Annotated in this window: 45 protein-coding genes, 2 pseudogenes and 1 riboswitch; of the genes and pseudogenes, 16 read left to right on the forward strand and 31 right to left on the reverse strand. The window is 37.7% G+C overall.

Translation table 11 applies throughout. From position 1 onward, the window contains the following. Nucleotides 1-563: 563 nt before the first annotated feature. The gene (locus ACFFHF_RS14790) at nucleotides 564-1,151 is read left to right on the forward strand and encodes a hypothetical protein (RefSeq protein WP_160549324.1); all 588 of its coding nucleotides are present in this window, start codon (nucleotides 564-566) and stop codon (nucleotides 1,149-1,151) included. A gap of 948 nt (nucleotides 1,152-2,099) precedes the next feature. Then, nucleotides 2,100-2,222: an FbpB family small basic protein gene (locus ACFFHF_RS14795; RefSeq protein WP_160549323.1), complete on the forward strand. Its 123-nt coding sequence runs from the start codon at nucleotides 2,100-2,102 to the stop codon at nucleotides 2,220-2,222. Nucleotides 2,223-2,261: 39 nt separating this feature from the next. Here ACFFHF_RS14795 and ACFFHF_RS14800 read toward each other — a convergent pair whose 3' ends face one another. Both ACFFHF_RS14800 and ACFFHF_RS14805 read right to left on the reverse strand, forming a co-directional pair. Continuing rightward, nucleotides 2,262-2,891, reverse strand: a complete 630-nt coding sequence (locus ACFFHF_RS14800) for a phosphoribulokinase (RefSeq protein WP_160549322.1) — start codon at nucleotides 2,889-2,891, stop codon at nucleotides 2,262-2,264. Nucleotides 2,892-2,988: 97 nt separating this feature from the next. Continuing rightward, entirely contained in the window at nucleotides 2,989-4,008 is a 1,020-nt protein-coding gene (locus ACFFHF_RS14805; protein ID WP_160549334.1) for an STAS domain-containing protein, read from the reverse strand. Nucleotides 4,009-4,363: 355 nt separating this feature from the next. Here ACFFHF_RS14805 and ACFFHF_RS14810 point away from each other — a divergent pair, with 355 nt between their 5' ends. Together ACFFHF_RS14810 and ACFFHF_RS14815 are read left to right on the forward strand one after the other, a co-directional pair. Next, a complete protein-coding gene (locus ACFFHF_RS14810; RefSeq protein WP_160549321.1) occupies nucleotides 4,364-4,885 on the forward strand; it encodes a J domain-containing protein in 522 nt (173 codons plus the stop codon). 31 nt (nucleotides 4,886-4,916) lie between these two features. Next, complete coding sequence (locus ACFFHF_RS14815; protein WP_119708017.1) at nucleotides 4,917-5,108, forward strand: hypothetical protein; 192 nt, start codon at nucleotides 4,917-4,919, stop codon at nucleotides 5,106-5,108. A gap of 40 nt (nucleotides 5,109-5,148) precedes the next feature. Here the strand turns inward: ACFFHF_RS14815 and ACFFHF_RS14820 are convergent, their stop codons facing one another. The 3 genes from ACFFHF_RS14820 to ACFFHF_RS14830 form a co-directional block, all read right to left on the reverse strand. Continuing rightward, a complete protein-coding gene (locus ACFFHF_RS14820) occupies nucleotides 5,149-5,643 on the reverse strand; it encodes a GNAT family N-acetyltransferase (protein ID WP_160549333.1) in 495 nt (164 codons plus the stop codon). 72 nt (nucleotides 5,644-5,715) lie between these two features. Continuing rightward, a complete protein-coding gene (locus ACFFHF_RS14825; RefSeq protein WP_160549320.1) occupies nucleotides 5,716-6,057 on the reverse strand; it encodes a hypothetical protein in 342 nt (113 codons plus the stop codon). Between the two features lie 183 nt (nucleotides 6,058-6,240). Further along, nucleotides 6,241-6,558, reverse strand: coding sequence for a hypothetical protein (locus tag ACFFHF_RS14830; protein WP_160549319.1), 318 nt, complete (start codon nucleotides 6,556-6,558; stop codon nucleotides 6,241-6,243). 213 nt (nucleotides 6,559-6,771) lie between these two features. Between ACFFHF_RS14830 and ACFFHF_RS14835 the strand changes: the two genes are divergently transcribed. Beyond that, nucleotides 6,772-6,942: a hypothetical protein gene (locus ACFFHF_RS14835; RefSeq protein WP_377058486.1), complete on the forward strand. Its 171-nt coding sequence runs from the start codon at nucleotides 6,772-6,774 to the stop codon at nucleotides 6,940-6,942. A gap of 51 nt (nucleotides 6,943-6,993) precedes the next feature. Here the strand turns inward: ACFFHF_RS14835 and ACFFHF_RS14840 are convergent, their stop codons facing one another. The 6 genes and pseudogenes from ACFFHF_RS14840 to ACFFHF_RS14865 all read right to left on the reverse strand — a co-directional run. Then, nucleotides 6,994-7,653: a DUF421 domain-containing protein gene (locus ACFFHF_RS14840; protein WP_377058500.1), complete on the reverse strand. Its 660-nt coding sequence runs from the start codon at nucleotides 7,651-7,653 to the stop codon at nucleotides 6,994-6,996. An 89-nt stretch (nucleotides 7,654-7,742) separates the two neighbouring features. Continuing rightward, on the reverse strand, nucleotides 7,743-7,886 hold the full coding sequence (locus ACFFHF_RS14845) for a hypothetical protein (RefSeq protein ID WP_377058487.1): 144 nt from the start codon (nucleotides 7,884-7,886) through the stop codon (nucleotides 7,743-7,745). Nucleotides 7,887-8,026: 140 nt separating this feature from the next. Next, a complete protein-coding gene (locus tag ACFFHF_RS14850; protein ID WP_377058488.1) occupies nucleotides 8,027-9,505 on the reverse strand; it encodes a SulP family inorganic anion transporter in 1,479 nt (492 codons plus the stop codon). Nucleotides 9,506-9,745: 240 nt separating this feature from the next. Continuing rightward, entirely contained in the window at nucleotides 9,746-10,591 is an 846-nt protein-coding gene (locus ACFFHF_RS14855) for an STAS domain-containing protein (RefSeq protein ID WP_377058489.1), read from the reverse strand. Nucleotides 10,592-10,723: 132 nt separating this feature from the next. Further along, a complete protein-coding gene (locus ACFFHF_RS14860; protein WP_377058490.1) occupies nucleotides 10,724-11,818 on the reverse strand; it encodes a mechanosensitive ion channel family protein in 1,095 nt (364 codons plus the stop codon). Between the two features lie 411 nt (nucleotides 11,819-12,229). Beyond that, a pseudogene (locus tag ACFFHF_RS14865) lies at nucleotides 12,230-12,949 on the reverse strand (MBL fold metallo-hydrolase); the annotation flags it as partial. Between the two features lie 213 nt (nucleotides 12,950-13,162). Between ACFFHF_RS14865 and ACFFHF_RS14870 the strand changes: the two are divergent. Further along, a complete protein-coding gene (locus ACFFHF_RS14870) occupies nucleotides 13,163-14,155 on the forward strand; it encodes an LLM class flavin-dependent oxidoreductase (RefSeq protein ID WP_377058491.1) in 993 nt (330 codons plus the stop codon). 388 nt (nucleotides 14,156-14,543) lie between these two features. Further along, nucleotides 14,544-14,858, forward strand: coding sequence for a sporulation histidine kinase inhibitor Sda (locus tag ACFFHF_RS14875; protein WP_340903860.1), 315 nt, complete (start codon nucleotides 14,544-14,546; stop codon nucleotides 14,856-14,858). 5 nt (nucleotides 14,859-14,863) lie between these two features. Beyond that, a riboswitch (cyclic di-GMP riboswitch) is annotated at nucleotides 14,864-14,946 on the forward strand. A gap of 157 nt (nucleotides 14,947-15,103) precedes the next feature. Here ACFFHF_RS14875 and ACFFHF_RS14880 read toward each other — a convergent pair. The 5 genes from ACFFHF_RS14880 to ACFFHF_RS14900 all read right to left on the reverse strand — a co-directional run bounded on the left by ACFFHF_RS14880 (nucleotide 15,104) and on the right by ACFFHF_RS14900 (nucleotide 19,085). Then, entirely contained in the window at nucleotides 15,104-16,288 is a 1,185-nt protein-coding gene (locus ACFFHF_RS14880) for an LL-diaminopimelate aminotransferase (protein WP_160549315.1), read from the reverse strand. Between the two features lie 95 nt (nucleotides 16,289-16,383). Continuing rightward, entirely contained in the window at nucleotides 16,384-17,250 is an 867-nt protein-coding gene (locus ACFFHF_RS14885; RefSeq protein ID WP_377058492.1) for a hypothetical protein, read from the reverse strand. 88 nt (nucleotides 17,251-17,338) lie between these two features. Beyond that, nucleotides 17,339-17,908: a YitT family protein gene (locus tag ACFFHF_RS14890; protein WP_340903867.1), complete on the reverse strand. Its 570-nt coding sequence runs from the start codon at nucleotides 17,906-17,908 to the stop codon at nucleotides 17,339-17,341. 157 nt (nucleotides 17,909-18,065) lie between these two features. Then, entirely contained in the window at nucleotides 18,066-18,272 is a 207-nt protein-coding gene (locus tag ACFFHF_RS14895) for a hypothetical protein (protein WP_160546723.1), read from the reverse strand. A 195-nt stretch (nucleotides 18,273-18,467) separates the two neighbouring features. Then, nucleotides 18,468-19,085, reverse strand: coding sequence for a Fe-Mn family superoxide dismutase (locus ACFFHF_RS14900; RefSeq protein ID WP_160546870.1), 618 nt, complete (start codon nucleotides 19,083-19,085; stop codon nucleotides 18,468-18,470). A gap of 212 nt (nucleotides 19,086-19,297) precedes the next feature. On the opposite strand from ACFFHF_RS14900, the gene ACFFHF_RS14905 reads away from it, so the two are divergent. Then, nucleotides 19,298-19,918: a helix-turn-helix transcriptional regulator gene (locus tag ACFFHF_RS14905; protein WP_340903870.1), complete on the forward strand. Its 621-nt coding sequence runs from the start codon at nucleotides 19,298-19,300 to the stop codon at nucleotides 19,916-19,918. Nucleotides 19,919-20,243: 325 nt separating this feature from the next. Continuing rightward, the gene (locus ACFFHF_RS14910) at nucleotides 20,244-21,083 is read left to right on the forward strand and encodes a PfkB family carbohydrate kinase (RefSeq protein ID WP_160546724.1); all 840 of its coding nucleotides are present in this window, start codon (nucleotides 20,244-20,246) and stop codon (nucleotides 21,081-21,083) included. 354 nt (nucleotides 21,084-21,437) lie between these two features. Here ACFFHF_RS14910 and gdhA read toward each other — a convergent pair whose 3' ends face one another. Then, nucleotides 21,438-22,820: an NADP-specific glutamate dehydrogenase gene (gene gdhA, locus ACFFHF_RS14915; protein ID WP_160546725.1), complete on the reverse strand. Its 1,383-nt coding sequence runs from the start codon at nucleotides 22,818-22,820 to the stop codon at nucleotides 21,438-21,440. Between the two features lie 147 nt (nucleotides 22,821-22,967). On the opposite strand from gdhA, the gene gltC reads away from it, so the two are divergent. After that, nucleotides 22,968-23,879 carry a glutamate biosynthesis transcriptional regulator GltC gene (gene gltC, locus ACFFHF_RS14920; RefSeq protein ID WP_160546726.1) on the forward strand — a complete coding sequence of 304 codons (912 nt, stop codon included), beginning with the start codon at nucleotides 22,968-22,970 and terminating at the stop codon, nucleotides 23,877-23,879. Nucleotides 23,880-24,012: 133 nt separating this feature from the next. Here gltC and ACFFHF_RS14925 read toward each other — a convergent pair whose 3' ends face one another. The 3 genes and pseudogenes from ACFFHF_RS14925 to ACFFHF_RS14935 form a co-directional block, all read right to left on the reverse strand. Then, nucleotides 24,013-24,801 (reverse strand): transporter substrate-binding domain-containing protein, encoded by a 789-nt coding sequence (locus tag ACFFHF_RS14925; protein WP_160546727.1) that lies wholly within the window; start codon nucleotides 24,799-24,801, stop codon nucleotides 24,013-24,015. Between the two features lie 45 nt (nucleotides 24,802-24,846). Continuing rightward, the gene (locus ACFFHF_RS14930; RefSeq protein ID WP_377058493.1) at nucleotides 24,847-25,569 is read right to left on the reverse strand and encodes an amino acid ABC transporter ATP-binding protein; all 723 of its coding nucleotides are present in this window, start codon (nucleotides 25,567-25,569) and stop codon (nucleotides 24,847-24,849) included. Beyond that, nucleotides 25,562-26,090: pseudogene (locus ACFFHF_RS14935) on the reverse strand (amino acid ABC transporter permease); the annotation flags it as partial. The gene ACFFHF_RS14930 and the pseudogene ACFFHF_RS14935, both read right to left, overlap by 8 nt. A gap of 90 nt (nucleotides 26,091-26,180) precedes the next feature. On the opposite strand from ACFFHF_RS14935, the gene ACFFHF_RS14940 reads away from it, so the two are divergent. After that, nucleotides 26,181-26,897, forward strand: coding sequence for a UTRA domain-containing protein (locus ACFFHF_RS14940; protein ID WP_160546728.1), 717 nt, complete (start codon nucleotides 26,181-26,183; stop codon nucleotides 26,895-26,897). Between the two features lie 73 nt (nucleotides 26,898-26,970). Here ACFFHF_RS14940 and ACFFHF_RS14945 read toward each other — a convergent pair whose 3' ends face one another. The 3 genes from ACFFHF_RS14945 to ACFFHF_RS14955 all read right to left on the reverse strand — a co-directional run bounded on the left by ACFFHF_RS14945 (nucleotide 26,971) and on the right by ACFFHF_RS14955 (nucleotide 29,389). Further along, nucleotides 26,971-28,209, reverse strand: coding sequence for an ATP-binding protein (locus ACFFHF_RS14945; protein ID WP_377058494.1), 1,239 nt, complete (start codon nucleotides 28,207-28,209; stop codon nucleotides 26,971-26,973). Nucleotides 28,210-28,378: 169 nt separating this feature from the next. Next, nucleotides 28,379-29,128, reverse strand: coding sequence for a twin-arginine translocase subunit TatC (gene tatC, locus ACFFHF_RS14950; protein ID WP_160546730.1), 750 nt, complete (start codon nucleotides 29,126-29,128; stop codon nucleotides 28,379-28,381). A 75-nt stretch (nucleotides 29,129-29,203) separates the two neighbouring features. Continuing rightward, nucleotides 29,204-29,389, reverse strand: coding sequence for a twin-arginine translocase TatA/TatE family subunit (locus ACFFHF_RS14955; protein WP_160546731.1), 186 nt, complete (start codon nucleotides 29,387-29,389; stop codon nucleotides 29,204-29,206). 165 nt (nucleotides 29,390-29,554) lie between these two features. Between ACFFHF_RS14955 and ACFFHF_RS14960 the strand changes: the two genes are divergently transcribed. Beyond that, nucleotides 29,555-30,748, forward strand: a complete 1,194-nt coding sequence (locus ACFFHF_RS14960) for an alkaline phosphatase PhoX (protein WP_377058495.1) — start codon at nucleotides 29,555-29,557, stop codon at nucleotides 30,746-30,748. Between the two features lie 61 nt (nucleotides 30,749-30,809). Here ACFFHF_RS14960 and ACFFHF_RS14965 read toward each other — a convergent pair whose 3' ends face one another. The 3 genes from ACFFHF_RS14965 to ACFFHF_RS14975 all read right to left on the reverse strand — a co-directional run bounded on the left by ACFFHF_RS14965 (nucleotide 30,810) and on the right by ACFFHF_RS14975 (nucleotide 34,635). Beyond that, a complete protein-coding gene (locus ACFFHF_RS14965; protein WP_377058501.1) occupies nucleotides 30,810-32,921 on the reverse strand; it encodes a transglycosylase domain-containing protein in 2,112 nt (703 codons plus the stop codon). 185 nt (nucleotides 32,922-33,106) lie between these two features. Next, nucleotides 33,107-33,247, reverse strand: coding sequence for a hypothetical protein (locus tag ACFFHF_RS14970; protein ID WP_160546732.1), 141 nt, complete (start codon nucleotides 33,245-33,247; stop codon nucleotides 33,107-33,109). Nucleotides 33,248-33,483: 236 nt separating this feature from the next. Continuing rightward, a complete protein-coding gene (locus ACFFHF_RS14975; RefSeq protein WP_377058496.1) occupies nucleotides 33,484-34,635 on the reverse strand; it encodes an MFS transporter in 1,152 nt (383 codons plus the stop codon). A gap of 83 nt (nucleotides 34,636-34,718) precedes the next feature. Between ACFFHF_RS14975 and yeiL the strand changes: the two genes are divergently transcribed. Next, a complete protein-coding gene (gene yeiL / locus ACFFHF_RS14980; protein WP_377058497.1) occupies nucleotides 34,719-35,375 on the forward strand; it encodes a transcriptional regulator YeiL in 657 nt (218 codons plus the stop codon). Nucleotides 35,376-35,475: 100 nt separating this feature from the next. Then, on the forward strand, nucleotides 35,476-35,949 hold the full coding sequence (locus ACFFHF_RS14985) for a hypothetical protein (RefSeq protein WP_160546735.1): 474 nt from the start codon (nucleotides 35,476-35,478) through the stop codon (nucleotides 35,947-35,949). Between the two features lie 71 nt (nucleotides 35,950-36,020). On the opposite strand, the gene ACFFHF_RS14990 is transcribed toward ACFFHF_RS14985, so the two are convergent. Both ACFFHF_RS14990 and ACFFHF_RS14995 read right to left on the reverse strand, forming a co-directional pair. Then, a complete protein-coding gene (locus ACFFHF_RS14990) occupies nucleotides 36,021-36,398 on the reverse strand; it encodes a VOC family protein (RefSeq protein WP_160546736.1) in 378 nt (125 codons plus the stop codon). Nucleotides 36,399-36,506: 108 nt separating this feature from the next. Next, on the reverse strand, nucleotides 36,507-37,325 hold the full coding sequence (locus ACFFHF_RS14995; protein WP_377058498.1) for a VOC family protein: 819 nt from the start codon (nucleotides 37,323-37,325) through the stop codon (nucleotides 36,507-36,509). A 223-nt stretch (nucleotides 37,326-37,548) separates the two neighbouring features. Between ACFFHF_RS14995 and ACFFHF_RS15000 the strand changes: the two genes are divergently transcribed. Beyond that, nucleotides 37,549-37,749, forward strand: a complete 201-nt coding sequence (locus ACFFHF_RS15000) for an aspartyl-phosphate phosphatase Spo0E family protein (RefSeq protein ID WP_160546738.1) — start codon at nucleotides 37,549-37,551, stop codon at nucleotides 37,747-37,749. Between the two features lie 71 nt (nucleotides 37,750-37,820). On the opposite strand, the gene ACFFHF_RS15005 is transcribed toward ACFFHF_RS15000, so the two are convergent. From ACFFHF_RS15005 to ACFFHF_RS15015, 3 genes are all read right to left on the reverse strand, one after another. Continuing rightward, a complete protein-coding gene (locus ACFFHF_RS15005) occupies nucleotides 37,821-39,527 on the reverse strand; it encodes a methyl-accepting chemotaxis protein (RefSeq protein WP_377058499.1) in 1,707 nt (568 codons plus the stop codon). 229 nt (nucleotides 39,528-39,756) lie between these two features. Beyond that, nucleotides 39,757-40,401, reverse strand: a complete 645-nt coding sequence (locus tag ACFFHF_RS15010; RefSeq protein WP_160546740.1) for a pentapeptide repeat-containing protein — start codon at nucleotides 40,399-40,401, stop codon at nucleotides 39,757-39,759. Nucleotides 40,402-40,571: 170 nt separating this feature from the next. After that, nucleotides 40,572-41,093, reverse strand: coding sequence for a hotdog domain-containing protein (locus ACFFHF_RS15015; protein ID WP_160546741.1), 522 nt, complete (start codon nucleotides 41,091-41,093; stop codon nucleotides 40,572-40,574). A 165-nt stretch (nucleotides 41,094-41,258) separates the two neighbouring features. On the opposite strand from ACFFHF_RS15015, the gene ACFFHF_RS15020 reads away from it, so the two are divergent. After that, nucleotides 41,259-41,501 carry a hypothetical protein gene (locus ACFFHF_RS15020; protein ID WP_160546742.1) on the forward strand — a complete coding sequence of 81 codons (243 nt, stop codon included), beginning with the start codon at nucleotides 41,259-41,261 and terminating at the stop codon, nucleotides 41,499-41,501. The last annotated feature ends 124 nt before the right edge of the window (nucleotides 41,502-41,625 follow it).

Consider the following 41,625-nt stretch of genomic DNA (forward strand, 5'->3'; position numbering starts at 1 on the left):
CATATGGAGTCCTCCTTGGTTAACTAAGTTAGGGGTCATCTCGGCATACGATTTGACACCCCGTATCATACCAAGAGGGCTCTTTTTTGTTCAAGTCCCCGATAATCCTTCTAACAGGAATGCTCCTATCTTATATCGGTAAACTCCCTCATAGCTTAACTTCCATTTGTTACAAATAGGTGGCGATCATGTATCCATTTACCCTCCGAAGCATTCGAAATTGACCTTCGAAAACCGAGATAGGACTATTTAACCTCTCCGAAACATTCACAAACAACCTTCGAAACTAAGAATTTATCCTTGTGAATGATTCGGAAGTGACCTATGAATCAAAGTCTTTCGATGCGAACGATTCGAAAGCACCCTTCGAAACAAAGTTTATTACCCTCCGATTGTTTCGGAAACACCCTTCGAATGCCTATTGTAGTTGCCATTTAACCGATTACTTATATAGCTTTATGGAAAAATGAAAAATTTTAGTTTCTAATATTTTCATAATGTAATTGTTATCTTTTCCTTATTTTTGTATAATTGGAAGAAAATTAAAATGGGAGGAAAGATCTATGCTTTATAACCTAATGTTGTTTTTCCACATATTTGGGACCTTGTTGATGTTTATGGGGGTTGCCATTGCTCTAACGGCCCTGCTCTCCATCCTTTATGCAAAGGATACGCAGTCGATCAGAACATGGGCAAAGGTTGCGGTAAAATCAGATGGGCTCATTCCCATTAGTGTAATCTTTATATTATTTCCTGGTTTATATTTAGTGTTTTCGACTTGGGGCTGGGGAACGGGTTGGATTGATCTATGTTTAGCCACTCTTATCGCAATGACGATTATGGGACCCGTAATCAACTTGCCACGTTTAAAAGCTATTTTAGAAGCAGCGAACAATGAAACAAACAGCTCCCCTTCTACCGCACTTTTACAAACGATTCATAACCGAACTCTTTGGAACTCATTTATGATTATGACCATGCTTGGATTTGGCATTGTATTTTTAATGACAATGAAGCTCGCCATGGTAGGGTCTCTTGTTACCCTTTTGATATCGGTTGTTCTTGGATACGTATTAGCTACCATTATTTTAGGGAAAGCTTTTAACAGTAATAAAATAAATACAGGTTCCAATCATACATTAACGAAATAAAGTAAAACGTTCGGAGCTCCTCCATCAAGCGAATCGTTTTGAGTCGCATACAGTTAAAGACATAGAAAATGAGAGTATATATGAACTGGACTTGATAGAATATGCACTTGGTTGTCCGAATCCAGAGGGTATTCGGACTGCACTCAATTGAAATGACACTGGCATGTCCGAATCCAAAGGGTATTCGGACTGCACTCAATCGAAATGACACTGCCCTGTCTGAATCCAGAAGGTATTCAGACTGCATTCAATCGAAATGACACTGCCCTGTCTGAATCCAGAGGCTATTCGGACTGCACTCAATCTAAAAGGCACTGCCCTGTCTGAATCCTGAGGCTATTCAGACTGCACTTTATCGAAATGACGCTGGCCTGTCCGAATCCAGAGGCTATTCGGACTGCACTTTATCGAAATGACACTGGCCTGTCCGAATCCAGAGGCTATTCGGACTGCATTCAATCGAAATGACACTGCCCTGTCTGAATCCAGAGGCTATTCGGACTGCACTCAATCGAAATGATAATAGCCTGTCTGAATCCAGAGGCTATTCGGACTGCACTCAATCGAAATGACGCTGGCCTGTCCGAATCCAGTAAACCCTTTTTTACTTTCACCTCATTCAATTATTATATTCCTCCCTATTACCAATCAAATATTTATTTTTCCTTAGAAAAGTAATCAAATCATTTGACTAATAATTCACAATCTTTTATCATTAACACATACAAACAAATATCTCCTTAAAGGGGAGTAGCTTTTACAGCAAAGTCGTCACTACGGAGTCACTATTCTCCCGGCTTTGTTGGCAACCATTTGTCGTTGTTAGCAAGACCTTTACCTGTTTGTAAAGGTTTATTTACATTAAACCTTTACCATAGTGGTAGAGGTTTTTTATTGAATGATATTGTCAGAAAAATCAAATTTTAATTAACAGGAAGGAAGAACGAGATGAAACCTGGAAAACCAACTTTAGAAGAACTGATGAAACGAAACAAAGAGGAATTACTCAAGGATAAGTTATTAGTCGAGAGGATCGAAAGACGCGTAGAAGAAAAAATTATTAAGCAATAACGGCGTTTAGGCCCCCATCTGTACAGATGGGGCCCTTTGTTAATTTAAACCTTTCTCCACAACATAATCTTCATTTGAATTCTTTACAACCATATCGAAATGATGATGATATGGATGCATGAATAGTTCATATTGAATTCTGCGCTCTTTATGAGAATTTCTCAAATAATTGAGGTCGGTTCCCCTCTCAGTAACATCACGAATGCTCCTCCTCATAAGCTCCGTTTCTTCATCCGTATAGAAGTAAATTTTCAAATTGAATAAATCTGGATTAGTAAAAGCGACACTCATGCCTTCCACGATATTCACTTTTTTTGAAGGAATCAAGGAGCTACTTTTGCCAATCGGAAAAAAATTGAATCCCTCTTTTAACATATGAATATCTCTTTCTAATGCAGTTACATGATGAGCCAATGGATGACATGCGGTCATTTTATCATGATGAATTTGATTCTCATATTCATAATCGATTTGCGTGTACTTCCTTAGATTCGAGCCAATAATGTATGGATCCGTATTCATGTAATTCACCTCATTAGGATCCAATAATTTTAATAAACTGTTAGCAAATGTAGTCTTTCCAGAAGCTCCATGACCCGATATACCAATCATTATTTTTCTATCACTGCTATTTATCCAATTTGCAATCTCATGTAATAACTTTTCCATCTTATCCTCCATTTTTGAACAACACTGAAAACCCAACAACATCCTAAACCTATTTAAGGTTTCATCAACTACCTCCATGCGCTCAACCTAGCACAGATTAACTGATCGTTTTCCCCACCTGAGAAAGTGCATATTGAATTCCATGCTGCAGTGTTTGAAAAACTTCATAACGACTAAGCGTGACATGGGATTGAGCCATTTGTATGGCTAAGCTGACAGGAATACCCACCAATATGGATTTGGTCCCTATTAAGGAAGCTGCAGAGCCTATTTTTACAATAAGGTCGATGGTAAAATGATCCACTTCCGTATCAAGACCGGTTAAGTCAAGAATCAGATAATTAGCTTTATGCTTTGGTAAATTGCTCAAGGTGTTAATTAAAAGGTCTTCTGAACGGTCCTCCTCGTATTTCCCGATCAGGGGAACAACGACAATTCCATCAAAGATTGGTATAATCGGAGAAGAAAGTTTTTTTACCAGATTTCGAAGTTCACTTGTTTTCTGTTCCACCATTTCTTCTAAGCGTAAAATTTGTTCAGACTCTTTTTTTCGAGCTAACTGGTGGATATTTGAGGTTGCCGTAATATTGGAAGGAAAGTACTTAACGATGCTGTATTCAGACCCTTCGAGTTGGTCTTGTTCATATTCGTACCAAATGTTCACTCCAAAAAGGCTGCTGAATACCCCTGCGAAATGAGCGGCTAAAAAGGCGGTTCCCTTGTTCTTCCCTTGAGCCAAGTTGATTTTGTATTCCCAACTATCTCTGATATGAGCAACAAGCGTTTTCGTTTCGTAATCGAGGTGCTTTATTTCTGCTCTTCCCCAGCCGGCAGAAGCGTATGTATTGGCCATCATTTTTGCTACCGCTTTCACATCAAAGTCCTTGATTTTCCGGAAGTAGTCCCCTACTACAAGGCCTTGGCGATACCCGGTTGTCTCAAGAACCAAATTGGATGCCTCTTCGCCTGATATCTCTTCAATGGTGTCAAAGAAAGACTTCATAGCACTATTGATCCAAAAAAGGACAGCATCCTGATTTTCATATTGAAACTTTCCATTTTCAACATCCCAATTAAATCTCAGTCCTTCTATATTTACCTTTGAGTTTTTGCTCATACCGCACCCCTTGTCTTTGTATAGTCGTTCCAAAATGCTAGAAAGGAATGACAGATGCCGTTCCTCCACCTTCTCTAACATATGTAAACCATCAAACAGCATGTAATATAGTAAGAGTTTCGTATACATGCATAGAACCACCCACCGCCTTACTACTCTCCCTAATTTTACTATAAACATTAATTTTTTCCATTTATATGATAATAAAGATCATAATCTCCCTCTTCTATCTTTAAAATTTAATACAATCGTTATATTAGTTACATTTATCATCTAATTTAAACAAACCTGTAAATTTGTAATAGTGAATCCTATGATACATTAAATTTACAAGTAAGATTAAAGAGTTGATACTATGTTAAATGTAAAAGAAACTACGGAATTACTTCGGAGTGAAGGCATCGCGGATAGTGAAGAAACGGTCATTCGTTGGATTCTCGATGGGAAAATAAGGGCCAAAAGAACAAAAGATTTAAATATAAACTTTTCTATCGACCCTTTCGATTTAGCCACTTTTATTGTTGAAAAGAAAAATGAGAGATTGAGTCAACAATTCGGCGTCGATTATGAGCATTGGGAAAAAACATTTCAGGAAAATACCAGGTTAAAAGAAAAAATGGAAGAACTAGAAATAACTCTACGAATTGAACGAGCCAAGGTTCGCTCATTGAAAAAAATGGTCCGATCAGAAAATTCATTATTCACGCCTGCCCCTTATACCATCTACTCCCTATTAGGGGTTGAAGAGGATGCGAACAAGGACTTCATGAAGAAAGAGCTAAAAAAACTACTTAAGTTCCTTCATCCTGATCGTGGTGGGGATGAAAGACTATTTAAAGTGTTTTATGAACACTACGAAAAAATGAATTTTAAGTAATTTAATAAAAATAAAGAAAGGTGGTCATTTTATGGCAGACTTAAATTTACAACAACTTGTAGAGGCGATACCTAAATCTGTTTTAAATGCATCTGATCGAGATTTGGAAGGATTCCAGAAAATCCTTCAAGAAACCATTAAATTAAGAGAAGGACATCTTAATTTACAAAAAATGATTAAAAGTTACTCGTTATCAAGTCCCACTCATACGAATCAACGATAAGTACTCGGAGGACATTCTTATTGAAGATGTCCTCCTTTTTCTATTTGAGAGTGATGTGTTTGACCAGGTTATACCAACGTACTCCTCCATGTTGTGATTGTGATATTCCGTGGTTAACAAAGCCTAATTTTTCATAAAAAGTCACTAAATCTTCTTTACATGTTAAGGTGATACCTTCTCTCTCGTTTTCTAGTACAAGCTCTTCTATTTTATTCATTAAGATTCTTGCAATCCCTAGATTTCTTGCCTGTATGGACACGGCTAATCCTAAAATGCTCTGATATCCTCCTCTTGTCGGGTTCTCTTTGATTTTCTCAAAAAGATCATCGGTTATGTAAGGCTGATTAATAATAGGGCCATTAATATACCCAAGGATTTCCCCTTCTTTTTCTGCCACAATAAACGTGTCAGGAATTAACTCAATCCTCTCTACAAATGCTTCTTTCGTGGCAGATTCTTCTTTAGAAAATCCTTCATTCTCTATCAATAAAAGATGTTCTAGATCTGTAGATTGAACATTTCTTAAAGTAATCATCATGGTTTATTACCTCTTTCTTCTTTCACTATGTACATTAACATAATTTTCCTCACGGTTAATAACTTCAATTCAATTATTGATAACTCCTTTCCCAACAACGGTTTCTCCATCAAAGTCAACAAACACCACAAGCTTACCAGAAGTTTTGGACTCCGTGTTATTAAAGATCACCCTGTAAACTTCATCTTTTTCATATTCCTCATCCATCATGGATACGACTTCTTGACTAACAGCCACCTTCTCAACACTTGAGTCTTTCGGGCTAACTGGAATCAAATCCTTTTCCTCATCAGTAAGACTGTTGTACGCAACCATTTCCATAGATACCCCACTTTTCGATTCCATTACCCTACAACCAGTAAGTGATATAAATAGGAATATTATTATTGAAGTACATAACAGCTTTTTCAAACTACTGCCCTCCTACTTTGCCAAAGGCGTTCAACTTAGTGCCATAACGAACATATATTCCTATTGTATCATGAAAAAGATATGTTCTATCTATTCCATCTGTAAAATTTGTTAAATTTGGAAAAAGAATGTCCAAAATAAAAAAAGCATCCCTAAAAAAGGAATGCTACTGACTATGATGTCTTATTTTTCTTTAATCTGTTCACGAATTTTTTGAAGCTCCTCAAAAGAAAGTTCACTTAGAGAATTTTTTATTTCTTCCTCAATTTTTTTCCTATTGTTTTCTTGATATTGCTCCCACCACTTTCTGAGACCTTCTGTATGATCCAATATGTATTCGAAATCTATTTCTTCTACTTCTTCATCTGATATATACTCCAATACAGCTGCTAGCATATGTGAAAGGCCCTTGATTTCTTCTTTGTTCGGTTGATTACTTGTCAAATGGACTATTTTTTCATTTTCTGACTCTTCTTCCGATTGTGCAGGCTTTCTTGGCATAGTACCTCTCCTTTGTCATTTGTATTTAAGGTTAGTATGACCTTACTTAAGACTTAGAATATGGATGGATTGAAAATATTGTTTACACAGTATTAAAAAGTTAAATATTGTTCCATGATTGTGTAAATAAATGGTAACTTGGACATTCTCTCGCATTTTCTGATGTATGATAGGTTTGTAAGTTACCTAGACGCTTTTGAGGAGGCAATGAAAATGGAAAAATTAAAGAAACTACAAAAAGGGTTATTTGCTTTGTTAGCAACTTTTATGGTAATTGGATTTGCCACAGGCTGCGCCGAAGACACAACTGAAGAAACAGAAACAGAGGAAAACCAAACGGAAGAAGGCACTGAAGAAAGCACGGAAGAGTCTGATAGCGAATAAAAGAGCTAACCCCCTGTCATATTCATTGACAGGGGGTTAAACCTGAAACCATTAATATACCTGAAGGAATAAATCTTTATCTGATTCCCACTCCGCATATGCCACTTCTTTCACTGAAGATATATTTCTTTCATTGAGGCGTTTGATTAATCCTTTATAGTCCATACCAGACTCCTGTAAATGTTCCATAATGACTTCCCCATCACTGATTATCGTCAAAGGAACCATTCGTTTGTTTATTTTCAAGTTAAAATCTTTATATGTAGGTTTATCTGCCTCTTGTTTTTTTAAGATACTTATCGATCCATTTGGTTCTAAAATGGCATATTCCACGTCTCGTAAGGAAAAAACATCCTTAGATCGAAGCAATTGTTGAAGTTGATTAATATCAAGGTGATTCTTTTTCAATTCTTTCCAATCTAATTTTCCTTCATGTATGATAAAGGATGGTTTTCCCTCTAAAAATAGTCGCAGTCTTAGGGATTTCTGCGTCATAAGTTCCGTTACATAGATCAGGAGACCCCACACCGTTATACCAAAAAGGATCTTTAAAAGATTTATTTTCGGATCAAAAACTGCACTTCCTACAAACTCACCTAACACGAGTGCGGATATAAAATCAAAGGGAGTGATTTGACTAATTTGGGTTTTTCCAAGAACTTTCACGATAATGAATAGAAATACATACCCACCAACAAACTCAACTAGCATTTGTACATAACCCAACTCTATCACCTTTCTACTACCTTACATGTTATTAAAGCCATTCTCCAAAGCCTAATGTCCCCTGCTATCCCCCATCAGAAAAAGGATTTAAATACCTCCGACTCTTCTTCACACTGTGTACAACGATAAGTAATTTCCATCGCATCTTCATAGGTTTTGTGAAGTGTTTCCTCTTTGCAGTTCTCACAATACTGAATCTGTTCCGCTTCAACGCCCAAAATGATTCCTCCACCTTTTTGATCATGAATACTGTTAGAATCTCCAAGAGGGAAAGGAATTATTAAGCATGTTGGTCATTCTCTTTCTCGAAGCTTGATACAAAAAAACCGCAAAGCATGTATCGCTTTGCGGTTTCTCTTTAATGTCCTACGACTTTCTCTAGGCCACCTGGTTTGTTATGAACGGCTAATTTATTGATTAATTTATTGCTTTCATTATTCAGTCCTACTAAATTGACTTTAACTCCGTTTTGATGGTATTTAATGACGATTTTGTCAATCGCACCAACTGCGGAATCATCCCATAAATGAGCTTCCGTTAAGTCAATATTCACTTCTTTCACCTTGTCATTGAAATTAAAGTGCTCAACAAAATCTGTGACAGATGCAAAGAAAAGCTGACCAGAAACTCGGTAGAATTTCTTATTAGAATGATCTGAGGCAAGAGTTGTAACTTTTACCTTAGAAATTTTTGACGCGAAGAAAATCGCACTTAAAATAATACCTACCAAAACTCCTTTTGATAAGTCATGTGTCATTAATACCGTAATAACGGTTGCGATCATTACAATCGTATCAGTAATCGGAGTTTTGTGAAGAGATTTCACTGAACCCCAGTCAAATGTCCCAATAGACACCATGATCATCACGCCCACTAGCGCTGCCATCGGAATTTGAACAAGGAAGTCATTTAACACTAGGATCAAAATCATTAAGAACACGCCTGCCACAAAAGCAGAGAGTCGGCCACGTCCACCCGATTTGACATTAATCACCGATTGACCAATCATCGCACATCCAGCCATTCCACCGAAAAGGCCTGATACGATATTGGCAATCCCTTGACCACGTGCCTCTTTGTTTTTATCACTTTTCGTATCCGTCATATCATCAACGATCGTTGCTGTTAGCAAGGATTCCACTAAACCAACAATGGCAATGGAAAGTGAATATGGGAAAATAATCTGCAACGTCTCAAACGTTAATGGAATATCAGGTAGTAAAAACATAGGTAAAGCTTGTGTTAATTCACCCATATCTCCAATCGTACGAACACCACTACCTGTAAAGATAGCAATGGCAGAAATGACAACGATCGCCACTAATGGAGATGGAACAGCCTTTGTAAATCGTGGGAGAATATAAATAATCGCTAATGCCCCTGCTACCATTGCATACATCGCCCAAGATTCTCCAACAAAGTGTGTTAATTGGCTTGTAAAGATGAGAATGGCTAACGCATTAACAAAACCTACCATTACGGATCGAGGAACAAATTTCATCAGTTTCCCTAATTTTAGTACACCCATGGCAATTTGAATAATCCCAGTCAAAATCGTCGCAGCTAACAGGTATTGCAGCCCATGTTCAGCTACTAATGTGGTCATCAGTAAGGCAGTGGCACCAGTCGCTGCAGAAATCATCCCTGGTCTTCCCCCAACAAACGCAATCACAACGGCAATACAGAAGGACGCATACAATCCAATCATTGGATCTACTCCTGCAATAATCGAGAAGGCAATCGCCTCTGGAACCAAAGCCATAGCTACGACCAGCCCTGCCAACACATCTCCTTTGATGTTCCCAAACCACTCATATTTAATTGTGTTTAAATTCATGATGCACCTCTTCTTTTTTTGTAGTGACTTTCAACTCTCATGAAAGTCGGGGCCGTTTTTAACAGAAACTAGTATATAAGAATGTGAATGAATTGTGAAATTGAATGAAAACGCAATCATCTATTAATTGCTCGTAAAATCTCTATATTATTTGAATAAACACAACAAACCTATAATTTTTATAAAAAAGACCCTGATTGGTGTATGAACCAATCAGGGCTACCTACATTCCTATGTACATTACCGACTTTTTTCAACTTTAAAACCTAATTGCTTTAACGCATTCTCCAGTGATGATTGTGTAGTAACCTCATTAAAATCTAAACCAATATTGACAATCGTTTGCGCCAATTCTGGTCGAATACCTGTGATTAAAGGCTCAATACCACTTAGTTTTAAAGCAGTTATGATCTTATAAAGCTGATCAGCTACCATTGTATCAATAATGGGAACACCGGAGACATCCAAAATCAGTGAATCCAGCTGCAGACGTGTTCCTTCATGGAGCGCAGTTTCCATGATTAATTGCGCTCGGTTTGTATCTATCGTCCCGATCAGGGGAATGACCGCAATCCCTTTGGTGACGGCTACAACAGGAACGGATAATTCCTCTACGGCGGAATAAGCAATTTTCATTAATTCTGTGTTTCTCTTTTCATACACTTCACTCATCACTTGCAGTACTTTATCTATTAAAGGGTCAATAATTTTAGACACATCAAGCATCGTAATAGCTGCAAATTGTTTTTCTGCTAACTCGTCGGTAAATACATCCCATAAAATCGTTCGGTAAAAGCTGACAGCGCGTAAGGCATTACTTAATGACACCTGATATTTTAACGCAAATCTAGCGGCCTTTTTCCCCCAACGGATCACATGCTCTTGAATGATCTCTTTGTCCTCGTATAATGCCTGACCAAAGTATCTGACCAGTTCCCCTCTATATGCATGTAGCTCATGATCTGGTGCTCCAGCTTTACTTAAGCTAGAAGAATAAACCGAATCGATTAACTCCGATATTTTGGTAGCTAATATATGCTCATTTTTTACAATCTTTTCTCCAATATAACGTAATTCCTTTTTCACATTCGTAGTCTCCTTGTCTGTATGCCACTATAAATAATTCAACATCCATCAGATAGAATCCTTCTTTAAGAATGGGGTGATATAAAAAAGAGCCAACCGACAAAATAAACGGTTGGTCTCTTATCACTATTTTCAATCAAACGAACCCATGGTTTGAAGCATGTCACTCGATTCCTGTGACACATAAATCGTTCTACTAGGGAACGCCACTTCAACTCCCTCTTCTTCTAAAATCGCCATAATCGCAATGTTGATTTCATGTTTTATTTTCACATGTTCTCCCCAAACGATTGTGTTCGTGAAAAAGTATAAAAGGATATCTAGGCTACTATCATTATATTGATCGAATGCCACCATAATCGTATCTGGATGAACATCTTCATGATTTCGCAGCAGATGTTCCACCCGATGAACGACTCTTTGAATTTGATCTTTGGTGGATTTATAATTTAATCCTAAGTGGAATGTAATTCGTCTTTTCCCCATCCGACTCCAGTTGGTAATTGGTTCGTTTGCCAGAGTTGAATTCGGAACGGTCACTAAAGCCTGACTAAAGGTCCTTACCTTCGTGCTTCTAAAATTGATATCTTCTACCGTCCCCTCAACGCTAGGAGTTAAAATCCAATCTCCAATCGAAAAAGGTTTTTCAGTTACAATGACGATTCCACCAATCAGGTTGCCTACCGCTTCTTTAGCAGCTAATGCAAAAGCTAGTCCACCTAGTCCTAGTCCTGCCACCAAGCCATTTACGTCGTAATCAAACTCCTGACCAATAATACTGATACTGATAGCAACAAGGATAACACGAATTGTTCTTGAGATAAAAGGAATCAATATCAAATCTATCTTATTATTAATCTTTTGATTCACACTCATAATAATTCCTGTGGTTGGTGAAGAAAGATTAAATAATCCCCACGTAATGGTCACAATCACCATTGATCGTAAAAATTTTAAAAATAACGCATTGTGCTGCTCGATAAATGGGAAGTAATCCATGGCGATATACAACCCGATAATGATAAATAACAAGCCGATCGGACGTTCAAAGCTTAAGCATATTTGCGTAAAGAAATCTGTAGGTGTTTTTCTAGACAATTTTAAAATCAATTGAAATACATACTTCGTGAATAGGTTTCTAAATAGGATAAATAAAAGCAAAACTCCTATAGAAATCCCTAAATCTTTCAACATATCATAGTCGAGTTGGACCGACAAAAAATCCATCTTACTTACCTTCTCTCTTTGTAATTCACCACATACATCCTCATATATTACTCTCATCACCAAGAGATTTGAATACAACAAAAGTCTCGTTTATAAAAAAGGATAAAAGAAGGTAGACGAACGAACATCGACAAGCAATCGTTGAAATTTGTAGTATATTGACTGAAAATGTTGGTAATAAATGGTTTAATTTACAGACTGATGTTGTTAAAATAGTTTTTGTGTTGAAAAATAATACGTGGAAAGGTGTGTGGAAATTGATTTATGAAATAGTCCTTTATAAAGGTCTAAAGTGTCATGTAGTATTTGATTATGGAAATGGAAATCTCGAAATCTTATGCTTGGATGAAGTTCTCCTCGTACACGAGGGTCAAATAGATCGGTTACACTAAAAAAGAAGCAAACATACGTCTACTTCTCTCTCCACCAAGGAGTTCTCGGACATTCATCCTTACCTATGCAAACGGTTTCCCCAATTTTCGGAGTCGCAATGCTCACCTGATGCTGAGATGCCGCTTTCGTAACCCGTTCAACCGGATCAATCCAGGAATGGAAAGCTAGGGTAAAAGCTCCCCAATGAACAGGAATTAACAAATGACCACGAACATCAAGATGCGCTTGTACCGTTTCTTCCGGTAGCATATGTATATGGGACCAACGCTCATCATATTGACCGCATTCCATTAAAGTTACGTCAAAAGGTCCATAGGTTTCACCGATTTCCTTGAAGTGTGGACCATAACCGCTGTCGCCACTGCAGTATACCTTTGTATCACGACCTGCTATCACCCATGAACATCACAAAGTAGAATTTCGATTAAATAAACCTCTTCCGGAAAAATGTCTTGCAGGCATACAAGCTAGGGTGAGATTCTCAAGCTGAACTTCATCGCCCCACGCATGCTCAGTAATTTTTTCTGAAGGAACACCCCAATTCATTAAACATCGTCGTACCCCTAACGGTACAATAAATCTTTGTGTCTTATCTTTTAATCTACGAATAGATGAATAATCCAGATGATCATAGTGGTCATGTGAAATTACAATCGCATCGATACTGGGGAACGCTTCAGGTTCAATAAGCAAGTTTGTGCGGAACCGTTTCGTACCAGCCCATGAAACTGGTGACGGAGGTCCAAAAGTTATGAATCTATTTGCCAAGAACAGACTAGCGACTACTATCAAAAAGATGACCACTGTTTTTACATACTTCAATAAAAATCTCCTCCCTAAAAATATTCATTTCTACTACTGACGTAAAAGGTGGCTGAAGGGTTACTTTTCTTGCTTCATGGTCCTACATCATTTAAAGTGGAATTAATTAATTCAGTTGGAGGATATGTTTTGAAACTCAGTGTTCTTGATCAATCAGTTATCAGTAAAGGAGCAACGGCCCCAACTGCACTACGAAATACCTTGAAACTCGCGCAATTAACCGAGGAATTAGGGTATACTCGGTTTTGGGTTGCCGAACATCATAATTCAAACGGAATCGCAGGCTCTTCTCCGGAAGTGCTCATTTCTCATATTGCCTCGTGCACAAAACAAATAATTGTCGGGTCTGGCGGTGTTTTGCTCCCACAATACAGCCCATATAAAATTGCCGAAAACTTTAAAGTATTAGAAGCCTTATTTCCCAACCGGATCGACCTAGGAATCGGCCGGTCTCCAGGAGGTTCGGCAACCACACGAATCGCATTAACAGATGGACTACGGAAAAGTTTGAATGAATTCCCACGTCAACTCAGGGATTTGCAAGCCTTTCTTCTTAATGACGTACCTGCCGACCATCCTTATGAGTCTGTAAATGCCTACCCCGTTTCTTCAAGAGTACCTGACATTTGGATGCTCGGAATTACACACCGAGGTGCAAGGTTGGCTGCAGAATATGGGACAGCCTTTACGTATGGACATTTCATTACTCCGGTTAACGGACAATCGGCGTTAAACTTTTATTATGAAAACTTCCAGCCCTCCCCTCTGCTCGAAAAACCAAAAGCAAATGTATGCGTATTCGTGGTTTGTGCATCCACTCAGGAAAAAGCAGAAGAATTGGCTTTAAGCCAGGACATGTGGCTTTTAGCTATCGAAAAAGGACTGGATACTCAGATTATGTCTATTGAGGAGGCAAAACGAATTCCTCTAACAAGTGCAGACATAGTTAAAATCCAAGAAAATCGCAAACGCATGATCATTGGTACACCCCAGAAAGTGAAAGAGGACATACTTAGGTTAAGCGAACGGTATCGTACAGATGAATTTATGATTATTAATAATGTTTATATCTTTCAGGATAAAATGGAGACGTATACGTTGTTAGCGGAGGCTTTCCTTTGATTGTAGTTTGGATTCGTGGGACTAGGCTGATGTTTAGCTCCCTCATTCCACTAATTCCTGGAAACCACGGGCACTAAATCCAAACTTGGTTCCCCCATTCCACTAATTCCTGGAAATCTCAGGTCTTAAACGCCAACTTAGTCCCCTCAACCCACGAAACCCCGGGTAATAACAATACCCATTTTACTCCAACCATAATTTCCCTACATTTTTTTTGCTTTTTTATGTCTACATTTCTTCAATAACGGGTAATGATATATGTCGCGCATGAATAATCAACCCCTGCGGATTTTGTCGAAAAATATCTTTTTGTGTATGCAGTTACCTTTGGACTAATGAACTTATCCTATATATACTAATTTAGTAGAATGTTAGAAAGGATTTCCGTATGAATTCGCTACAAAGACTAGATGATGAACAATTATCAACGATTATAATTCGAGCCATTAAGTTTAACTTAGAAAAAGAGTTTATCCAATTTTTAAAAAATGAGGCGATAAGAAGGTTGATGTATTCACAGCATGATCTTATATCAAAGCAAAGTCTTCAAGATGCTCTTGATGTGATTTATTTCAAAAAAGAATTAGAGCTTTTACATGATGACCATTCGAAATGTACAGATCAAGCGATAAGAGAGCAAATATGGATCGACATTGAACTTTTACAGTCTGTCATTGATTTAGCAACCGAACAGATCAAATAACCCCCATCCTGCAAAGGCAAACCTTATGAAAATAAGAGACGCAAAGCCACGGGCCTAACGCAATCGCTATGGTAGCCGAGCCGCCAGGAAACTTCCTCTTTTTTGATTACCACTATACTTACTATACCCACTACCAAGCATTGGACAGGTTTTTTTCATATTACAAAATGCACATACTCCCATTTTTTAATAAACAAAAAATCCCTAACAAGTAGTATAGTTCCTACTATGAAAGGGATTTGGTATCAATTGGTTTGAGGTTGATAGGTATGTAAAAACTTCTGAATTCTCGTTGCGGCTTCTGCTAATCTTTCAGAAGGCTGTACTAATGCGATTCGCACGTATCCTTCTCCCCCTGCTCCAAAAGCATCTCCTGGTACAACCGCCACACCCGCGTGTTCAAGTAATTCAAAAGCAAACTGGCGAGAGGTCCAACCTTGGGGAATTTTCGTCCATATGAACATCGTTGCCGGAGTAGTTTTCACTTCCCATCCGCCCTGGTTCAGTCCATGAATTAAAGTATTTCTTCGGTCTTCATATATGTATTTTTGTTCAGCAAGCATTGCAAAGTCAGAAGTTAATACGGCTACAGCTGCTTTTTGGATTGGTAAAAACACTCCATAATCCATATGTGATTTTAGTGAGGCTAGAATTTGTAATGCCTGAGCATTTCCGACCACATATCCAATTCGGCAGCCAGCCATATTAAAGGTCTTCGATAAAGAATTGAATTCAATGCCCACTTCTTTCGCCCCTTCAATAGACATAAAGCTCAATTGAGGATGATCATCAAAAATAAGTTCCGAATAAGCGAAATCGTGTACCACCAGAATGTCATACTTCTTCGCAAAAGCTACTAACTTTTCAAAAAAGCTCCTGTCCGCAATGGCAGTCACTGGATTTCCTGGGTAGCTCAAGATCAACATTTTTGTTTGTGCTAACACCTCTTCCGGTATGTCCTCTAAAATAGGAAGAAAATCATTTTCTTCTAATAAGGGCATTGGATACACGGCTCCGCCCGCAATCGTGACACTCGCCTCGTAAATGGGATAACCTGGATCAGGTACAAGCACATATTCACCCGGATTCACCATCGCCGTTGCCAAGTGTGAAAGTCCATCCTGTGAACCCATGAGCTGAAGAACTTCATCCCTCGAGTTAAGCTCCACTCCATAACGATTTTTATAAAAATAACTAACCGCTTCACTAAACTCAGCCGTTCCTTTTAGCGTATATCCATAATTTGCTGGATCTTTACTATATGTAGCAATTGTATCCATCACCAAAGACGATGGAGGTAAATCAGGACTACCAACACTTAAATCGATCACATCTTTCCCACTATTCAATAGTTCATGTTTTCGATTGGCTAAGTCTATAAAAATGGAGGTTGTTAGTTTGTCGATCTTAGCTGATGCCTTTAATTTCATTTGGGTTGTCTCCTTATTGTTCAAAACTATACGACCATTTTAAAATGGTTTGTTTTTTAGTATAGCAAAAAAAGAAAACCTAATCATGTAGGTTTTCAATTTTTCCCCTGTATTTGATTGAAAAAATGCTCCGAGTCAATTCTCCACCGATCCATCACACTATTTTTTATTAAAATCATACTTATATTCTTTGTTACTTTTCCACTTTTATCTGTGTGATATTTTACTTCTACCGGAACTTCTAGCACCAGCTGCCCTTCCAGATCTTCCACTGGTAAAAAGGACATAGAAGTAATCCGGAAATAAGTAAATGATTTGGCCATTTTCTTTAATTTTGTAGAAGTTTTATTTTCCGCAATCGTTACTTTTAGTAAATGTGGGTCTTGATATTTTAAGCCTGTAACAAAAAACTCGATCATTTCATACGGATCAACAGTATGTAGGTACTCTTCTTCTTTTCCGCCCGCTTTTAAGATCATTAGATGATGGAGTTTATCCATCTTTCCTGAGCGATGAGTGGTGCTTCCATAAAAGTGAATGCAAAAATGTCCAGGAAATCCGTTTTGGAGTGCTCCTCCTCCGTGAGGCATTCCATGCATAGAAGCAGCAATAAATTGATCTCCTACCTTCACGATAATCGCTCTTCTTTTCCAACTCCACTTTCCATCATATACTTCCTTCATGATCTTTGTATCTTTAGTGGTAAGAGGCTGAACATCTGCATGTCTGCTCCCCGATCGTCTTTGAACCTGATACTGTTTCCCCGTCTCGACATCAATTACGATAAATTTCTTATATTTTGGCAAGATGTCTTTGGCGACCTCCCAAGGAAGAATCTCAATTTCAAAGCTAATCGGAAGATCATCATCGTCATACTTTTGTTCATTTGCTTTAGAATCTACCGGAAAAATGCAAAGACAGATAAGAATTCCTATTATCACAAATAATGAAAAGTTTCTCATATCACACCTCACTTTTCATATTCTTTTCCATCCAAAGATTAAATATTTAGGAAACGTAAAATTACCTAAAGATTCATAAGTACCAGTCCTAATTCCTATTTATTAAGGAAATTGTTAGTCCTACTATTGTTATAGCTACGCATGAATTAATAAAACTTTCTAATTCGAGCACAGTAAATCCTGCTAAAACAATTAATCCATCAATAAAAATAATTACAAGCGCTATATTAAAGGAAAAAGTTTCTGAAATGATTTTTGCTAATAAATCCGTTCCACCAGTACTTGTTTTATATCTGAGCATTAAACCAACACCCACTCCAATGATTACTCCTCCAATTAATGCACTTAGAAAGTGTGGAACTAAAAATTGATAACGAAGGGGAGCGAGCAAATCAATGAATAAAGAAGAGACCAACATCCCTTGTAAATTATTAAAAAAATAATTCCTGTCATTCAATGATGAAAAAACACATATTGGAAGACTTAATGCCACCATTGTAATTCCTGTCTGAAAATCAAAAAAGTAATGTATAATTAAGGCAATTCCAAGTATTCCACCATCAATTAAATGGTTAGGAACAAAGAATCCATTTACTCCAATTCCTAATAACAAGCTTCCGATAATAGTAGCTAGAAATCTCTCGAAAATAATAATCACCTTTTCCTGTCATTTTAATCTATAATTATGACAGGATTTATCGTTTAAGAATGTTAAACAAATGTAGACTAGGCAAGAATTTAATACTGATAAGTGTATCCTACGATAAAATCCCCATTGACAATGTCATGGGGATTTAAAAAACTTCAATATTTTATCATTCTGTCGATTGTGCTTGTGAAGTATTTTGTACCTGAGCTACCGCACTTAGAGCAGACGAAATTTCGTTTGATGCCTGCTTAATAGCTTCTTGAGCGAGTGTAGGATCAGAATTTGCTTTTTCAATTGCTTTTGTTAATAATTCTTGCGTGAGAGCTACATTTGCTTTTGCTTGGTTTAGCTGATTTACATCAATTTGAGGCATGACTATCACTCCTTTTGTATTTGCTACTGTAATATAATTACCTTCCATAACATTTTTATTATAGGAAATAACTACATCCTCTACTAAAGCATATTCAGGTATTTATTGTTTTTCTCTAGTACAACATAACAAGTGGTGAAATAGTAAAAGCGATGCTTAAATAAGCATCGCTCGTTTTGTTCCTGTATATGTTTCTTATTTAGTTGCTTGCTCAAACTTGCTTGAAACAGCATCCCAGTTAATGATGTTGAAGAAGCTTTCAATATAATCTGGTCTTCTGTTTTGATAATTTAAGTAATACGCATGCTCCCACACATCTAGGCCAAGGATCGCCACTTTGCCTTCCATGATTGGGTTGTCTTGATTTGGTGTACTAGTTACTTCAAGAGCGCCTTGTTCGTTTACCACAAGCCAAGCCCAACCAGATCCAAAACGAGTAAGTGCCGCTTTTGTAAATTCTGCTTTGAAGCTGTCGAAGCTACCAAATGCTTTTTCAATCGCTGCTGCTAAGTCACTGCTTGGTACAGCATTCCCTGCTGGCGCAATCACTTCCCAGAACAATGTGTGGTTTAAATGTCCACCACCGTTATTTCTAACCGCTCCTCGAATCGCTTCAGGCACGTCGTTTAGGTTTTTCAATAAGCTTTCTAAATCTTTTTCTTGAAGGTCAGCTTTTCCTTCAAGAGCTGCATTTAAGTTATTTACATATGTTTGGTGATGCTTTCCGTAATGAATTTCCATTGTTTGCTGGTCAATATGAGGCTCTAATGCATTAAAATCGTAAGCTAATGTTGGTAATGTGTAAGTTGTCATCATAACAATCCCCTTTAATTGTTCTTTTTATACTTTATGGTTTAAAAAGTATATTTTTAATTTACCTCAATCTTTCAAATTTTTCAATGTATTTGCATCATCTTTTTTCTAAAATTTTCTTATTTATTTCAAAATAGGAGCGTTTCTTTTCATTATTTATACTATATAGTATAATAAGTCTTATATTGCGATAGAATTGAGGTGTTACAGTCGTGAGTAAAAACACCAGAGAACATATATTGGATTTATTGAAGAAGGAAGTGTCACTGGCTGTTAATGAGCTGACCGAACGGTTACACATTACCCACATGGCTGTCAGAAAGCACTTAACTATTCTTGAGAAAGATCATCTCATCCAATCGATAGAAGTTAAGCAGCCCCTGGGCCGTCCCCTTCAAATGTACTCTTTAACCGAAAAAGGAGAACAGCTTTTTCCAAAAAATTATGAAAGCATAAGTGTCGAGTTTCTACGAGATATCCAAGAACTCCATGGAGAAGAAACGATTCAGCTTTTATTTGATAAAAGAGAAAAACGAATTACGGATGAATATAAATTAAAGGTTCAAGAGAAAAAGAATTTGTCTGAAAAAATAAAAGAGCTCGCCACACTACAAAATGACAAAGGCTATATGACCGAAGTGAATCAAGTGGACGAACACTCCTATGAAATGATTGAGTATAACTGTCCAATCTATGCGGTAGCCAAAGAATTTATGATCGCTTGCCGATGTGAAACAGACATGTTCAAAAACGTGGTAGGTACCAAACAAGTAGATCGGATTTGCTGCAAAACAGATGGAGATGACCACTGTCGATTTGTGTTTCGTGAATAAAAAAGGGACCTTACCAGCAGCTTGGTAAGTCCCTTTTGCGTTTAAGAATATCGATTCTATTGTTTTATGACGCGGCCATATCTTTTTTAAAGATCTCGCGTCATAAACTCTTTCTTATGACGCATTTCCTTCTGTTTTTTCACCTCTCACGTCATAACCCCATTCTTATGACGCATTCACTTCTGTTTTTTTACCCCTCACGTCATAAACCTTTCTTTTGCTTTTAATTAATTTCCCTCTTAAATTTACTGAAATTTCTGTGCAAATGTATTATAATACGTTTTATAACGTTTCTTTAGAATAGAGCATAGGGAGGATTACTTAAATGAAAGTCATTGGTTTTGGAGATAATGTCGTAGATAAGTATGTTGATATACAAACGATGTATCCTGGTGGCAACACATTAAATTTTACGGTTTATGCCAAACAGCTTGGAAGCGATTCTTCTTTTATGGGCATTTTCGGAACAGATTTGGCAGCCGCGCATAATCAAGACACGTTAAAAAAACTCGGCGTAGACATTTCTCATTGCAAAGTAATGGAAGGTGAAAATGGCTATGCCATGGTTGACCTAGTGGATGGAGATCGCGTGTTCCTTCGCAGCAATAAGGGTGGCATCAGCAATACAAGCAATTATCCTTTATCAGCTGAGGACCTAGAATATATTAAAAGTTTTCAGCTCCTTCACTCCAGTAAATATAGCTACATAGAACGTGAGCTCCCAAAAATTAAATCAACTGGCGTTCCAATCTCTTTTGATTTTTCTGATGATTTTACAGAAGAATACATCGAGCAAGTTGCCCCTTTTGTGACCTATAGCTTTCTATCTTGCAGCCATCTCGACGAAATCAAAGTGAAGGAACTGCTTAAAAAAGTTCACTCCCTTGGTAGTCAAATCGTCGTTGGAACTCTTGGATCAAAAGGAGCAATTTTATATAACGGGACAAGCTTTTACACTCAAGCTCCCAAGCTTGTTGAAGCAGTTGACACATTGGGTGCGGGAGATTCGTTTATTACAGCGTTTTTGTTAAACTATGTTGGTCATTCGGCGAGTACAGAAGAAGATGAATTAATCCAAGAAGCCCTAAGTAAAGCAGCCGAGTTTGCTGCAACCACCTGCATGGTGGAAGGCGCGTTTGGATACGGATTAAAATATGAAGAATAGGAACACAAAAAACTCGCTCATATTCAGGGCGAGTTTTCTTCATTCTATTATCCTTTTAAATAAAGTAATATGATAAGAACAATGATTAGCCCGATCATGAAAATCGAACCAATACTAGCACTGTATACTATATAAACTTTAACATGAAGAATCACATGCACCAAAAGAACGATAAACAAGATAAACAGCAAAATAATAAATAAATTAACATTTTTATTTCTATACAAAGAATCAGCACCTTAAGGATACATTTTTCTATTACTTCTTATATATTTTGCTTTTCCAAAGAATATTCTTTTTCCATCTCTTAAAACAGAAAAAGGCCACTTAATAGTGACCTTTTGTCTGTAATAATTAGATAACTCCCTGTGCGATCATCGCGTCCGCTACTTTTACAAACCCAGCGATATTCGCTCCGACTACCAGATTACCTGGTGCATCATATTCTTCGGCTGCCTTCTGACTCTTTGTATAGATATCCTTCATGATCTGTTGTAATTTAAGATCCACTTCTTCTTGTGTCCAAGCTAATCTTGCACTATTTTGCGCCATTTCTAATGCAGATACAGCCACTCCACCAGCATTGGCTGCTTTAGCAGGAGCAAATAATACCTGATTCTCGATAAAAATTTCAACGGCTTCTAATGTGGAAGGCATGTTTGCTCCCTCACCTACAGCTTTTACTCCATTCGAAACTAGCAATTCTGCTGCTTCTTTATTTAATTCATTTTGCGTCGCACATGGTAATGCAATATCGCAAGGAATGGTCCAAATCCCTGAACAACCTTCTTGATAGATAGCACCAGCATGTTCCTTTACATATTCAGAAATTCTTTTATTTTCTACTTCTTTTAAGCGTTTAACGGTATCTAACTGAATTCCATTCGGATCGTAAACATAGCCTGATGAATCGCTACATGCGACCACTTTTGCACCGAATTGGATCGCTTTTTCCATCGCATAAATGGAAACATTTCCTGATCCAGATACCACAACCGTACTGCCATCAAAGCTATATCCTTTGCTTTTTAGCATTTCATCCACAAAGTAAACCGTACCGTAGCCAGTTGCTTCTTTTCGGCCTAAGCTTCCACCATACCCAATTCCTTTTCCTGTTAATACGCCGGCCTCATAAGCGCCTCTTAGTTTCTTATATTGACCGAACATATAACCGATCTCTCTCGCCCCTACTCCGATATCTCCAGCGGGAACATCCGTGTCTGGTCCAATATGTTTACTAAGCTCTGTCATAAAGCTTTGGCAAAAACGCATAATTTCAAAATCTGATTTTCCTTTAGGATCAAAATCAGATCCACCTTTACCACCGCCGATCGGCTGCCCAGTTAAAGAGTTCTTAAAAATTTGCTCAAAGCCAAGGAATTTAATAATGCTCGCGTTCACAGAAGGGTGAAATCTAAGTCCTCCCTTATAAGGTCCAATGGCACTATTAAACTGAACACGATATCCGCGATTGACTTTTACATTTCCATTGTCATCTACCCATGGAACTCGGAAAGAAATCAAGCGCTCAGGTTCAATCATTCTTTCTAATACGGCTTGTTTAATATATACTGGATTTTTCACAAGAACGGGTACTAAAGAATCCAGTACTTCTTTTACTGCCTGCTGGAATTCTCCTTCATTTGGATTGCTCTCTTGAACCTTTGTAAATAAACGATTGACATACTCTTTTACCGTTTGCGTTTGGCTTTCTTCTACTTTTTCTAACACTTTCATAAAAATTTCGCCCCTAATCTATTATAAAGTTAAGAATATTTTCTTTTCTTAAATGTGTTTTCATTTTATAATTTTGTAATTAATAGTTCCAATATCAAAATTCGATTAAATCCATGCATTAAACGCATGAATCAGGAGCGGGTAAAAATGGAAACAAGGCAAATACAATATTTCTTAGAAGTAGCAAAAAGAGAACATGTCACAGAAGCTGCCGATGCTTTACATGTTGCTCAGTCTTCTGTTAGCAGACAAATATTCAATTTAGAAGACGAATTGGGGGTCGAACTATTTATCCGAGAAGGTAGAAGTGTACGGTTAACCCCTTTAGGTCGAATCTTTTATGAACGAATGAAGCAAGTGTGGAACATGATGGAGGATGCCAAGCGCGAAGTAGAAGAATATCTTAATCCGGAAAAAGGAACCGTTCGAATTGCGTTTCCCATTAGTATGGCCGCACATACCTTACCTTCTATTATTTATGCCTTTCGGAACAGATACCCGGATGCTAAGTTTCATATGAGCAATGCCCTTTATTATGATTTAATCGATGGTGTTATCAATGGGGAATACAACTTAGCCATGATTGCTCCCATGCCCCATCAGGAAAAAGAAGGGAAAATCAAAGGAGACATTCTTTTCACAGAAAATATCGTTGCTCTTATCCCACTTCACCACCCCTTAGCGGACCGAGATTCCATTCGACTGCGTGACTTAAAGAATGACTCTTTCTGTGTTCTACCAGAAGGATTTATCTTTCGCGAACAAGTGGTTCAGGGGTGTCAGGATGCTGGTTTTTCACCAAAAATTGCCTTCGAAGGAAAGGACATTGATGCATTAAAAGGGTTGGTTTCGGCTGGATTAGGTGTCGCCTTGATGCCCGAGATGACACTGGTGGATAACACCCCACGATCCACCGTTATGATCCCCTTATCGGATGCCAGCCTGACCAGAACGGTCGGCGTAATCTATCCAACCCAACGGAAACTACTCCCTACCGAAGCTCTGTTTTATGATTTCTTGCTTGAAACATTTGAAAGATTGAATGAGTTTAAAAAGTAGCATATATAATTGGGACGAAAGATAAGATTCGTCCCTCACTCGACTAGTTAACATAATATAATTATAGTCAAATAAAAAAACTGACTTCAAAATCAGGACATACTCGATTTTGAAGCCAGTCTCATTTCCCTATTTACTCAACAAACCATTTCACAACCAGTTCATCGATTTCCCCGCTATCCATCATTTCCTTTAAAGCCGTGTTAAATTCTTCTGTTAACTCGCTTCCCTTTGGAAAAGCAATGGCTGTACCAGGTGTTTCTCCATTGGGAACGGAGATCGTTTTGAGATTATCGTTTGTGCTCATATACCCAATCGCAACGGCTTCTTCCATAATCACCGCGTCAAATCGCTTCGATTTTAGTTCTTGTATTAAGTCAGGCGTGCGGTCACGTGTTTCAAGGGTAAAATCCACCGTGTCATTTAATTCTTTTGCTACTTCTTCTTGGAAGGAATTCACTTGAGTTCCAAGAACTTTCCCACTTAAATCATCTGCATTTGTGATCTTGCTATCTTCTTCAAATAATAAAACCAAATCGGAACGGTAGTAGCTGTCAGTAAAATCAACATTTTGTTTTCGTTCTGCGGTTGGCGCCATGCCTGACATAACGAAATCAACTTTCCCGGCCTGTAGGGCAGCGATTAATCCGCTAAAATCCATATCTTTAATTTCGACTTCATACCCCAATTTCTCAGCTAACGCATGAATAATATCCACATCAAAACCAATAATTTCTTCGCTTTTTGCTGTATCAATGTATTCAAATGGCGGGAAATCAGCTGACGTTCCCATTACTAATACCTTTTTCTCCTCTGTTTCATCCTGTTCTTCACTTCCAGACGTTGAAGGATTTGACGTTCCACATGCAACCAATATACTCATCACTAACACCAACATAAATACTGAATAAAACTTTTTCATTGTTAAACCCCTCTTCTCTACTGAAGAAGTACAGGACGAATATTTTTATAGCATTTTTTCTAAAAATTCCTTTGCCCGGTTGCTCTTTGGCGAGGAGAAAAACTCTGCTGGTGGTGAATCTTCTACTAATCTACCATCATCCAAAAATAACACCCGATCCGCTACCTCACGTGCAAATCCCATTTCATGGGTAACGATTGCCATGGTCATTCCTGTTTGTACAAGGGATTTCATCACATCTAGCACTTCCTTCACCATCTCTGGATCGAGTGCGGAGGTAGGTTCATCAAAAAGCATCACTTCGGGTGACATCGCTAGTGCTCTCGCGATAGCTACACGTTGTTTTTGACCGCCTGATAAACGATTTGGATATTCGGCTGCTTTTTCCGCTAAACCTACCTTACTTAGGAGGTTTAAGCCAATTTTTTCAGCCTCTTCCTTAGTCATCCCTTTTACGGTCATTGGTGCATACGTTAGATTTTCTAAAACGGTTTTATGTGGAAACAAGTGGAAATACTGAAAGACCATTCCAATATTCTGTCTAATACTCATAATATCTACTTTGTGATCGGTTACCTCTGTTTGCCGGTACCAAATTTCCCCCTTTGTTGGTGTTTCTAGTAGATTCATACACCGAAGAAATGCCGACTTTCCAGATCCTGAGGGTCCAATAATGGCCACCACTTCGCCTTCTTTAATTTCTGTTGAAATGCCCTTTAATACCGTATTTCTTCCAAACGATTTTTCGAGGTCCGTTACTTTAATCACTTTTTCTCATTCTCCTCTCGATCGCTTTTCCAAGAATCGTAAGAACCATGACCAAAATGTAATAAATGATCCCCGCAATCAGAAGTGGCTCAAAATAACGATACGTTTGGCCACCGACGATATACGCTCGTCTCATCACATCCATCGCACCAATCACTGTTACGACTGCAGATTCCTTTGTAAGAGTAATAAACTCATTCATTAGTGCGGGCAAGATGTTCTTCATTGCCTGCGGGAGGATGATATCCTTCATCATAGGACGGTACGGGATTCCAAGAGCAAGAGATGCCTCACTTTGTCCTTTATCAACAGCCAAAATTCCTGCGCGAATAATCTCAGAAATATAAGCGGCTGAGTTCATTCCAAATGCGATAACTGCTGCAGGAAAGGCCGTGATTTCAAACCCTATGATCTGTGGCAATCCGTAGTAAATAATCAATAATTGTAGAACCATCGGCAAACCAACGTAACAGCCGAAACTTACTGATTTTAAATAAAGTTAGGATAATCCCAAGTGTAAATAAGACAAATGAGTGGCACTCCACAGGGTAAGATGATACAATACGTTTTACAAATACAGCGTATACATTTTTATAAAGAAGGTGAAATAAATGCTTAGCCAGGAGAACAAGATTCCACTGTATCTTCAATTAAAGGAATCCATTCGTAGTGAGATTGTCAATAAGAAGCTGAAGTCTGGAGAAAAAATCCCCACAGAAGTGGAATTGAGCGAGAAATATGATATTAGTAGAGTCACCGTGAGAAAAGCGATTACCGAATTAGTTGAAGAAGGCTACCTGATTAAAAAACAAGGAAAAGGAACCTTTGTTAGCAAACCGAAAATCGAAAGAAAGATCGTCCATTTCATTAGTTTTTCAGCAGCCTGTGAAGCAAACGGGGTAAAAGCGAGCAGCAAGGTGATCAAACGAGAAATTCTTCAACCGGAACCGGAAGTCATTCAATTGCTTCAGTTGGAACCTGATGATCTTGTCGTCTATATTCAACGTGTCAGATATGCAGGAGAAAATCCATTAATGCTAGAAAACAACTACTTCCCTTATAACAAATATAAATTCTTATTAAATGAAAACTTAGATGGCTCCCTTTATCAAACATTAAAAGAAAAACACCATATTCACCCTTCTAATCCTGGTGAAACATCGTTAGAAATTGTCCGTGCACTAGAGGAAGAAGCGCAGTTGTTAGAAGTACCTTCCGGTGAGCCTTTGTTTTTAATGAAAACGGTCATTTTTGATCAAAATCACGAACCTGTTCATATCGGAAACCAGCTCATCGTTGGGGAAGGATATAAATTTACGTTTAGTTAAAAAAACCCGAATAGCTCTCCACTTCGTACAAGTGGAAACTATTCGGGTTTTATGTTTGCTTGATAATTTTTTATTATACTGATGGAAATTGAATCGTAAACCTCGTCCCTTTTCCTTGTTTGCTTCTTACCGATATCGTACCCTTCATCGAATGGACAATTTTGTAACAAAGAGACAGCCCGACTCCCGTTCCTTTATCTTTTGTCGAATAAAAAGGGGTACCGAGATATTTCAGTTGTGTTTCTGACATGCCTTGACCATTATCTTCAATCTCTACTATTACATATTTTCCATTTTGATAAGCACTAACCATTATTTCGCCTTTTTCTCCAATCGCTTCTATGCTGTTTTTAAGAAGGTTTACAAAAACTTGCTTGATTTCTGAACTGTCCCCTTTGATTAACAGTCTATCTTCTAATGAAGAAACGATGGAAATGGTTTGAAGATTCGTAAATGACCTCATCAGTTCGATAATATTTTCTAAGTCCGCCTTTAAGTTGAGAATTTTCAAGTCGGTCGTAGCTGGCTTAGCTAAGGACAGGTACTCAGATAAGATGACCTGTGAGTGATCTAATTCTTCCATTGAAATATGTATGTATCTTCTTTGAGACTCTGTTAAATTTTTATCATCACTCATAAGCTGTAGAAAGCCTCGAACAGCGGTCATCGGATTTCTTACCTCATGCGCTACTGATGCGGCAAGCTGACCAACCACATCGAACTTTTCTGCCCGTTGCACTTTAAGCTCTAATTCCATCTGCTTGTTCATATTTTCAAAAATAAACATTGCTGACAATAAAGTTAGCCAAGTGATGAAAGAAAAGGTAAAAACGATTCCTATTTCCTGAGAGTGATTCGTATAAACCAGCAAAATTCCTCTCGTAATAGTTATAAGTCCATAAAGAGTACTAATTAAAAAGATCTTTTTAAAATCACTATATGTACGAAATTTCTTTGCTACAAGAATAAGTAATCCACTTATAATTCCAAAATTTATCACTGTTATTAATGGGGGATCATCATTAAAAATGATTTTATAAACAACGGTAATACCGATAATCAATAATCCACATGGATTGCTTCCATATAGAAAAGCAATAATGATAGGAACCATTTTTAAATCAAAATAAAATGTATCATAATAATTAATTGAAAATGTTAGGGTTAGCAAAAGAGAGATGGTTAGAACCAATACAAGCATTGGTTTAAACCGTTGTCTAGACCCTTTTTTCTGAAATAACAAATGGTACGTCCAAATAGGAAAAAGCACCATTAACACTTGATTTAAAATGAGTTCTATTCCATGAAGCATGGAGCCCGTCCCCCTGTAAAATACTTGCCATACAATAATATTTTTTCTCTATCATTTATTCGCTAAAAATCTTCTAATTCCTTTATCCGACAAAAAAAGCCAATAAATTTGTTTAAATAAAAAAGAGCAATCACTAAGATTGCTCCTCCAACGGTTTCTATGTTATTTGCTAGCTCACTTCGCTATAAGCCTCCGCCTCCTCTTTCGCCTCATCCTTTAACTTCTTTTTGTAAACAATTTTGGAAAGAGATAAACTCACTTCATAAAGCACAAGCAACGGAATGATGACCAGAAAATCTGAAACAAAATCCGGTGGTGTGATAAGAATGGATACCACGATAAGCACAAAATACGAGATCTTTCTCGCTTTTACTAGTCTCATTGGATTAAGAATTCCTAATCTTGTTAAAAACAAGACGACCAGTGGCATTTCAAACAGAAAGCCAAAGGGCAATGTAAGATTGATTAAGAAGCTAAAGTATTTCTCAGCTGTAAACATGGTCTGAAATTGTCCCTCAGAAAGCCCCATCAAAAACCCTAATACGATTGGAAACAAAACAAAGTACCCGAAACTGATTCCTAAAATAAATAATAGAAAAAAGCCAGGGATAAATCGGAGTGTTACCTCCCTTTCCTTCTTATGTAATGCGGGTGTGACAAACCTCCACACTTGATAAGCCGCTACAGGAATGGTAAATGCAAAAGCACATACACCTGATAACATCATATACACCCACAAAATATCGCTCGGCCCAAGTACGGCAAGCTTTTCATCTAGGTCCCTTATTAACCAATTATATAAGTCATTCACAAAAATAAAAGCTCCCGTAAGGAAAATCATGAAGGCACCTAATGTGATGATGATTCGTTTCCGAAGCTCTTCTAAATGCTCTACTAAATGGACATCCCTGTTTTGCATCTGTTTGCCCCCTCTTATTCGTTCCATAAAATAAGATGTAAGTAGGAATAACCACTTACATCTTACAAATTCCTTTTAATTTATTTTTTCCTCTTTTTTCACAGGTGCATCATCTGATACTAACTCTCGCGTGGATTTTTTAAACTCTTTTAACGTGGAACCCACTGCTCGGCCAAGTTCAGGCAGCTTTGAGGGACCAAAAATAATTAATGCAATCACAAGCAAAAGGATTAAGCCAGGTACTCCTATATTTTGAAACAATCGAAAAACCTCCTTATTCACTAGTATTTGTTATTAATAGTTTTGATAATAGGCGAGGGAAAAACCAAAACCAATGAAGCTACTGTAAAAAAGTGTTAAGAAATTATTAATAGTGAAAATAGAATTCACCTCTCCCCAACAGCACTTTAGGAAATAGGTAAGCCAATGACTAACGGTACAGCGATTCCAGGAGCTTTTGATGGAATGGCCGCTTTCGAAGGACCGAACAATACTACTGTTCTTGTTCGTAACCATGAATTAGGGACAAGTGCCACCAACCCAGTTATTGGAACAAACCCTTATAGCTCTGCAGCTGTAGGTGGTACAACGACACTTATCATTAATAATGCTAGAAACGTAGTAAAAGAATATGTCAGTTCTTCAGGTACGATCCGAAATTGTGCAGGGGGAGCCACTCTTTGGGGAACTTGGTTAACTTGTGAAGAAACACGCTCCTCCACACATGGATATGTATTCGAAGTTGATCCATTAGATCCAGAAAATGAACTGTCAAGAACACCAATCAAGGACATGGGCCGTTTCTCTCATGAAGCTTGTGCAATCGATCCAGCGACAAGGTATGTGTACTTGACTGAAGATGCAAGCCCAAGCTATTTATACCGCTTCATTCCAAATGACACGAGTAAAAAACCAGGTGCCTTGCAAAAAGGCGGTAAGTTATACGCTGCTGCTATTGAAGAAATTGCTTCTCCAAAAGCAAGTACCTTTAAAACAGGACAAACGATTGGAATTGTGTGGAAGGAATTGAATCCTGATTTATGTCGTGAGGATGCAAAAGCACAAGGTTGTATCGAATTTAAAAAGCTAGAAGGAGCCTTTTTCCAAGCCGGTGTGTTCTGGTTTGATGACAGCTCGGCTGGCGAGAAAAACCTTTGTCGTATTTACCGCTACATACCTGCTACCAATTCATTGGAGCTATTCTATGAAGCAACCGATCGAGAACTAATGGAGTCACCCGATAATATTTGCATGACACCTTGGGGAGATTTATGGTTTGCAGAGGATGGATCCGGAAACGACCGTATCATGGGGATTACACCAGAAGGAAACATCTATCCTTTTGCGAATAACCGTTTAAGTGGCTCAGAATTAGCTGGTCCGATATTCTCACCTGATGGCAAAACACTCTTTGTTAATATTCAAACACCAGGTAAGACGTTTGCGATTTGGGGACCATTCGCTCGCAGCAACTCCGCACGTGCGAGAGAAATGTCTTATTCTTCTCCTGGAAAGCTGTTTGCACCAAATGTGTCAGATAAACTAAAGTCATTCGCTGAAAATCAAGGGATCTCTGTTCTTGAAGCAGCTGCTTTTGAGCGTCATGGAGTGAAAATTTAAGAAAAATAGGAAAAGGCACCTACTGTGAAGTGACACAGTAGATGCCTTTTTCCTAAAAACTCTAATCATCATTCTTACCTTTTTTCTTTTCTTTCTCTCGTTCTTTTTGTTCCTTTTCTCTTTCCTTTTCTCTTTCTCTTTCCTCTTTTTCTCTCTCCTTCTCGTCGTCTTCGTTTTCATCCTCCTCGTCTTCATGTTCTTCGTTTTCTTCCTCTTCTTCCTCTTTTTCTTCTTCGTCTTCTTCCTCTTCTTTTCTCGCATCAAGATACTTTCTTTCTATAGAAGAAAGGTCAAATTCTTTTTCGGTGAACACTGAGGAGGACCGACTAAATATTTCTTTAAATAAAATCGTAACGGTGGAACTGCTTGATGTGGTTAGAAAATGATTTTCATCAGTTTGATCGTACCCCATCCAAACCGCTCCTACCATTTCAGGAGAATACCCGACAAACCAGTGATCCTTTGTTCCAGCCTCGTTAGCAAATGGAAGTTCGGTCGTTCCAGTTTTTCCAGCGATATCCCACCCACTTACCTTCACATTTTTTCCTGTCCCTTCTTCAACGACCCCTTTTAACATATACGTCATTTTCTCAGAAACCTCAGGGTCCGTCACCTTGATCGCATGATTTTTCCATTGTGCGATCACTTTTCCTTCTGCATCTTCAATACGGGTAATTGAATGGGCATTTATTCGTACCCCTTTGTTAGCGAATGTAGAATAGGCCTGTGCCATTGTTAAAGGGGAGACCCCTTTGTGTAAGCCGCCCAGAGTCATACCAGCTGTTTGGTCTTCTTCCGTCAATGGTATACCAAAGCGTTCTACGGCATTTACCCCATATTTCACCCCCATTTTCTGCAAAAGCCAGACGGGTGGCACATTATAAGAGTGAACCAAGGCATCATACATCGTTACCTCTCCACGGAATCGTTTGTCATAATTCAATGGCTGATATCCATTAATATCGATCGGACGATCTTGAAGCTTATCAAATATGTCATATCCTTGTTCAAGGGCAGGGGTATATGCAGCTAATGGTTTCATCGTAGAGCCTGGCTGACGCTCCAATTGAGTCGCACGGTTAAACCCTCTAAATACATGTTCCCCTCGGCCTCCCACAAGGGCCGTAATTCCTCCAGTCGCTGGGTCAATAAAAGCTGCCCCACTTTGAAGCAACTGATCAGACGTACTTTCAGGAAATAAGCTATTATCGTTATACACTTCCTCGGCCGCGTTCTGAATGACTGGATTTAGTTCTGTATAAATTCTCAAACCACCTGACAAAATTTCGTTCTCGGTTAGTTCATATTGTTCAATCGCTTCTGCAATGATATGGTCGACATAATAAGGATATTTCCCTTTATATCCATCGATCTTTTTCCCTTCTAGAACGATGGGCTGTTCTTTTGCTTGTTTTCGTTCCGCTTCCGTAATATAACCTTCTTTTTCCATTAGTGATAAAACAAGATCTCTTCGTTCCACCGAACCTTCCATCTCTTTAAAAGGAGACAAGATGGACGGTGCTTTAATTAATCCTGCAATCATGGCCGATTCCCCAAGAGTTAATGCGCTAACATCCTTTCCAAAGTACATCTGGGCAGCACGTTGGATTCCCCATGCCCCTTCACCGAAGTAAATTTGGTTTAAGTACCCTTCCATGATTTCATCTTTCGAATACTTTTGTTCTATTCTTTTAGTAATAATAAGTTCCTTAAACTTTCTCGTATATGTCCGTTCGTGTGTTAAAAAAGCATTCTTAGCCAGCTGCTGCGTTAGTGTACTACCACCAGCAACAACTTCTCCGCTCAAGGTGTTTTTTATCAATGCCTTCGCAATGGCAAAATAGTTAATTCCGTCATGCTTATAAAACCTCTGGTCCTCTGTTGCAATTACCGCATGTACAACGTCTTCCGGAATTTTCTCTATACTTACCCCTTCAATATTAGAAGAGGCAATTTTACTTGCGACCTCTCCCCTTTGATCAAAAATGATAGTTGGTTGTGGTGCAGGTTCTTCTAACTTGCTCACGTCTGTTGTCCAAATTAGGATATTAAAAACTATAAAGAAAACAAGAGCCACACCAATAGCGGCTGCTAGAATCTTCATTTTTACACTCTTTGAAGTAAAGGCATTCCAAGAAAACTTTGATGACCTTCTTTGTTGTCGTCTTTCCATTCTTCCCACGTCATTTTCCCCCACTATTTAAACATAAAAAGTCTCCACTTGTTTTACTACCCGTTTTTATTAGAAGTAATGCACTGAATCATTATAAATAATAAAACTTCACGTTCAAACGTTTTTTCAATAAATAGGGCGTTCATCCTAGTGGATAAACGCCCTACTTTAATGGTCTACCTTTATTAACTATTGTCTGACTTCTTTGTTTCATTCTCTTCAACTGCATTTTCTAACCCATAACCCGTTGAACTAATCTCTAGCTTTTCTTCATTTTCTGCTTTCATTTGATGAATACTTTTGTACTCACTGTTTTCTTTTTCCATATGGACCCTCCCGAAACTTAATATGTTTATATGGTGCGCCATGAGAAAAACTTTATGACATAATAGGAGAGAAATCAGAAGAATTGCGTCATAACAAAAGGTTTATGACGTGAGAGACCAAAAAACAGAAACGTACGCGTCATAAGAAACGTTTATATCTCGAAAGCAACATTTGCAATTTCTTAATCTAATAAAAAGAGCATGAACTATAGTCCTATGCTCTCTTCAAACCTATTTTAAAAATTATACCGCCTTCTTGACCCAATAATAACAAGAATCGCTGGAATGGTACAAATAATCATTCCTAAAAAGGCAAGCTTCGGGGAAATCTCATACAAGAATCCACCTAACAGTGTTAATACAGCCGTGCTCAAGCTTAAAGCAATCGCGGAATAAATTCCTTGAGCATTTGGAATCTGTTCTTTTGGTAGATTCTTAGTGATATAAGTAATAAACGCGTAATGTGCCACTCCAAAGGACAATGCATGTAAACCTTGAGAGAGGATAAATACCCAGATATTGGGGAACAAAAACAAAAGGATCCATCTTAAAGTCGAACCTACTGCCGCTAGCAATAATAAGGAGGAAGTATTCCATTTTTGAAACAAGGAATCGGCTTTCATAAAGTAGAAGATTTCAAAAATGACCGCTATGTTAATAATCAAACCGATATAATATTGATTCACTTGTAAGTCTTGTAAATAAATATATCCATAGTTGTAATAAGAAGCATGTGCTCCTTGTAACAACACAACAATGAGTAATACAATCGGAAAGCTTTTTACTTCTAATAATTTCTGGACAGATAATGCCCCTTTTCGATTTTGTTTCGATGGTGCCTCTAATAAAATCGTAGGCGTTGGTAAAAAACACATAAATAGCATGAAACCAAGACCGACAAACATACTCCATAATATAGCTTGCTCTCCCCACTGCCCTGTTAACATACTAATGATAAAAACGGAAACGACAAACCCAATCGATCCGTATTTTCGACTTTTCCCATAATGTACTCCATGATGACTCACCAACACTGCCGCAGCACTTTCGACAGCAGGCAGGAGTGTCGGATAAACAGCACTAAATAGGATCGTTACAACGAATAAGGTTGTAAACGAAGAAGATGGAATATAAAGAATAGTCGCAATGAGTGAGATAACCGTCAAACTCAGAATCACCTTATGAGCACTTAAAAATCTTGACGCAAAAGGAAAAGCGAACAGCGTGGAAAGTCCTCTTGCCACTAATCCTATTCCCATAATTAGACTTGCTTCAGTAACACTTAATCCCTTATCTTGTACGAGCCATCCTGTCCAATAGGGTAAAAATGCACCCCATGTAATAAAAAATACAAAGAAATTTCGTGAAAGCCAATGTTGAATATTCATTTTCATACCTCCGTGATTCTTGCATCATATCATGAACACTCATACAATAATATGAGATATCTCATATTTTTTCGGAGGAATTCATGCAATTTTTAGTTGAACCTTTACGCAATTACTATCTTACAAGATACCCAATCGAATCCCTGTTCTCCTTTCCTATTACACCCTATATTCAAGTATGTCAGTTTGAACGTGGAGAATTTATTTTCCAAGAAGGCTCCTATCCTGAGTATTTATACTATCTGGTTGAAGGCAAAGCAAAGCTCTATGTGACCCACGAAAATGGGAAAGTATCACTGATCAATTTTTTGCAAGCCCCTACTTTTATGGGAGAAATTGAACTTTTAAATGAAGAACGTATATCCAAAGCGATCCAAACCGTTACGAAAGTTACTTGTCTTGCCATTCCCATTCAGGCCTTTAAAGAGAAGTTGCTCACGGACGCTACTTTTTTAAGGCATTTATGCATTTTTCTCAGTCAAAAAGCAACAACCATATCAGCGAAGTACACCGAAAATCAAGTATATCCGTTAATTAACCGGCTGGCTGCTTTTATACTTGTTTCAGCTGATCATGATTTTTACAAAGAAAAACACACCGAAGTCTGTGAATACTTAGGTGTGTCATACCGTCATTTATTGCATGTATTTGCAAAGCTAGGCGAAGAAGGAACGATAAAGAAACATTCTCGCGGGTTTCTAATTGTCGATCGATCTCGGCTGCAACAATTAGCTAAATAATTCGATCAGATCTACTTAATTACTTTTTCATACACACCACTACATATTACCTATAAATTAGGAAAATATATTGGTAAAGACTGTAGTAGGTGGTAGAATCATGAACCCAAATTTTGACATTGTAAAAGGAATATGGTATCCGATCACATTAAGTATTGTACTTATCCTCATTTTTCTTTTCATGCCAAAAAAATTAAATAAAACTGAAATATATACCACATTTGGCGTGATAGGCTATGTGGTTTGGATGGTTAATATAACAATAGCGGCACCGTTTGATATTTTTGACATCGGTACGAAACGAGATGGATTACCCGAGCTGTTATTATATGGGTTAATTCCTTCTCTTATTGCCATCATTTTTCTAAATCTTTTCGAAGCTACCAAACGTAAAAAAGCGTTAATCATCTTTTTTATCATTCTGTCAACTGTACTGGAGTGGATCGCTCACAAAACGGGAATTATGACATCTGATATATGGAAGTTTTACTATTCTATTCCTGTATTTGTATTCGTTTTCTTCGTAGGATTACCTTGGCATTTAAAGTTTATTAGAACAAATCATCTGAAGTAAGAGATCTATGAAATCAAAAAAGAGGATCTTTGCCCTCAATGAGCAAAGTCCTCTTTTCTTAACCCAGGGCCCTATTCTTTCTCCATTACCGCAAAATAATTTCCTTCATCATCTGCAAAGTTAAAGACTTTTCCAAAAGGCATATTGACTAATTCTCCAACTGTAACGTTTTTATTCGATAAATCGTTATAAAAATCTTCAAGATTTTCGGTAAAAAACATTAAAGAAGGTGTACCCAAATTCAATTCAGGCGACATTTTCGCTACAAATTCCTTGTTATGTAAAATGATACTTGTCTCTGCGTCCTTTGGAGCCACCTCAATCCATCTAAAACCTTGACCGTTATCTTCTTCAGAAACGACCTGAAACCCTACTTTTTCTGTCCAAAAAGCTTTTGCCTCATCTTGGTTAGTAACATACAACATGATTTGACCAACTTTGTTAATCATTCATCTCTACCCTTTTAGATGGAATTAGGACTTTCACTACCTATATAATTATAACGCTTCCACTAAAAAAATTAATACTTTTGTCGAGAAAAAAAGATTTTCATACGGTCATTTATAGGACCACACATTAATACGATTGTTATCCGGATCATAAAAATGAAAACCACCCCAACCATTTATTGGGTCACCAGCCATATCAGAAGGTTCCAATCCATTTTTTATCAGCCGATGATATTCATCGAAAACAAACTCAGGCCGAATGTCGTAATAGGTTCTTGCTCGATTATCATTGGGTTTTGTAACAGTGTCCTGACTTTTCAAAAGCCAAATATGATCCCAAAAACATTCGTTTAATACGTTTCTATCATAGGCATCCTCTGTCTTGAGGTGAGCAAAACCTCTCCCCTCATCTATTTCCTCAATCACAAACCCAAGATGCTCTGTATACCAGGAGGCTGAAAATTTGGGATCCTTCACATGAATAATGACATTCACCGTGCCAAAACCAAGCACTCCTGATGGAGGATACTCCCTTTCGTCCTCTCCTTTGTTTTCCTCTACTAACGTTAATCTTGTGTTGTCGAATGCTACGATATCACAATATCTTTGTCCGCTCGGAAGCTGCTTTATAGCCGAAGCTTCTATCTTTCTATCTTCTAAGTAAGAAAGGGTTTGCTCCAGATGATATGTGGCAAATCCGAGCCTCACGTTTCCTTCTGTTTCTTGTGACTGCAAGTGATCATGATCTCCCTCAAACGACTTGATTGTTATCATTCCAGCTCTAGGTAGCTTCATAAAACCTTTTCTTCCAACCCAACTAGTGATTTGATCGACACACTCCCAACCCAATACGTCCTGATACCATTGAATAGCATCCTCAAATTGATCAGGATGCACCATAATAAACCCTCCATCCCATCGATACATCTAACCACTCCCTTTGTTTGGTTTACATATTTAGGATAATGGTTCAACCTAGTTGGATGTCAACCTTTCTTTTACTTTTTATCAAAATTTCAGGTATCAAGTGACTTTTTTACAAAAAATAAACATTTTATTAAAAATGCTATCAAATATTCCCTTTTCTTTTAAAAATATGTAATAATAACATATACGACCTAGAGAAATTATAGCCATAGGAGTCATCGATATGCCGCCGATTATTTTTGAAAATGATGAAGTATACTTATATATTAAAATTGAACTTATTCGTGGCGAATTGATTTACACTGGGATGCAAGAAGGGTTTGGCAGCCAAAATACCATCCGTATCAGTCAAAGACTAGACAGTTATCTCACCATCTATCAACGTTTATTTTCCAAAAATCGCCGTACCTTTCTCTACAAATAACTGAATAATTGAAACATTGAACCCAAAAATGACTGGCCATAAGTGGCCAGTCATTTTATATGAACATTCATTTAGACCTTAAACTTACCAATTAAAACTTTTAAATCGTCTGCCAGATTAGATAATGCCGATGCAGATGTGGCGATTTCCTCCATAGATGCAAGTTGTTCCTCTGCTGAAGCTGCTACGTTCTGCGAATGCATGGATGTTTGTTCAGAAATATTGATAATTCCCGATACAGTAGCGGAAACTTCTTGAGTGCTTGCTGATATTTCTTCTGACGTTGCTGCCATATCATTAATTTGCTCTGTTAAATTACTCATAAATTCAAGGATTTCTTTAAAAGTCTCCTTAGTTTGGTTAACAATCGCTAACCCTTCTTTTACGTCGACAGAAACTTGTTCAATAGATTGGGAAGATTGGGTCATGTCCTCTTGGATAGTTTTGATTAATGTCGAAATCTGTGAAGAAGATTGCTGTGATTGTTCAGCAAGCTTTCGAACTTCATCCGCAACAACCGCGAATCCTTTTCCATGCTCCCCTGCCCTTGCCGCTTCAATAGCAGCGTTTAAAGCTAATAAGTTTGTTTGATTTGCAATTGCTGTAATGACATTTGTGATTTTCTCAATTTCCTGTGAACGATGTTCAAGCGTTTTTATTACTTCACCACTTGCGAAAACCGATTGATTAATTTCATTGATTTGATTCACCGTTTTATCAACAAACAATCCGCCCTCTTTAGCCTTTTCAGTGGCTTGTCCACTTACTTCTGAAACGATCGATGCATTATCTGCAATAGTCTGTATGCCCTTCGTGACTTCTTCTAATGCTATTGCACTCTCCTGTACACTTGATGTGGATTGTTCTGCACCATCTGCTACCTGTTGAATGGAGTCTGTAATCGTCTCTGTTGCTTTACTTGTCTGTTCTGAGCTTGCTGTTAATTCTTCCGATGAAGAAGCAAGAAGTTCAGAAGTGGAAATAACCTCATTCATCATGTCTTTAAGACTCTCTGACATTTTGTTATAGCTATCAGATAAAGTACCTAACTCATCACCTGAGTGATCTTCAACTTCCGCAGTGAAATTACCATTTCCAGCCATATCAAGTGCCTTTGTAAGATTCGAAAGTCTCTTTTTCATTTTCCATGTGAACCAATACACAGCCCCAGAGGCTAGACCGATCATTATCACCAATACAACAACGAATTTGAGTATGAAAGAAGATAAAATATTGTTAATTATCTCTTCTGAAGCACCTACATACATAATTCCGATTACTTCTCCAGAAGCATTTTCTAACGGCATATAAGCGGTTTGGTACATATTCCCTGCTACATTTGCTTCCCCATAAAAAGACTCTCCCTTTGTAATGACAGTATCAACTACTTCCGCTGAAGCCTGTGTACCAATTGCACGCTCTCCATCTAGCAATACATTGGTTGTCACACGTGTATCTTCAAGAAAAATCGTAACGGTGTCTCCCGTCTCTTCTCCAATTGTATCTACGATTTCATTATTATCATTGATCTGGGTTGTTCCCTTATAAAGCGTATTATCTTTGACTTCCCATTCTCCTGGGTATTTGTTGTCAATATATCTATAAGCGAGTCCTAAATCTCCTTTTGCTTTCTCAGTAGCAAACTCTTTAATCCCCCTTGTAATCTCTCCGTTTACTACAAATCCAATAACTAAGGATAGAATAGTGATCATTGATATAACAATTAAATTGATCTTTGTTCCTAGCTTGAGATTTATTCTTATGATGTTTTTCCCCATTGTTACTCTCTCCTGTCGTCTAATACATATATAACATCTACTATCAGTACTATCGGAATATACGAAACAATGTTTACTGTTTTGTTCAAATTTTAGACATCATTACATAATAAAAGGGAGGTTAAATTTCATTAACGCTCCTTAAGATGATCTTCTAATTTTGTTATCTGTATCAAATATGGATTTTCTTTCTACATTGCACCCATGATTATTTGCTAAATACATGAATTTACTCTTTTATCTTCAACCCTAATAACCTCGCAAACCCAATTGCTTGATTCGAAGATACCTCGCAGCCCACCAAACTTTCGGTCGACACATTGATCTGTTCAAACGTACAAGTACTAATATCAACCCCTTTAAGGATGGTATTGGTAAAATCTACATCATTCAGATCGCATCGGTTAAGAGCTACCTTAGTAAATTTAGAGTTGAAAAAGTTAGCACTTTTTAACGTTGATTGCTCGTAATTCACTTGTTTTAGACGAGTATCAGCAAAGTTACTTAAGTTCAAATCACAGTTTTCAAAAAGAACATTCCCTAAGATCGCATCAGACAAATCTAACCCTAACAATTTGCAATCTTTAAACTCCACTCGATGCAGATTTCCTCCACAAAAACGTACATTTGATAAATTACAATTCTCGAATAACACATCGGTTACATCTATATTGACAAAGGAACTGCTTATAAATGTGACGTTTCTAAAAATAACTTTTGATAGAATTAGCCTTTCGATTTCCTCATTCTCTACTTGGGAATTTACCACCGAACAGTTGACTAACTCTGCTTCTTCTTCATAAAAAACATCATGAAAATTAGCATGTGGCAAGTCGGTTGAGACTTTTGGACCATCTATTTTTATTTTTGACATACTACACCTCTAAATCTTTCAATTACCATTCATTCCCTAACCATACTAAAAAATCAAATCTTATTTAAGTCTTTATTTTTTAATTACCTGTAATTTTAGTGGAGGATTACCGTTTAAATAGCAAGGTTAGTGCAAATTTTGCACTTCAAAACAACTAGACATAATAATTATCAACCCCAAGGTACGTTCACATTGATTTTTTCCCCTAAGGTTTTACTATGTTCTCTTCGTTTCTTTCGATTGTCCGCCCTCATTGGTGCACTTTCATTCATCATGATTTCTTCTTCACTTACAGGTTTTACATAAGGCACAGTCAGTGCTTTCCCCTCTTTAGATAGGGCCACAAACGTTAGAAAGGAGGTTGCCGCTAATTGCCTTTCCCCCGTCATCAGATTCTCTGAAATCACTTTAACGAACACTTCCATAGAAGATTTCCCGACCCAAGTGACATAAGATTCCAAGCAAACTGAATGATCCTTTTGGATGGGAAATAGAAAATCAACCGAATCCGTTGATGCCGTTACAATCTCACATCGTGCATGTCTTGAGGCAGAAATCGATGCGACATCGTCGATCATGCTCATCAATTTCCCACCAAATAATGTCCCATGGTTATTGGTATCTAGTGGAAACACCCTGCTTGTCTTAATCACTCTGGACTGTGAACATGTTTTTGTTATTCTATCTGTCATCGTTCTTCCTCGCTTCTTCTTTTTGATTATTATACTCTAATTTTTGGCACGTACTATGCACTTGTTTTATTTAAAAACAATTTTCATGATCTTTACACCACATTAAAACTACCTTCATCTTTCTCAAATATAATTTTAAAAATAGAACATCAAGGAGGAGTAACCATGCGTAGTGTGAAGAATTCGGTGATAGGTAATGTGGAAGGAATTTTACGAGATTACGAGGATGGGTACAAATGGGAAGCTTTAGTAAATGAATTATCCTACAGCGATCTAAAACATCTCGTATCTTTAGCGAAAGAAGCCGAGCATTGCCAAAAAGTACTTTCTGATATTGCAACGATTGTAAGATCATCCACTGAAAAAGAAACGGTAGAAAAAATAATGATTAAGTTATCGCAATCGTAAGAAAAACCGGGCATAGCCCGGTCCTTTTCATGGTTAGAGAATATCCGATAATTTGTACTCTATGCCATGTACCCCTTTATAATACTCAGGATACATTTCACCCCCACATTTTTCACATGCAAAC

The sequence above is a fragment of the Robertmurraya beringensis genome (assembly GCF_042433785.1).
GTDB classification, from domain to species: domain Bacteria; phylum Bacillota; class Bacilli; order Bacillales; family Cytobacillaceae; genus Robertmurraya_A; species Robertmurraya_A beringensis.

What these genes read in the sequence shown, in the direction of transcription:
- ACFFHF_RS14790 (WP_160549324.1), top strand. Translation starts at nt 564, where the DNA reads ATGCTTTATAACCTAATGTTGTTTTTCCACATATTTGGGACCTTGTTG.
- ACFFHF_RS14795 (WP_160549323.1), top strand. Translation starts at nt 2,100, where the DNA reads ATGAAACCTGGAAAACCAACTTTAGAAGAACTGATGAAACGAAACAAA.
- ACFFHF_RS14800 (WP_160549322.1), bottom strand. Translation starts at nt 2,891, where the DNA reads ATGGAAAAGTTATTACATGAGATTGCAAATTGGATAAATAGCAGTGAT.
- ACFFHF_RS14805 (WP_160549334.1), bottom strand. Translation starts at nt 4,008, where the DNA reads ATGAGCAAAAACTCAAAGGTAAATATAGAAGGACTGAGATTTAATTGG.
- ACFFHF_RS14810 (WP_160549321.1), top strand. Translation starts at nt 4,364, where the DNA reads ATGTTAAATGTAAAAGAAACTACGGAATTACTTCGGAGTGAAGGCATC.
- ACFFHF_RS14815 (WP_119708017.1), top strand. Translation starts at nt 4,917, where the DNA reads ATGGCAGACTTAAATTTACAACAACTTGTAGAGGCGATACCTAAATCT.
- ACFFHF_RS14820 (WP_160549333.1), bottom strand. Translation starts at nt 5,643, where the DNA reads ATGATTACTTTAAGAAATGTTCAATCTACAGATCTAGAACATCTTTTA.
- ACFFHF_RS14830 (WP_160549319.1), bottom strand. Translation starts at nt 6,558, where the DNA reads ATGCCAAGAAAGCCTGCACAATCGGAAGAAGAGTCAGAAAATGAAAAA.
- ACFFHF_RS14835 (WP_377058486.1), top strand. Translation starts at nt 6,772, where the DNA reads ATGGAAAAATTAAAGAAACTACAAAAAGGGTTATTTGCTTTGTTAGCA.
- ACFFHF_RS14840 (WP_377058500.1), bottom strand. Translation starts at nt 7,653, where the DNA reads ATGCTAGTTGAGTTTGTTGGTGGGTATGTATTTCTATTCATTATCGTG.
- ACFFHF_RS14850 (WP_377058488.1), bottom strand. Translation starts at nt 9,505, where the DNA reads ATGAATTTAAACACAATTAAATATGAGTGGTTTGGGAACATCAAAGGA.
- ACFFHF_RS14860 (WP_377058490.1), bottom strand. Translation starts at nt 11,818, where the DNA reads ATGGATTTTTTGTCGGTCCAACTCGACTATGATATGTTGAAAGATTTA.
- ACFFHF_RS14875 (WP_340903860.1), top strand. Translation starts at nt 14,544, where the DNA reads ATGAATTCGCTACAAAGACTAGATGATGAACAATTATCAACGATTATA.
- ACFFHF_RS14880 (WP_160549315.1), bottom strand. Translation starts at nt 16,288, where the DNA reads ATGAAATTAAAGGCATCAGCTAAGATCGACAAACTAACAACCTCCATT.
- ACFFHF_RS14885 (WP_377058492.1), bottom strand. Translation starts at nt 17,250, where the DNA reads ATGAGAAACTTTTCATTATTTGTGATAATAGGAATTCTTATCTGTCTT.
- ACFFHF_RS14895 (WP_160546723.1), bottom strand. Translation starts at nt 18,272, where the DNA reads ATGCCTCAAATTGATGTAAATCAGCTAAACCAAGCAAAAGCAAATGTA.
- ACFFHF_RS14900 (WP_160546870.1), bottom strand. Translation starts at nt 19,085, where the DNA reads ATGACAACTTACACATTACCAACATTAGCTTACGATTTTAATGCATTA.
- ACFFHF_RS14910 (WP_160546724.1), top strand. Translation starts at nt 20,244, where the DNA reads ATGAAAGTCATTGGTTTTGGAGATAATGTCGTAGATAAGTATGTTGAT.
- gdhA (WP_160546725.1), bottom strand. Translation starts at nt 22,820, where the DNA reads ATGAAAGTGTTAGAAAAAGTAGAAGAAAGCCAAACGCAAACGGTAAAA.
- gltC (WP_160546726.1), top strand. Translation starts at nt 22,968, where the DNA reads ATGGAAACAAGGCAAATACAATATTTCTTAGAAGTAGCAAAAAGAGAA.
- ACFFHF_RS14925 (WP_160546727.1), bottom strand. Translation starts at nt 24,801, where the DNA reads ATGAAAAAGTTTTATTCAGTATTTATGTTGGTGTTAGTGATGAGTATA.
- ACFFHF_RS14940 (WP_160546728.1), top strand. Translation starts at nt 26,181, where the DNA reads ATGCTTAGCCAGGAGAACAAGATTCCACTGTATCTTCAATTAAAGGAA.
- ACFFHF_RS14945 (WP_377058494.1), bottom strand. Translation starts at nt 28,209, where the DNA reads ATGCTTCATGGAATAGAACTCATTTTAAATCAAGTGTTAATGGTGCTT.
- tatC (WP_160546730.1), bottom strand. Translation starts at nt 29,128, where the DNA reads ATGCAAAACAGGGATGTCCATTTAGTAGAGCATTTAGAAGAGCTTCGG.
- ACFFHF_RS14960 (WP_377058495.1), top strand. Translation starts at nt 29,555, where the DNA reads ATGACTAACGGTACAGCGATTCCAGGAGCTTTTGATGGAATGGCCGCT.
- ACFFHF_RS14965 (WP_377058501.1), bottom strand. Translation starts at nt 32,921, where the DNA reads ATGGAAAGACGACAACAAAGAAGGTCATCAAAGTTTTCTTGGAATGCC.
- ACFFHF_RS14970 (WP_160546732.1), bottom strand. Translation starts at nt 33,247, where the DNA reads ATGGAAAAAGAAAACAGTGAGTACAAAAGTATTCATCAAATGAAAGCA.
- ACFFHF_RS14975 (WP_377058496.1), bottom strand. Translation starts at nt 34,635, where the DNA reads ATGAATATTCAACATTGGCTTTCACGAAATTTCTTTGTATTTTTTATT.
- yeiL (WP_377058497.1), top strand. Translation starts at nt 34,719, where the DNA reads ATGCAATTTTTAGTTGAACCTTTACGCAATTACTATCTTACAAGATAC.
- ACFFHF_RS14985 (WP_160546735.1), top strand. Translation starts at nt 35,476, where the DNA reads ATGAACCCAAATTTTGACATTGTAAAAGGAATATGGTATCCGATCACA.
- ACFFHF_RS14990 (WP_160546736.1), bottom strand. Translation starts at nt 36,398, where the DNA reads ATGATTAACAAAGTTGGTCAAATCATGTTGTATGTTACTAACCAAGAT.
- ACFFHF_RS14995 (WP_377058498.1), bottom strand. Translation starts at nt 37,325, where the DNA reads ATGTATCGATGGGATGGAGGGTTTATTATGGTGCATCCTGATCAATTT.
- ACFFHF_RS15000 (WP_160546738.1), top strand. Translation starts at nt 37,549, where the DNA reads ATGCCGCCGATTATTTTTGAAAATGATGAAGTATACTTATATATTAAA.
- ACFFHF_RS15005 (WP_377058499.1), bottom strand. Translation starts at nt 39,527, where the DNA reads ATGGGGAAAAACATCATAAGAATAAATCTCAAGCTAGGAACAAAGATC.
- ACFFHF_RS15010 (WP_160546740.1), bottom strand. Translation starts at nt 40,401, where the DNA reads ATGTCAAAAATAAAAATAGATGGTCCAAAAGTCTCAACCGACTTGCCA.
- ACFFHF_RS15015 (WP_160546741.1), bottom strand. Translation starts at nt 41,093, where the DNA reads ATGACAGATAGAATAACAAAAACATGTTCACAGTCCAGAGTGATTAAG.
- ACFFHF_RS15020 (WP_160546742.1), top strand. Translation starts at nt 41,259, where the DNA reads ATGCGTAGTGTGAAGAATTCGGTGATAGGTAATGTGGAAGGAATTTTA.